At 66.5% G+C, this 41473-nt stretch carries 52 protein-coding genes; 27 read left to right on the forward strand and 25 right to left on the reverse strand.

Going from position 1 to position 41473, the window contains the following annotated elements:
• The 11 genes from ACNA7R_RS06125 to ACNA7R_RS06175 all read right to left on the reverse strand — a co-directional run.
• The coding region (locus tag ACNA7R_RS06125; RefSeq protein ID WP_416282672.1) for an amidase family protein at positions 1 to 500 on the reverse strand (500 nt) is incomplete at its 3' end.
• Positions 501 to 593: 93 nt separating this feature from the next.
• Positions 594 to 1721, reverse strand: a complete 1128-nt coding sequence (gene solA, locus ACNA7R_RS06130) for an N-methyl-L-tryptophan oxidase (RefSeq protein ID WP_416282673.1) — start codon at positions 1719 to 1721, stop codon at positions 594 to 596.
• A gap of 35 nt (positions 1722 to 1756) precedes the next feature.
• The gene (locus tag ACNA7R_RS06135) at positions 1757 to 2179 is read right to left on the reverse strand and encodes a hypothetical protein (protein WP_416282674.1); all 423 of its coding nucleotides are present in this window, start codon (positions 2177 to 2179) and stop codon (positions 1757 to 1759) included.
• Positions 2180 to 2297: 118 nt separating this feature from the next.
• Complete coding sequence (locus ACNA7R_RS06140) at positions 2298 to 4169, reverse strand: asparagine synthase-related protein (protein ID WP_416282675.1); 1872 nt, start codon at positions 4167 to 4169, stop codon at positions 2298 to 2300.
• Positions 4170 to 4266: 97 nt separating this feature from the next.
• On the reverse strand, positions 4267 to 4815 hold the full coding sequence (locus tag ACNA7R_RS06145) for a flavodoxin domain-containing protein (RefSeq protein ID WP_416282676.1): 549 nt from the start codon (positions 4813 to 4815) through the stop codon (positions 4267 to 4269).
• Between the two features lie 81 nt (positions 4816 to 4896).
• Positions 4897 to 6135, reverse strand: coding sequence for an MBL fold metallo-hydrolase (locus ACNA7R_RS06150; RefSeq protein ID WP_416282678.1), 1239 nt, complete (start codon positions 6133 to 6135; stop codon positions 4897 to 4899).
• A gap of 50 nt (positions 6136 to 6185) precedes the next feature.
• A complete protein-coding gene (locus tag ACNA7R_RS06155; protein ID WP_416282679.1) occupies positions 6186 to 6563 on the reverse strand; it encodes a hypothetical protein in 378 nt (125 codons plus the stop codon).
• A gap of 80 nt (positions 6564 to 6643) precedes the next feature.
• A complete protein-coding gene (locus ACNA7R_RS06160) occupies positions 6644 to 6994 on the reverse strand; it encodes a hypothetical protein (protein WP_416282680.1) in 351 nt (116 codons plus the stop codon).
• A gap of 52 nt (positions 6995 to 7046) precedes the next feature.
• Positions 7047 to 8531 carry an MATE family efflux transporter gene (locus ACNA7R_RS06165; RefSeq protein WP_416282681.1) on the reverse strand — a complete coding sequence of 495 codons (1485 nt, stop codon included), beginning with the start codon at positions 8529 to 8531 and terminating at the stop codon, positions 7047 to 7049.
• Entirely contained in the window at positions 8528 to 9244 is a 717-nt protein-coding gene (locus ACNA7R_RS06170) for a TetR family transcriptional regulator C-terminal domain-containing protein (RefSeq protein WP_416282682.1), read from the reverse strand. The genes ACNA7R_RS06165 and ACNA7R_RS06170 overlap by 4 nt, the downstream gene beginning before the upstream one ends.
• Positions 9245 to 9312: 68 nt before the next feature.
• Entirely contained in the window at positions 9313 to 9591 is a 279-nt protein-coding gene (locus ACNA7R_RS06175) for a hypothetical protein (protein ID WP_416282683.1), read from the reverse strand.
• Between the two features lie 111 nt (positions 9592 to 9702).
• On the opposite strand from ACNA7R_RS06175, the gene ACNA7R_RS06180 reads away from it, so the two are divergent.
• Together ACNA7R_RS06180 and ACNA7R_RS06185 are read left to right on the forward strand one after the other, a co-directional pair.
• Positions 9703 to 10095 (forward strand): 30S ribosomal protein S6e, encoded by a 393-nt coding sequence (locus tag ACNA7R_RS06180; protein WP_416282685.1) that lies wholly within the window; start codon positions 9703 to 9705, stop codon positions 10093 to 10095.
• 18 nt (positions 10096 to 10113) lie between these two features.
• Entirely contained in the window at positions 10114 to 10551 is a 438-nt protein-coding gene (locus ACNA7R_RS06185; RefSeq protein ID WP_416282686.1) for a hypothetical protein, read from the forward strand.
• A gap of 22 nt (positions 10552 to 10573) precedes the next feature.
• On the opposite strand, the gene ACNA7R_RS06190 is transcribed toward ACNA7R_RS06185, so the two are convergent.
• The 8 genes from ACNA7R_RS06190 to ACNA7R_RS06225 form a co-directional block, all read right to left on the reverse strand.
• The gene (locus ACNA7R_RS06190) at positions 10574 to 11071 is read right to left on the reverse strand and encodes a helix-turn-helix transcriptional regulator (protein WP_416282687.1); all 498 of its coding nucleotides are present in this window, start codon (positions 11069 to 11071) and stop codon (positions 10574 to 10576) included.
• Between the two features lie 363 nt (positions 11072 to 11434).
• Positions 11435 to 11863, reverse strand: coding sequence for a FlaD/FlaE family flagellar protein (locus tag ACNA7R_RS06195; protein WP_416282688.1), 429 nt, complete (start codon positions 11861 to 11863; stop codon positions 11435 to 11437).
• A gap of 63 nt (positions 11864 to 11926) precedes the next feature.
• Positions 11927 to 13693, reverse strand: a complete 1767-nt coding sequence (flaJ, locus tag ACNA7R_RS06200) for an archaellar assembly protein FlaJ (protein ID WP_416282689.1) — start codon at positions 13691 to 13693, stop codon at positions 11927 to 11929.
• 1 nt (position 13694) lies between these two features.
• Complete coding sequence (locus ACNA7R_RS06205; protein WP_416282690.1) at positions 13695 to 15380, reverse strand: type II/IV secretion system ATPase subunit; 1686 nt, start codon at positions 15378 to 15380, stop codon at positions 13695 to 13697.
• A gap of 1 nt (position 15381) precedes the next feature.
• Complete coding sequence (locus tag ACNA7R_RS06210) at positions 15382 to 16110, reverse strand: ATPase domain-containing protein (RefSeq protein WP_416282691.1); 729 nt, start codon at positions 16108 to 16110, stop codon at positions 15382 to 15384.
• Between the two features lie 8 nt (positions 16111 to 16118).
• Positions 16119 to 16583: a flagellar protein G gene (locus ACNA7R_RS06215; RefSeq protein WP_416282692.1), complete on the reverse strand. Its 465-nt coding sequence runs from the start codon at positions 16581 to 16583 to the stop codon at positions 16119 to 16121.
• Between the two features lies 1 nt (position 16584).
• Complete coding sequence (locus ACNA7R_RS06220) at positions 16585 to 17016, reverse strand: flagellin (RefSeq protein WP_416282693.1); 432 nt, start codon at positions 17014 to 17016, stop codon at positions 16585 to 16587.
• 17 nt (positions 17017 to 17033) lie between these two features.
• On the reverse strand, positions 17034 to 18095 hold the full coding sequence (locus ACNA7R_RS06225; protein WP_416282694.1) for a FlaD/FlaE family flagellar protein: 1062 nt from the start codon (positions 18093 to 18095) through the stop codon (positions 17034 to 17036).
• A gap of 399 nt (positions 18096 to 18494) precedes the next feature.
• Here ACNA7R_RS06225 and ACNA7R_RS06230 point away from each other — a divergent pair, with 399 nt between their 5' ends.
• The 9 genes from ACNA7R_RS06230 (at position 18495) to ACNA7R_RS06270 (ending at position 24171) form a co-directional block, all read left to right on the forward strand.
• Positions 18495 to 19193 (forward strand): archaellin/type IV pilin N-terminal domain-containing protein, encoded by a 699-nt coding sequence (locus tag ACNA7R_RS06230; RefSeq protein WP_416282695.1) that lies wholly within the window; start codon positions 18495 to 18497, stop codon positions 19191 to 19193.
• A 2-nt stretch (positions 19194 to 19195) separates the two neighbouring features.
• Complete coding sequence (locus ACNA7R_RS06235; protein ID WP_416282696.1) at positions 19196 to 19978, forward strand: archaellin/type IV pilin N-terminal domain-containing protein; 783 nt, start codon at positions 19196 to 19198, stop codon at positions 19976 to 19978.
• 9 nt (positions 19979 to 19987) lie between these two features.
• Positions 19988 to 20578: an archaellin/type IV pilin N-terminal domain-containing protein gene (locus ACNA7R_RS06240; RefSeq protein WP_416282697.1), complete on the forward strand. Its 591-nt coding sequence runs from the start codon at positions 19988 to 19990 to the stop codon at positions 20576 to 20578.
• Positions 20579 to 20581: 3 nt separating this feature from the next.
• The gene (locus ACNA7R_RS06245) at positions 20582 to 21136 is read left to right on the forward strand and encodes an archaellin/type IV pilin N-terminal domain-containing protein (protein WP_416282698.1); all 555 of its coding nucleotides are present in this window, start codon (positions 20582 to 20584) and stop codon (positions 21134 to 21136) included.
• A gap of 233 nt (positions 21137 to 21369) precedes the next feature.
• Positions 21370 to 21996 (forward strand): hypothetical protein, encoded by a 627-nt coding sequence (locus ACNA7R_RS06250; RefSeq protein ID WP_416282699.1) that lies wholly within the window; start codon positions 21370 to 21372, stop codon positions 21994 to 21996.
• A 6-nt stretch (positions 21997 to 22002) separates the two neighbouring features.
• Complete coding sequence (locus tag ACNA7R_RS06255) at positions 22003 to 22389, forward strand: hypothetical protein (protein WP_416282700.1); 387 nt, start codon at positions 22003 to 22005, stop codon at positions 22387 to 22389.
• Positions 22390 to 22437: 48 nt separating this feature from the next.
• Entirely contained in the window at positions 22438 to 22866 is a 429-nt protein-coding gene (locus tag ACNA7R_RS06260) for a DUF5807 family protein (protein ID WP_416282701.1), read from the forward strand.
• A gap of 103 nt (positions 22867 to 22969) precedes the next feature.
• Complete coding sequence (locus ACNA7R_RS06265) at positions 22970 to 23668, forward strand: hypothetical protein (RefSeq protein ID WP_416282702.1); 699 nt, start codon at positions 22970 to 22972, stop codon at positions 23666 to 23668.
• Positions 23669 to 23712: 44 nt separating this feature from the next.
• Positions 23713 to 24171 (forward strand): MaoC family dehydratase, encoded by a 459-nt coding sequence (locus ACNA7R_RS06270; protein ID WP_416282703.1) that lies wholly within the window; start codon positions 23713 to 23715, stop codon positions 24169 to 24171.
• Positions 24172 to 24227: 56 nt separating this feature from the next.
• Here ACNA7R_RS06270 and ACNA7R_RS06275 read toward each other — a convergent pair whose 3' ends face one another.
• Together ACNA7R_RS06275 and ACNA7R_RS06280 are read right to left on the reverse strand one after the other, a co-directional pair.
• Entirely contained in the window at positions 24228 to 25478 is a 1251-nt protein-coding gene (locus ACNA7R_RS06275; RefSeq protein WP_416282704.1) for a DHH family phosphoesterase, read from the reverse strand.
• A 57-nt stretch (positions 25479 to 25535) separates the two neighbouring features.
• Positions 25536 to 25982 carry a universal stress protein gene (locus ACNA7R_RS06280; protein WP_416282705.1) on the reverse strand — a complete coding sequence of 149 codons (447 nt, stop codon included), beginning with the start codon at positions 25980 to 25982 and terminating at the stop codon, positions 25536 to 25538.
• A gap of 148 nt (positions 25983 to 26130) precedes the next feature.
• Here ACNA7R_RS06280 and ACNA7R_RS06285 point away from each other — a divergent pair, with 148 nt between their 5' ends.
• A complete protein-coding gene (locus tag ACNA7R_RS06285; RefSeq protein WP_416282707.1) occupies positions 26131 to 26589 on the forward strand; it encodes a universal stress protein in 459 nt (152 codons plus the stop codon).
• Positions 26590 to 26835: 246 nt separating this feature from the next.
• On the opposite strand, the gene ACNA7R_RS06290 is transcribed toward ACNA7R_RS06285, so the two are convergent.
• Both ACNA7R_RS06290 and ACNA7R_RS06295 read right to left on the reverse strand, forming a co-directional pair.
• Positions 26836 to 27399, reverse strand: coding sequence for a GNAT family N-acetyltransferase (locus tag ACNA7R_RS06290; protein WP_416282708.1), 564 nt, complete (start codon positions 27397 to 27399; stop codon positions 26836 to 26838).
• Between the two features lie 2 nt (positions 27400 to 27401).
• A complete protein-coding gene (locus ACNA7R_RS06295; RefSeq protein WP_416282709.1) occupies positions 27402 to 27770 on the reverse strand; it encodes a universal stress protein in 369 nt (122 codons plus the stop codon).
• Positions 27771 to 27879: 109 nt separating this feature from the next.
• Between ACNA7R_RS06295 and ACNA7R_RS06300 the strand changes: the two genes are divergently transcribed.
• From ACNA7R_RS06300 to ACNA7R_RS06320, 5 genes are all read left to right on the forward strand, one after another.
• On the forward strand, positions 27880 to 29289 hold the full coding sequence (locus ACNA7R_RS06300; protein ID WP_416282710.1) for an ATP-binding protein: 1410 nt from the start codon (positions 27880 to 27882) through the stop codon (positions 29287 to 29289).
• Between the two features lie 70 nt (positions 29290 to 29359).
• Complete coding sequence (locus ACNA7R_RS06305; protein WP_416282711.1) at positions 29360 to 30148, forward strand: PHP domain-containing protein; 789 nt, start codon at positions 29360 to 29362, stop codon at positions 30146 to 30148.
• A gap of 56 nt (positions 30149 to 30204) precedes the next feature.
• Positions 30205 to 30624 carry a DUF2237 family protein gene (locus ACNA7R_RS06310; RefSeq protein WP_416282712.1) on the forward strand — a complete coding sequence of 140 codons (420 nt, stop codon included), beginning with the start codon at positions 30205 to 30207 and terminating at the stop codon, positions 30622 to 30624.
• A 299-nt stretch (positions 30625 to 30923) separates the two neighbouring features.
• Positions 30924 to 31247, forward strand: coding sequence for a hypothetical protein (locus ACNA7R_RS06315; protein ID WP_416282713.1), 324 nt, complete (start codon positions 30924 to 30926; stop codon positions 31245 to 31247).
• 81 nt (positions 31248 to 31328) lie between these two features.
• Positions 31329 to 32156, forward strand: coding sequence for an MBL fold metallo-hydrolase (locus ACNA7R_RS06320; protein ID WP_416282725.1), 828 nt, complete (start codon positions 31329 to 31331; stop codon positions 32154 to 32156).
• A gap of 10 nt (positions 32157 to 32166) precedes the next feature.
• Here ACNA7R_RS06320 and ACNA7R_RS06325 read toward each other — a convergent pair whose 3' ends face one another.
• Positions 32167 to 33438, reverse strand: coding sequence for an NRAMP family divalent metal transporter (locus ACNA7R_RS06325; protein WP_416282714.1), 1272 nt, complete (start codon positions 33436 to 33438; stop codon positions 32167 to 32169).
• Positions 33439 to 33618: 180 nt separating this feature from the next.
• Complete coding sequence (locus tag ACNA7R_RS06330; protein WP_416282715.1) at positions 33619 to 34596, reverse strand: DUF5787 family protein; 978 nt, start codon at positions 34594 to 34596, stop codon at positions 33619 to 33621.
• Between the two features lie 114 nt (positions 34597 to 34710).
• On the opposite strand from ACNA7R_RS06330, the gene ACNA7R_RS06335 reads away from it, so the two are divergent.
• The 10 genes from ACNA7R_RS06335 to ACNA7R_RS06380 all read left to right on the forward strand — a co-directional run.
• On the forward strand, positions 34711 to 34854 hold the full coding sequence (locus ACNA7R_RS06335) for a hypothetical protein (RefSeq protein WP_416282716.1): 144 nt from the start codon (positions 34711 to 34713) through the stop codon (positions 34852 to 34854).
• Between the two features lie 98 nt (positions 34855 to 34952).
• Positions 34953 to 35141: a hypothetical protein gene (locus tag ACNA7R_RS06340; protein WP_416282717.1), complete on the forward strand. Its 189-nt coding sequence runs from the start codon at positions 34953 to 34955 to the stop codon at positions 35139 to 35141.
• Positions 35142 to 35251: 110 nt separating this feature from the next.
• Positions 35252 to 35833, forward strand: a complete 582-nt coding sequence (locus ACNA7R_RS06345; protein ID WP_416282718.1) for a hypothetical protein — start codon at positions 35252 to 35254, stop codon at positions 35831 to 35833.
• Positions 35834 to 35946: 113 nt separating this feature from the next.
• Entirely contained in the window at positions 35947 to 37200 is a 1254-nt protein-coding gene (locus ACNA7R_RS06350) for a translation initiation factor IF-2 subunit gamma (RefSeq protein ID WP_416282719.1), read from the forward strand.
• 15 nt (positions 37201 to 37215) lie between these two features.
• On the forward strand, positions 37216 to 37602 hold the full coding sequence (locus tag ACNA7R_RS06355; RefSeq protein WP_416282720.1) for a PIN domain-containing protein: 387 nt from the start codon (positions 37216 to 37218) through the stop codon (positions 37600 to 37602).
• Complete coding sequence (locus ACNA7R_RS06360; protein ID WP_416282721.1) at positions 37603 to 38172, forward strand: DNA-directed RNA polymerase; 570 nt, start codon at positions 37603 to 37605, stop codon at positions 38170 to 38172.
• 2 nt (positions 38173 to 38174) lie between these two features.
• Complete coding sequence (spt4, locus tag ACNA7R_RS06365; RefSeq protein WP_293029736.1) at positions 38175 to 38372, forward strand: transcription elongation factor subunit Spt4; 198 nt, start codon at positions 38175 to 38177, stop codon at positions 38370 to 38372.
• A gap of 1 nt (position 38373) precedes the next feature.
• Positions 38374 to 38943 carry a GTP-dependent dephospho-CoA kinase family protein gene (locus ACNA7R_RS06370; RefSeq protein ID WP_416282722.1) on the forward strand — a complete coding sequence of 190 codons (570 nt, stop codon included), beginning with the start codon at positions 38374 to 38376 and terminating at the stop codon, positions 38941 to 38943.
• Positions 38944 to 39603: 660 nt separating this feature from the next.
• The gene (locus ACNA7R_RS06375; protein ID WP_416282723.1) at positions 39604 to 40695 is read left to right on the forward strand and encodes a geranylgeranyl reductase family protein; all 1092 of its coding nucleotides are present in this window, start codon (positions 39604 to 39606) and stop codon (positions 40693 to 40695) included.
• 82 nt (positions 40696 to 40777) lie between these two features.
• On the forward strand, positions 40778 to 41473 hold a 696-nt coding region (locus ACNA7R_RS06380; protein WP_416282724.1), incomplete at its 3' end, for an MATE family efflux transporter.

Below are 41473 nucleotides of genomic sequence, written 5' to 3' on the forward strand. Positions count from 1 at the left end.
CCACCGGCGATCGCCGCCGACGAGCCGCCGCTCGAGCCGCCCGGCGAGCGCTCGAGATCCCAGGGATTCCGGCTCGCGCCGAAGATCAGGTTCTTCGTGATGGCCGTGTAGCCGAACTCCGGCGCGTTGGTCTTGCCGACGACGATCGCACCCGCCGCCTTCAGGCGGGCGACGTAGGCCGTATCGGCGTCGGCGATCCGATCCTCGAGGAGCCGCGAGCCGTGGGTGGTCTCGATCCCCGCGACGTCGTCGATATCCTTGACGGCGACGGGAACGCCGTGAAGCGGGGCCAGCGGCTCGCCGTCCTCGACCGCGCGTTCGGCCTCTGCGGCCGCCTCGCGGGCCGACTCCGCCGCGACGGTGACGAACGCGTTCGTTCGGTCGTTTCGCTCGCGGATGCGCTCGAGGTGGTCGTCGACGACCTCGACGGGGGACAGCTCGCCGTCCCTGACGCGTCTCGCGATCCCGGCCGCGGAAAACTGTGTGCTATCTCCGCCCATAGTGACCGTCAGACGAACGGAGTGATAAGATTGGGTCCGGCGGCTTCAACCGCGGGCGGATCGCGACGGCTCGAGGGGCGTCCGGCGGCGCCGTCAGAACCGATCGATCGCGAACGGCTCGACTGGGTGATCGGTCTCCCCCTCGAGGGCGAGGTCGGCGAGGATCTCGCCGATGACGCTGGCGAACTTGAAGCCGTGACCGGAGAAGCCGGCGCCGACGACGACCCGCGGCTCCTCGGAGAGCGTATCGAGGACGAAGTCGTCGTCGGGCGTGTTCGTAAAGAGGCAGGTCCCCAGACCCATCGTCGGGCCGGCGCCGTCCGGGAAGTACCGTTCGGCGAACTCCCGGAGGAGCCGCTCGTCGGTCTGGGTCGGTTCGCGCTCGAGGGCGTCGGGGTCGACGACCTCCTCGCGGTGGTTGTACCGACCGAGCTTGAACCCCGGGACGTCGTGGACCGGAAAGCCGTAGTACCGGCCCTCGGGGACCTCGAGGTTCCAGACCGGGAACCGCTCGCGGTCGAAGTAGTCGGGCTCGGTCGGCTGGAACCACCCCAACACCTGCCGTTCGGGCACCAGCACCGATTCGAGGGCGTCGACGAACCGTCCGGCCCACGCGCCCGCGGTGACGACGAGGCGGTCGGCCTCGTAGCCGTCGTGGTCGGTTTCGACGCGAACGCCGTCGCTCGTCGGGCGCCAGTCGACGACCCGCTCTCGGGCTCGGATCGTCGCCCCCGCCCGATGGGCGCGCTCGACGTGGGCGACGGTGCAGGTCTCGGGCTCGAGGAACCCTCCGTCGGGCTGGTAGATCGCCTCGTACCCCTCCGGCAGCCGGTAGCCGGGGTAGCGCTCCGTCAGATCGGTACTCGACAGGGCCTCGTACTCGAGGCCGTGTGCCTCGCAGGAGCGCCTCGAACCCGCCACCACCTCGCCGTCGGCGGGGCCGGCGTCGACCGACCCCGTGCGGTAGAACAGCCGTCGGTCGGCCGCGCGCTCGAGATCGTCCCACAGCTCGGCGGCTCGCTTCGCGAGCGGGACGTAAGCGGGATCCTCGGCGTAGGCGAGTCGGAACATCCGGGAGCGGCCGTGCGAGGAGCCGTAGCCGTGGGGGACGTCGTAGCGCTCGAGGCCGAGGACGTCTGCGCCCCGCGTCGCCAGGTGGGCGGTCGCGGCGCTCCCGACCCCACCGACGCCGAGGACGATCGCGTCGTACCGTTCGCTCATGCCGGCGTGTACGTCGAGGGGGTCGAAAACGCTTGTCAGTCCCGCCGGTCGTCCGTTCGCGCGCGCTCGCGGATCCGGCGCTGTTGGCGGCGTTCGGTGACGTGATCGATCCCGTCGGCCAGCTCCTCCCTGACCTCGTCCTCGAAGGCGTCGACGTCCTCGAGGAAGCCGTCCGAGAACTCCTCGACGAGCTCGTAGGTCCAGCGGTCGCTGATCGCGCCCGCCGGGAGGTGGTCGTCGCGCAGGCGGTCGGCCCACTCCTCGCGGCCGGCCTCGCGCAGTTCGTCTTCGGCGTCACCGATGCGGTCCATCGCGTGGCCGAGCTCGTGGTGGAACTGAAGCAGGTTCCCGTAGGCCCGGTGGACGTACTCGATGCCGAGCTGGAGGTCGTGCAGGGCCGCTTCTTCCGTTTCGCTCAGCTCGAGGCCGTCGATATCGGGGTCGGTATCGTGCGTCACGCGTCGTCCGAACGACGGCCGCCGAGAAAGGCGTTTCATACGGTTTCCTGTCCGTCAGTTCCGGCACAACCGCGACCCGGGCGGCGGTTGCACCGGGACATCGGTACAGCAATCCGTATCAGAACCGGGACTCGGGTTCGGTACTCGAGGCGTCGCCGGAACGGTTCGGCCGTCCGACCGGGTTCGTCGCGGTATCGGATTCGGCACCGGTGATCGTCTCCGTCGCCGGCATCGCCAGCACGCTCACCAGTCCGCTGATCGCCCCGGTGTGGTTCGCCCCGCTGCGGTGCTCCCGGCAGAGCCGACGGACCGTCTCGTACTCGACCCCGGGGAGGGCCCGGATCGTCGACTCGTGGTCGCGGACGAACGCCGGCAGCCAGTCCTCGCGCAACGCGGCCGCGTTCGTCCCCTCGTCGCCGTCTCCGACCCGCTCGCGGTAGAACTGGCCGAGCCAGTGTAACGCCTGCGGCCGGGAGAGCGAGACGCCGCTCTCGTTGTGCGGGATCGCCGCGAGATCGGGTGCGAGCCGGGATACCGCCCGGTTGACGACGTTCCGTCGCATCGCGTCCGACCGGGGGAGCTCGAGCGAGAGCTCGATCAGCCGGCGGTCGAGAAACGGGTAGACCGTCGGTAGCACCTGCGCGTCGGCGTACCGGTCGAAGGAGCTCTCGTTGGTCAGCGGGAACCAGAAGCCGACCCGACCGAGCTCCCCCATCGAGAGGTAGTCGATCCCGTGATCGCGGACTCCCTCGCTCGTATCCGTCAGGGCCCCCTCGAGCACCCGGCGGGCGGACGAGACGGCGTCGGTGTCGACGTACGCGGGCGTCGGTTTCGATCGCGTCTCCAGGAACTGTCGCCGATCCTCGGTCGCCCGTCCGATCGGAAGCGAGACCTCGCCGAACGGCGTCGAGAGCCGGCGGCGGGGGAGCGTCCACCCCTTGAAGAAGACGTCGGCGTACAGCCCCGAGACGAGCGTGTCGACGCCCTCGCGGATCTCGTCGGCGACCGCGAGGGTTCGCGCCTCGTTGAACCAGCCGATCCCGTTGCCGTGTCGGCCGTAGGCCTCGAGCAGCGCCGGCGTCCGATCGGAGAGGTCGAGTCGGGTGAACGGGACGTCGACGGTTCGGGCGACGCGGGCCGCGACGGTCGATTCGTCGGCCGGCGTCGCCGATCCCGCGGCGAAGCCGTACGCCCGGTCGGGATCGACCGTCGCCGCGAGGAGCCTCGAGTCGCTGCCGCCCGAGAGCAATAGCCCGTGGCTCCGCCCGGACCGAACCCGGTCGTCGACGGCGGCGGTAAAGCGGTCGAGGAACCGATCGACGAACCGGTCGGCGGAGAGGGACGTCGGCCGCGGGGTCGGGTACCAGTAGCGGTCGTGCTCGAGCCGATCCTCGCTTCCGAACTCGACCGTCGCGATCGAGGCGGGCGGTAGCTGTGCGACGTCCTCGAAGAGGGTCAGACTTCCCCGGACCCGTTTGTGGGCGAGGTACTCGACCAGTCCGGGGGGATCGAACGCGGCCGGAGTCGCGGGGTGGTCGACCAGCGACTGGACGGACGTCGAGAACAGCAGCCGGTCGCCGCTCGAGTGGTAGTACAGCGGCCGACTGCCGAGGAGATCCGTCACGAGCCGCAGTTTTCCGCCCTCGCGCTCGAGCACGACCGCGACGAACTCACCGTTGAGTTCGGTCAGCGCCTCGAGCCCGTCGGCAGCGTACTCGCGCGCGCAGAACTCCGGGGTCGAGACGCCCGTCGGCCGTCGGTTCCGCGAGCTGTCCTCGAGACGGCTGTAGACGGTGCCCGACACCAGCAGCGTCGCGTTTCGCTCCGGAACCGGGATCGGCTGCGGGGTTCGTCGGTGCGTCGTCGCGAAGCAGGTCAGCCCGGAGCCGTCGTGTCTCGCCTCCTCGCCGACGCCGTCTCGACCAATCCACTCGGCTATCGACCCGATATCCGGTCTCTCCCTCCCGAACGCACCGCAGACCCCGACCATTACGGGTCACTTGGGAAACGGGGGGTATTACGCTTCGGCCTACCAGTCCAGATTTCGGCCGCCGCGGCTCCGTTTCCCGTCCCGTCCCGGCCGCGCCTCAGGCGTCGGCCCGGAGCAGCGTCGTGAACTCCCGAGCGAACGCCTCGACGTCCTCCCAGTCGGTGTACTCGTAGTCCCTCGAGGTGTCGGTGTCGCCGCTCGCCCGGCCCGCGATCCGTCGCATCACGAACCGCTTGAGCAGGCCGTACTCGCTGTACTTGAGCGCGCCCGCGACCGCCAGCGTGCCGTCGGGGTTCCACCCCGTCTCGTCGAGGAACTCCTCGAGCAGTTCCGCGGCGGGCGCGCGCTCGTCGGGATCGTCGTGGGCCGCGGTGAGGCTGACCGAGAAGAAGGCCGACGGGCGCCGATTCAGGGTCTCGAGGTGGTCTCGGACGAACGACCCGACGTAGCGCTGGTGGGAGCCGCCGTGGATCGACGCGCCGACGACGATCCCGTCGTAGGAATCGGGCTCGAGTTCGCCCGGCGGGTGTTTCAGGTGCGCGAGGATTACGTCGTGGCCCTCGCCGTCGACGACGTCGCCCATCCGCTCGGCGACCGTCGCGGTCTGTCCCTCGCTCGTGCCGTAGCAGATCAGGACTCGAGCCACGGGCGATCACCTCGAGCGGCCGGAGTGGAAACGACCATACGCCTCCTCCGACTCGCAGTTGCATCAAGGCGCAGGTGCCCCTCAGAGCGACAGCGTCTCGCCGAGCGCCGGGGCTTCGGCCACGACCCCTTCCCCTCGAAGCTCCTCCGCGAAGGCCGCACAGCGGTCGCCGTGGTTGACCAGAACGCGGGCGTCCGCGTAAGGGGCGAGGAACTCGAGCAGACCCTCCCGGTCGGCGTGAGCCGAGAAGTCGTACTGCTCGACCTGCGCGCTGACCCGCATCGAGCGCCCGTCGATCACCGCACTGCCGGTCTCGTACAGCTCGCGACCGGGGGTGCCCTCGACCTGATAGCCCGTCATGGCGATCTTGTTCGTCGGATGCGAGCGGATCGCCGGAACGTAGGTCATCGCGGGGCCGCCGTGGAGCATCCCGCTGGTCGTGACGATCACCGTACTCTGTTCGGCGATGCGCTCTCGCTGCCCGTCACGGCCGTCGACGAACCGTGCGTTGCCCTTCGCTCGCCGGAGCAGATCGGGATCGCGCAGGAACTCGCGGTTTCGCTCGCGAAGGAAGAGTTCGGTGACGCGTTTGCCCATCCCGTCGACGTAGCACTCGAGGTCGTGTTCCTCGCAGATGCACAGGATCTCCTGGGTGCGGCCGATCGCGAACGCGGGGACGACGACGGTGCCGCCCTCCCAGAGGGTGGTCTCGAGGCTGTCGACGAACGATCGCTCGATCTCCTCGCGGGGCGGGCGGCTCACGTCGGAGTAGGTGCTCTCGCAGATCACGGCGTCGGCGTCGGGACGGGCTGCGGTGCCGGAGAGGAGCTGCTGGTCTTCGGTGTGGAAGTCGCCGGTGTACAGCAGCCGCGTGTCGCCGTCCGAGACCAGCACGTGTGCGCTGCCGGGAACGTGGCCCGCGTCGAAGAAGGTGATCTCGTACCCCGCGGCCTCGAACGGGTCGCCGTAGCCGTGGGTTTCCGAGACCTGCGCGAGGCGGGCGACCTCGGTCTCCGTAAACGGGCAGTTGTACGTTCCTCCGTGCAGTTTGAGCGTGTCCCGCGCGAGCACCGTCGCGAGAGCGTCCGTCGGCGGCGTCCAGTGGATCGGCGGGCGGGCGTCGCCCGACAGCAGGGTCGGGATCGAGCCGACGTGATCGAGGTGGCCGTGGCCGACGACGACCGCGTCGGGGTCGACGTCGTCGATGGGAAACGACGGTGGGTTTCCCGAGTCCATGCCGAAATCTAGCAGCAAGGAGTCGTCGATCAGCACCGCACTCCGACCGATTTCGCGAGCCCCGCCCAGAAACCGAACGTCCATACCGCTCGTTTTCGCTCGAGTCGCTTGCCTCCGTCGGTTCGCCGGCCCCGTCAGTGGTCGTCGCCCAGCGCTCGCCCGACGAGAAAGAGCAGGGCGAAACACAACAGTACCATCGCGGCCTGGGAGAGAGCCGCGACCGGGCTGTCGGCGGAACCGCCGGTCACGAGCGTCCAGGCGTCGGTGAGTCCCCGCGTGCTGCCCGCGATACCGAGCAGCGCCAGCAGTCCGTAGCCGTAGACGGCGATCCGTCGCTGCCCCGTCGCGCGGCCGACCCAGCCGAGCGCGACGACGGCGATTCCGAAAAACGTCGGGATGAGCGCCGTCACGCTCGCAAACCCGGTTCCCACGTACGCGACCGCACCGAGAAGGACCAGGAGGACGCCGATCGCGATTCCGCCGCCGAACAGCCCCGTTTCGTCAGTCTCCATATCTGATACGAGTTTCGGCGGGGTAATACTGGTTACGCTCGAGCCGTCGCCGACGAACCGAGTCCTCCGGCGGACGGGGCTCAGGAGGAGCCGTTCGACCGGGCCTCGCCGGCCGAGGGATCGCTCGAGGGAGCCGTCCGGCGGAGGACGCCGATGAGGTAGACGTCGAGCAGACAGACGATCAACACCGCGAGCGGGATCGCGACGTCGGCGTAGCTGACCGACTCGAACTGCAGGGCGGTGACGACGAACGGGTCGCCGAGCGCGAGGGCACCCGAGACCGACCGCGCGCTGAGGAAGCCGAGCGCGAGGACGTAGAGGCCGAACCAGATCGTTCCCCGTTTCCACTGGCCGAGATACCAGTGGCCCAGGCCGGCGATCAGCGCCGTGAGGAGATAGGCCGGCCAGAACGGTCGTCTGCGATCGGTCATACCTGACAGTTTGGGACGGGGAACAATCGGTGTTTCCCCTCCCGGCCTCCGGTCAGTCGCTCGGTTCCGGCTCCGCCGTCGCCGACGGGGCGTCGCCGACCACGTTGTCCGTCCAGGTCCCCCGCAGGAACCACGCCGCGGTGACGATCGCCGAGAGGGCGTACGAGATCGCGACGGCGTACCAGACGCCGATGACGCCCATGTCGAGCACGGCGATGGCGACCGCGGCGATCGGAATGCGGTACAGCCACAGCTCCTGGATCGACAGCAGCATGGCCGCCCGGGTCGAGCCGCTCCCCCGGATTCCGCCGAGCATGATCTGGAAGACCCCGAGGAAGAGGTAGGAGGGGCCGGCGATCGTGATGTAGGCGGCGCCGTAGGCGATCACCTGCGCCGACTCCTCGCCCTCGATGAAGACCGCCGTGATCGGTTCGGCGAACTGGTAGGCGACCCCGATCACGACGGCGAAGATCGAGAGGACGAGCGCCGCGCTGAGCGTGACCGCCTGCTTGGCGCGCTCGACCTGCTCGGCGCCCAAGTTCTGGCCGACGACGGTCTCGGTCCCGCGGGCGAGCCCGAGCGCGGGCAGGAACATCAGCGAGGAGAGCCGGTTGACGATCCCGTAGGCGGCGACCGCCTCGGTTCCGGCGATGGCGATCAGCGCCGTGAGGACGGTGATCCCGAACGCGCGAAACCCCTGCTCGGTTGCGATCGGCCCGCCGATCTCGAGGATCTTCCGAACGGTCCCGCTCTCGAGGCGGAGATCCGACAGCGAGGGCTGGAGCCCAACCCGGCCCGAAAAGAGCAGGTAGAGCCCGATTACTGCGGCGGTACCGCGGGAGAACACCGTCGCGACGGCGGCGCCCGCGACGCCGTAGCCCTCGAAGCCGGTCGCCTCGTAGAGGGTCGTCTCGAGGCCCGCCAGCCCGGCCCAGGCGAACATCGGGTTGTCGGTGAAGCCGAGGATGAGGAAGGGGTCGATGACGACGTTGATCGCGACGCTGATTACCATCAGGTACAGCGGGGTTCGGGTGTCGCCCCACCCTCGCGAGAGCGCATCGAAGATGAAAAACCAGAACATGAACGCGACGCCGACGAAGACGATCCGGGTGTAGGTGACGGCGTAGGTGAAGGCGTCGCTGCCCGGCTCCGCGCCGATCAGGCGGATCATCCAGGGCGAGAGGAGGTAGCCGACGATGCCGAACACGATCGCGACGATCGTGACGAACGAGAGGGTCTGGCCGGCGACGTGCGAGGAGCGCGTGAAGTTTCCTGCGCCCTTGTGCTGGGAGATCAGCACCGTCCCGGCGACGGTCAGGCCGCCGCCGACGCTGACCATCAGGAAGACGATCGCCCACGAGTACGACAGCGCGGCGACGGCGTCGCCCCCGAGCCGACCGACCCAGTAGGTGTCGGCGAGGTTGTAGCCGACCTGTAACAGCTGGCTGGCGACGATCGGCGCTGAGAGGAGCAACAGCGGCTTGAACAGGTCGCCGTCGGTGACGTTGACCGAGCGATCGGTTTCCGACCCGCTCACTCACACCCCTCCGTCCTCTCGGCGTCGCTCTCGCTTCCCTCGTCGGTATCGAAGTCGACGAGCAGTCGTCTGTGCGTGTCCGCTTCGTCCGGAACGGTCCCCGGATCCCTGTCGGCCGGGAACGACGCCCCCTCGGCGAGCAGGTCGTCGAACATCCAAGTGGCTGTCGCCGCGCGAACCTGCTCCAAGTACTCGTCGCGGCCGATCGTCAGCTGTCGGATACGGGCTCCGTCGAAGGCAGCGATCAGCAGCGCCGCGGTCTCCTCGAGGTCGTGCTCGCTGAACTCGCCGGCCTCGAGCCCCTCCCGGAGGATCTCCTCGAGGACCTCGCGGAGCTGGTCGTCGCTCTTGCGGAGCTTCTTCCGGAACGCCTCGTTGTACGGTGCCTGCGTGCGCAACTCGAGCATCGCGACGTGGAACGACTGGCGGTCGTTCTCCTCGGGGCCGTAGAGGAACCAGTCGACGAACACCGCCAGCCGTTCGACCGGCGGGAGGTCGCGGGTCTCGGCGACCCGCTCGTCGAAGCGCTCGAAGAGGAACTCGAGAAAGTCCGCCAGCAGATCCTCCTTGGAGTCGTAGTGGTAGAACAGCAGCGACTTGCTCTTGTCCGTTCTGTCGGCGATATCCTGTGCCGTCAGCTCGGTGTAGCCGTGCTCGCACAGCGCCTCGTATGTCCCGCGCATGATCGACGCGCGAACGTCCGGATCGGTCACTAACTGACTAGTTAGTCAGCGCCGATAAAGGGTATTTCGGTTCGAAGGGGTGTTCGAGACTCCCACGCTCACTTCCGGTACTGACGGACGCCGAACGGTTCGTAACCGCCGAAGGCGATCTCGAGCGAGCCGATCCACCAGTTCCAGCGCTCGGGCGGGCCGCCATCGGGCGCGTCCGCGAGCTCCTCGAGGACGACCTCGGTCGTGAGTCGGATTCCGGTGTCGACCTCGTACCGGCCCGAATCGGCGAGGTCCGTGGCCTGGCGGGCGACGACGCGAGCGGCGCCGCTCGAGCCGCCGAACTCCTCGCACAATTGTCGCTCGAGACGGTCGCGATCGAGGCTCACGGGAATCGGTACGCACCGAGGGCGGTAAACGGCACCGACCGCGGGCGGGCGGGCGTCGCGTCGAGACCGTGTTTCGATGTGTTTTTGAGCGCGCGCCGTTTTTCCCCGGGCATGGCAAGTTTCACAGTCGTCGTCGGCGATCCGGACTCCGGATCGACCTACCAGCTCGAAGCGGAGGAACAGGACGCGAACCGGTTTATCGGCAAGTCGATCGGCGAGGAAGTCGACGGCGGCGCCGTCGGTCTCGACGGCTACACGCTCGAGATCACCGGCGGCTCCGACGAGGCCGGCCGACCGCTCAGCCCCGACGTCGCCGGACCGAACCTCGAGGAAGTGCTGATGAAGGGCCGACAGGTCGGTTACCAGCCCACCCGGGACGGCGAGCGCCGACGCGTCACGGTTCGCGGTCGCGAAGTTTCCGACGCCGTCGCACAGATCAACGCCTCCGTCGTCGAGTCCGGTAGCAGCGACATCGACGAGCTGCTGGGCGGCGACGACGAGTAACGATCCCGTTTCTCTACGATGGCAGACAGAGTCTCGAGTGACCACCCGTCAGTCCGGACCGTTCGCTCGACGTGTACCGAGACGGCGACAGGGCACAAACTCGACATTCCGGCCGAGGACCGCGAGGCGTTCGCCCACGACGAGGTCGTCCGCGTCGTCCTCGACGGCACCGAGCGGTTCGCACGTATCGAACGCGCCCTCACGGGCGAGGAGCTGTCGGTTCCGGGCGTCTACGACACGCCCGAGATGGCCCGGAACCCTGGTGAGGGAACCGACCGACTCCGGGAGTGGATCGACGACCACGGGATCCGCGCGGGCGGCTCGGTGCTGGTCGACGTCGTCGAACCGGAGTTTCTCTACGGACTCAGAGGGCCCGGCGAGACGAACTTCTACGACGCCCGCGAACCGCCGAGCGACAGCTTGAGCGACATCGCCGACGGGCTGGGATCGGAGTGACGGCTCGAAGCGACGCCGGCCGCTACTGGTCCGTGGCCGGATAGGAGGAGAGAAACCGGTCCAGCAACAGCCCGAAGGCGAGATGCTGGGTCATCGTTCGCTCGAGGGTCGCGCGGACGTAGGCCTCGTCGACGACGGAGTACTCCTTCGTCCGGACCTTCGCGTGCATCGACAGCACGTCCTCCTCCTCGAGGTCGTGCAGACAGGGGTAGACCGTCCCCGGGCTGAGCTGTGCGTCGAACAGCTCGGTCAGATCCGCGAGCAGCTCCTTCCCGTGTGTCGACCCGTGAACGGCGACGAGCACGAGCAACAGCTCCTCGAGGTTGTCCTTGACCAGCGACTCGTCGAGGGTAACCTCGTCGGTCGCGAGCGTGGCAGTCACCTGGTCGAGCAGTTCGTCGAGTTCGTGGTCTGTCGTCCCCGGTTCGGCCGTCTCGAGGCCGGTAGCGCCGGCACTTCCGGACTCGGCGCTCGAGCGGTCGTCGAAGGCGAACGCGGTGGAGGGGTCGTGTTTGCTCATTGATGATCACGGCGGTGTCGTGGCTGGGCCGCTACCGGAGCCGGGGGAGTCGCGGCGCGAGGACCGTCCTCGGCCGACAGCCGCCCTGATCCGGCGCTCCGTCGCGGTCTCGGCGGGTGCCGAGGGGAGCGGAGTGGGCCCGTGCGACTACCGGTTCCTCGTGTCGAAACGTAATAAGTAACAGGGTTCTTTATTTTCATTATTTGCTTAAGTAGGGTGTTTAAAATATTTTTGTGGGTGCCTCAGTACCGCTATGTCGGGATCGGAGTGTCGGGAACGACGTCTCTCGAGATCAGCTTCCGATATCATAGTAATTCCTGAACGTTTTACGGACGAAAACGGATCGAAACGGTCGGGGTCGACTTACTCGTCGACGACGCCGACGACGTCGCCCGGGTCATCCGATCGGGCGTCGAACTGGCGGTCGATCCGCTGGTCGGCCATCCGTCCGACCAGCACGTCGTCGGCCAGACTCTCGCCGTTGAGGCGGGCGACGTAAGCGAGGCTCCGCGCGTGGGCGGCGAAGGCGCTTCCCTCGAGCGAGTCGATCGGCGAGGAGAGGTCGTCGGCTGCCGGAGCGCCGTCACCGTCCCGCGAAACCCCTCGAACGTAGGAGACGAGCTGCTCGCGAGCGCGGGGGCCGATCCACCCCAGTTCCTCGTAGTAGCGCAGGCAGTTCAGTGCACCCGTCGTTCCGAACCGATCGGTGAGGTACCGCATCCACTCGATGGTCGCGTCCGTTCGGTCGGTCGATCGGTCGAGGGTCTCGAGGTACGGTGTCGTGTCCGTCATTATTACTGAACGCTTCGTCGCCGAAAAGACAAGAAGCCTCGTTCGATTACGAACGGTGAGCCGTCAGACGGCCACGACGAACTCGACGAGGTACTGCGTCGTGGCGGCGACGACCGCGCCGACCCAGGTCAGGAGGACGAAGTGTACCAGGCCGCTGATGAAGTGTCCGCGGTCCGTGAGCCGGATGATGACCGCCGACAGCGCCGCGTTGAGCAGGATCGTCAACGTCAGCAGGTACTCGATCGTCGTGATGTTGTACTGTTCGGTGTGGAGGAGACCGTCGGTGAAATCGCCCGGGGCCGGCCCGCCGGCGACGTTGCTCCCGGGGTCTTCGGTTCCGCCGAGATCCATCTCCGTGGTGATGTCCATCATGATGTCGACGATCTCGAGGCCGATGAAGAAGGCGAAGACGCTCGCGGCGGTGATGCCGTACAGCACGCCGATGAGGGTCATCGTCTCCTGCTGGCGCTGCTCGCGGACCTTCAGCACCTGGTTGTAGTTCCTGCTGATGAGCTGACCCAACAGCTTCGGATCGCCCCCCATCCGCCGGCCGACGACGTACATGTCGCCGAACTTCTGGATGAGGTACGACCCCGTCTCGGCGGCGAACAGCCGCCAGGATCGGACGCCGTCGATCCGCATGTTGAGCCGCTTGTACAGTGCGTCGATGTTTTCGGTCAGCGCGCCGAAGTCCTTGTGGCGCAGGCTCGAGAGGACGCTGCTCGTCGAGGTCTGTTTGACGCTCTCGACGGCGCCGAGCGTCCGGACGAAACTCGGGAACTCGCCGTCGCGGATCTTGACCCGCTGTTCCTCCCGTCGCATCTTCCAGCCGGGGTACAGAAGCGGCGTTACCGGGATCGCCAGTAGGATCGACAGCGGGATATCGAGGTCGGGGACCGGAACGAACCCGAGCAGGGCGACGAGCACGCCGAGCGCCAGCACGACGCTCGTCCCGATACCGATCGCCAGCGCGGTCGGGATCCCGTCGGTCGGCCCGAAGCCGGCGGTCTCCTCTACGTACCAGACCGGATCGGCGGGCGCGATCAGGTGGATCGCGTAGACGAACCCGAGCTGGACGATCAGGAACATGACGATCGTGCCGGCGATCAGCAGCGTCGGGTTCGCCCCGACGAGGATCGGGAGGACGATCGCGAACACGAGGACGAACGCGACCGACAGCATCATCGACATGTACAGCTCCTTCATCACGTCGAGTTTCGCCAGGTCGGCCTCGTACCGGGTGACGAACTGCTGGATGATCGTGTCCTGCTCGTCGATCAGGAACTCGCTGATCTGCTGGCCGCCGCCGACCGTATAGGCGAGTCGCTCGAGGAAGTCCGTCAGCAGCGGGCTCGAGGTCTGTTTGGCCCGCATCCGACAGGCGTCGTCGAGGCTCATGTTCCAGGTGTCGACCATCGCCACGAGATGTCCCATCTCGTCGGCCAGGGCGTCGTACTCCTCCTCCTCGGCCAGGGTCCGGAAGATCTCGACGCGGTTGATGTTCGTCATCGAGAGCACCGTGATGTGGGTCAGAAAGAGGTGGAAGCGCTGTCGAACCTGCTTTCGTTTCCGCTCCTGGAGGAGTTTCGGGTAGCTGACCGCGACGGCGATCGCGAGCAGGCCGAGCAGGACGACCGGGAGCGTAAGCAGCAGGGGGAGACCCAGCAGCAGCGCCAGCACGGGCGTAAACAGGAAGAACCCGACCGCGGGCGCGACCACGAACAGGAGGTACCGCTCGGTCGAGAGCGCCATCTGTTCGTAGGCCATCCCGAGCTCGCGAAGCGCCGAGCGGGCGGCGAGCTCCGGCGACGACTGGGTCTCCGAGGACATGTTAGGCGAACTGATCGAGCCCCCTGATCCGGACCGGCAGCCCCTGCAGGCCGTCGCGCTGGAAGTCGGCGATCGCCCGGTTAACCTCGTGGTAGCCCAGCACGTCGGCGTCGATCAGCTGGCGGACGATTTCGGCGCGGCGGTCGAGTTCGTCGTAGATCCGGCGGGTGTCCTGGTAGCCCAGCAGCGTCGCGATCTGTTCCTCGAGGACGTAGGAGTTGTTCCGACCCGTAAACGAGACGACGTCGTCCCTGGGATCCCAGCGGAACGCCTGCCGGGTGACGACGCCGCCCTCGTAGTCGGAGTAGCCCTCGATCTCCTGGACCGAGGTGACCCGGCGGAGGACGTCGTCACCCTGCTTGACCCGGTTCTGGAACAGCGCGACGTCGCAGTTGTCCATGAACGTCTCCGGGACGTTGATTGGCGCACCGGTAAAGCGCTGGATCATCGAGACGATGTCGCTGGCGTGGAAGGTCAGCATGACGGGGTGGCCGGTCTGGGCGGCCTGGAACGCCATCTGGCCCTCCTCGCCGCGGACCTCGCCGACGACGATGTAGTCGGGCCGCGAGCGGAGCGCGGCCGCCACCAGGTCGAACATGTCGACGTCGGCGCTCTCGTCGCCCGATCCCTCCCGGGTGAGCAGCTGCTGCCAGGTGTCGTGGGGCGGGATTACCTCTGCAGTGTCCTCGGCGGTGTAGATCTTCGCGTCCCGCGGGATGAACGAGAGCGCGGCGTTCAGCGTCGTCGTCTTCCCCGAGGCGGTCTCGCCGACGACGAACACCGTCTGCTCGTTCTCGAGACAGAGCCAGAGGTAGGCCGCGAGTTCGGGGCTGAGGGTTCCCCACTTCGTGATCTGGAGGACCGAGAGGGGGACCTCCTCGCCCTGCCGGATCGTCAGCGAGGGGCCCTGGACCGAGACGTCGTCGGAGTAGATGATGTTGATCCGGGAGCCGTCGGGCAGCGTCGCGTCGATCACCGGATCGGAGTCGCTGACGGGGTGGTCCATCCGTTCGCCCATGTTTCGGAGCCACTGTTCGAACTCCGCCGGCGTGCCGAAGTCGACGGTCGCCTCGATCATCCCGTAGGTGCCGTGATCGAGGTAACACTGATCGGGACCGATGACGTGGATGTCCTCGTTAGCCGTGTCGGTCATCACCGGTTCCAGGGGACCGAGCCCGACGATGTCGCGCTGGAGCTGGTAGCGCAGCCTGGAGAACTGCCGCTCGGTCACGGAGAGGGGTTTCGTCCCGAACGCCTCGAGCAGCCCGCCCGGGCTCGGCTCCTCGCTCGCGTCGGCACCGATCTCGACGACCTCGTCTAACAGGGCGTCGATGTGCTCCTCGAACGCCTCGCTGTCGGTCGGGGCCGGCCGCGTGACGCTCTTGTCGAGGATCCGCTGGCGGATCTCGTCGTACAGCTCCCCGTCGCCGTCCTCGAGGATCGGCTCGACGCAGTAGTACGTCGTCGAGATGCCGACGTCGCCGTGGACGTGACAGAAGATCGGCTCCTCGGGGGTGTAGATCACGTTCGGCCGGGGAGACTCCCAGCCGGGACCCGGCTCGTCGATCAGGACCGGGTACTCGCCGTGTTCGGCGTAGAACCCCTCGAGGTGCTCGCGGAGGTGGGGGTGGTCGTCGGCCAGCGTGGCGAGGTCGTCCTCGAGCCGGGGCGTTCCGAAGTCGGACATCTCAGGCGACCGTCCGGCTGATGATCGAGACGCCCCGTCCCTGCTGGACGCTGAAGCCGATCGTGTCGTCGACGGGGGCGTTCATGTTCTGGAACCGCCGGACGCGGATGCTCCGCCTGACCTCCTGGCCGACTGCCGTCGTCTCGATGTCAAAGTAGACGTCGGCGACGCTTCGCAGCGGATGCAGGGCGTCCTCGGCGATTCCGCTCGGGTCGACCGTCAGCACGATCGACTTGCCACCCCGGGTCATCCGCCGGAGGAAGGTGACGAGCCGCTGGATGACCCGATCCTCGTCGTCGGTCTCGATTCCCGCCTCGTAGTTGGGGTCGTGGCGCAACAGCGCCGAGAGGGTGTCGACGTAGACGACGTCGGCCCGCCAGAGCCGCTCGGCGTCGACCAGCCGGGCGAGCAGCTGGCGGGTCGGCCCCGGGTCGTGGGTGTCGACGTTCGCGTGCAGGAACAGCAGTCGCTCGGCCAGCAGGAGGTCGACGACGTCGTAGGACAGCGAGTGCATCTGGTCGACGAACTCGCCGGCCTCGAGCTCGCTCGAGACGTAGCTGACGTCGGTGCCCTCGGTCGCCATCCCGTAGGCGAACCGCTGGGAGAGCGCGCTCTTGCCGGCGCCGTCCTCGCCCTCGATGAGCACGATGCTTCCGGTCGGGATCCCGTCGCCGACGGCGTTGTTCACCCGGTCTCGATCCGTCAATCCGATGGAGTAGTGGTCGGTCATGGTTGGAGTTACGTACGAAATTCGAACACCGCGCGGCTGCCGTTTACCGTGACGACGGCCCGGTGTTCATCGCCGGTCTCGAGTTCGCGGTCGATCCCGAGTTCGGCGACGGCGCCCGACCGCCAGTGGTCGTCGCCGTGGATCTCGATCTCGAGGTCGCCGCTCGAGACGTACTCGCCGTCGACGAGCACGTCGAGCCCGGTGCCGTCGCTGGCGAGGGTCTTCTCGCCGGTGTTCTTGACGTACAGCGTGACGGTGCCGTCGCCCTCGTCGTCCTCGTCGTAGACAGCATCGCTGCCCGCGTCGCTGATGATCTCGATGTCGGTGTCGATCGTGTCGGCGGTGTTGCCCGTCTGGGTGCTGACCGAGTCGGTCACGTCGGTCACCGTCGTCACCAGCGTCCCGGCGACGCCCGCGGCGACGATCATCGCCGCGATGAACAAGATGAGGCTCGAGACCGAGGTGCTCGACACCTCAGACCGCCTCCGTGATCGCGACGCCGCGCTCCGTGACGAGCTTGATCCGCTCGGGGTCGCCCGAGAGATCGGACTCGTCGACGGTGATCGTCAGCTCCTCCTCGGGGAGCCACAGCTCGCGGTCGGGCTCCCCGTCGACTTCGAGTTCGCGGTCCGCGGGGATCGTCCCGTCGACCAGCAGCGTCGTGTCGGCGGCCGACAGCGACGTCGAGCCGTCGTTTCTGGCGGTCACCGTCAGCTCACCGTCGTCGACGGTGGCCTCGACGTCGTCGATCGCGGTGTTGTGCGTCTCGAGGGCACGGTCGTTCCGGTCCTCGATCGCATCCTGGCGTAAGTCTTGTGCCGCCTGCAGGGTCGGGTACGCCACGCTGACGGCGACGAGAACGCCGATGAGGAGGATCGCGGTCGCGCCACTCGTGCTGAAGCCCATCTTCGATCACCCACTCTTCAGGGCTCGACGGTCCGCCTGATCTCGCGAATCTCCCGGAGCTGCATCACGTAGGCGTAGCTATCGGCGTGGTCGTCGGCCGTCAGCTCCGCAGCCCCCGCGGGGGCCGCGGTCTCGAGCCCCGGTCCCGCGAGGACGCCCTCGAGGTGAACCCGAACCTCCTCGTCGATCCAGCCGACCTCGACGTAGTACGACAGCGCCTCGAGGGTCGCCCGCGGCCCGCCCGACTCGAGGAGGTCCGCGAGCCACTCGAAGACGACCACGTCGGTCGCGTAGGTGTCGGGCAGCTCTCGGAGCGCGGGCTCGTCGGCGCCGCGGCGCTCGAGCTGTGGGGGTTCCGCGGTCGGCTCGGGCTCCAGGTCGTCGTCCTCGATCTCGTCGACGGGCTCGATCTCGACCTCGCCCTTGAGGTCGTCGAACGAGACCGTCTCGCCGTCGGCCTCGGCGCGGTCGCCGTCGGGGCGATCGTCGCCGAAGACCTCGAACCCGTTGTCGGCCTCCCCCTCGCCGGTGAAGGGGTTGATGTCGTCGGTCACCTGATCGTACAGTCCCAGCAGCCGTCGCACGCGATCGTTGAGTTCGTCGACCTGCGAGACGACCTGCTCCTGGGAGTCCTGGATCGCGTCCAGGCGCATCTCGGTGTCCTCGAGCGATTCCTCGAGGCCCTCGGTGCGGTAGTACAGCTCGTCGATCGCCTCCTCGTCGGGGCCGTCCTCGCCGCCGTCGGCCGCCGCGTCGGCCTCGTCGCTCGAGTTCGAGAAAGAACTCGCCCAGCTGAGGTCGACGCCGTCCGAGTCGTCGTCGGGGTCGTCCAACGGTGCGGGCTCGAGGGCCGCGAACTCGTCGTCTTCGTCCTCGAGTTGGGTCTCGGTTTCGGCCTCGTCGGCGTCCTCGAGATCGCCGTCCTCGCCGTCCTCGTCCGCGAGGCTCTCGTCGAACTCCTCGAGTTCGGGGTCGGAGTCCTCGTCCCAGTCGGCGGGCTCGAGGCCCGCCGGCTCGGGATCGGCGTCGGACTTCCCGCGACCGAACAGTCGCAGCAGCCAGTTCAGTCCCGCGGCCATCCTACCGACCCTCCGTCGGCGCCCCGTCGCCGGCGTCGGCCGGCCCGTTCCCTGTGATTCCTTGGTCGGACATACCCACCTCTTGTGACAGGACCGCTAAAGTTCTCTCCACGAGTTCAGCGCTCGTTTCGAGCCGTGAGTCGAGCCTCGAATCGAGACGTGAACTGACAACTACCTTGATAATCAACTCGTTTGAAATTGGGCCGGGGACGAACCCCTAGAATCCGCGCTTCCGTCAGATTCGCCCGCGCTGGCCTCGAGCCCCGGTGCAGCTCTCAGCCCGCTGTCACACGGTGTGGTCGCGGGGTGGCGCTCGAGTCGGCGGCCGCCGTAACTGGCGGCTCGCGCACCCACGGGTGCGCTCGGGACGCGTGACACGCGGAGACACTAATACAATCAATGTTCGAAAACATAGCAGACAACGACGAACGCGGTCAGGTGGGTATCGGCACCCTGATCGTGTTCATCGCGATGGTGCTGGTTGCGGCGATCGCAGCCGGTGTCCTCATCAACACGGCCGGCTCGCTCCAGAGCCAGGCCTCCGATACAGGTACAGAGACCCAGCAGGCGGTGGCGAACCAGATCGAGGTGACCCATGCGGTTGGATACGTTGGCCAAGACGGTACTATAGCTGGTGACGAAACTGACGCCAATGAAGACCAGATCGGATACACGGATCTGATCATCAAGAAATCGGCCGGCTCCGACGTTATCGACCTCACTTCGATGACCGTTCAGTACACGAGTACGACGGCGGACGCGACGCTCGAGTACGATGCTGACCATGGAGCCGGTACTGATGCGGATACCTCGCTAGACGATTTCGTTGATAGCGAGAACGGCGATACCTTCGCGACGATCGAAGCCGGGCAGAACGCCGATGCTGATAGTGTCGATGTCCCTGAGGCAGGGACTGCACTAACGGATACCGGTGATCGAGTGTTGCTCCGGATCAACGTCGATGCTATTGAGAACGACTACGCGCTCGAGTCCGGTGACAGTGCGACAGTCGCACTGACCGACCAGTCGGGTGCGCAGTACACCTACGGCATCACGACGCCGCCGAGCTTCGTCGATAAGGACGTGGTGGAGGTCTAACCATGTTCGAGCGAATTCACTCCGAGGATGAGCGCGGTCAGGTGGGTATCGGTACGCTGATTGTGTTCATCGCGATGGTGCTGGTTGCGGCGATCGCAGCCGGCGTTCTCATTAATACGGCTGGCTCGCTGCAGAGCCAGGCCTCTGACACTGGTTCCGAAACCCAGCAAGCGGTTGCGAACCAAATCGAAGTTACCCACGCTGCTGCCGAAAGTCAGTTTGAGTGGGTTAACTATCCCGAAGATTCTGATCTGAGTGATGAGAACCATGTTCAACCAGTTGATATTCCAACTGACGAATTCGATGGACAATACGAAGTAAACGAAGAGTTCAACGAGCTGCGACTAACGGTTAAGCAGTCAGCTGGATCCGATGTCATTGACCTCTCATCGATGACAGTCCAGTATACAAGTGATGACGAATCACTTACTCTTACCCACGCTAGCGAAGCTGAAAACCTCGGAGACTCTCCAACCGAGGCTGAGGCGGCTGAAGCCTTCTTCATTACGCAGGAAGCTGGTGAGCGTATCGAAGAAGAGACCTCGCTGACAGATAGTGAAGACCGTATTGATGTAATCATTCCTCTGATCGGTCAGGAGGAAGCTGATGGAGGGTATGCAACCGGTGATGGCTGGAGTGAAAACCAAAACCAGCCAAATAACCTCGAACCCGGCGACAGCGTCTCGATTCAGCTCGTCGATCAGTCGGGTGCACAGTACACATACGGTGTGACGATGCCGCCGACAGTTGACGATCCAGCAGAACAGACGGTCGTATCCGTCTAACGTGATACAATGATTAACACACAGAATTCAAATTCCGAAAACGATCGCGGTCAGGTCGGGATCGGAACGCTCATCGTGTTCATCGCGATGGTCCTGGTCGCGGCGATCGCGGCCGGCGTTCTGATCAACACGGCCGGCTCGCTCCAGAGCCAGGCCTCCGACACAGGTACAGAAACCCAACAGGCAGTGGCGAATCAGATCGAAGTCGTTCACGCGTACGGTGACACCGGTGGAGATGATACTGTTGACGAACTTCACTTTGTCGTGAAGAAATCCGCTGGATCAGACGTGATCGACATGGAGTCAATGACTCTTCAGTACACGAGTGAAACTACGTCAGAAACGCTCGAGTATGCGGGAACCGCGGATGCTGCTGGCGAATTCGGGACCACCGCATTAGCTGACACAGATGATCCAACGGCACTTACGGACACCAGCGACCGCATCGAGATATCTATCGATATTGGAACTAACGTAGACGGAGAAACCCTGGAAGCCGGTGATAGTGCAACGATCGAACTCATCGACCAGTCCGGAGCACAGTTCTCCTACGGCGTAACTGTTCCAGCGACCTTTGACGGAACCGTTGTGGAGGTCTAATCCATGTTCGAATCAATCACAAACGACGAAGACCGTGGTCAGGTCGGAATCGGAACGCTCATCGTGTTCATCGCGATGGTCCTGGTTGCAGCGATTGCAGCCGGCGTTCTGATCAACACGGCCGGCTCGCTGCAGAGCCAGGCTTCCGACACCGGTACAGAGACCCAGCAGGCAGTTGCGAACCAGATCGAAGTCGTCCACGCGTACGCAGAGAGTGATGCAGCTGATGGAGAGTTCGAAGATCTGAATCTCATCGTGAAGAAATCCGCCGGGTCTGATGTGATCGACCTGGATTCGATGACGATCCAGTATACGGACTCGGACAACTCGATAACGCTTACTACGAGCGATGCTGCCGTCGAGCCGACAGGTGAAGCACTGACGGATACCAGTGATCGAGTCGAATTGACGATTGACCTGGGTTCGACAGATGCTGGGGCTCTGGAACCAGGAGACAGTGCAACCGTTGAGCTCGTCGATCAATCCGGTGCACAGTTCAGCTACGGCGTGACGATGCCACAGACTGTCAGCGACACCCAAACCGTCGCTGACGTCTAACCGATCGTCCGTTAGGTAGCATACCTATCAAATCTCTTCGGGTCGACTCCAGTAAACGAGTTCCCTCTCGCAGTATTTTTTGGTCGCAGTGTTCTGTCGAATATCGAACACTCAAGTCGTAGAGAAACAGTTCTAATACACGACCGAAGGTGATGGAAGCGTGATTTTATCGGGTACAACTCACCGCTCGATATCGTCCAGAGATTTTTACACGTATACTAACCACTGAGAGTATGATCGACGACGGCACCTCGAGACGCCGCTTCCTAGCAACAACCGCTACCGTAACAGCGGCAGGATTAGCTGGCTGCGCCGGCACCACCGGACAGATCCACCCGCAAGAACCGTCCGAGCCTCGAGAGGGCTCCCCCGAGGAGTTCTACTACTTCCTCGAGGACAACGACATTGCGGTCGAAGAATTAGCTCGAGAGGACGACGAACTCTACCTGACCTACGACTCCGAGGCCGAGACGGTCGAGGAGTCCGACGAGGAGATCATGGTGATCTACGAGGTGTACAAGTTGGCGCTGATCCACCGCGGGTCGGAGATCGAGTTTCTCTACGCCGAACTCGAGGACCCCTTCGACGGGCAGGCGCTTGGCTGGGGGATCGACAGCGAGTGGGTCCACCGGTTCGATAGCGAGGAGAGCGAGGGTAACGAGACCGACGCCAACGAGTCGACGAACTCGAGCGTGGGCAACGAGACCGAAGGGCTAGACATGGATCAGGTCACCCTCTGGAGCAACATCATGAACACCAAAGTGTACGAAGAGGACGTCGAGGCCGTCGGCAACGAGAGCGACGCGAACGAGACCGCGGCCGACGCGACCGACGACGGCCTCGAGAACGAGAGCGACTAACTTCCCATGAGCGAGGACCTCCCCTACGACGAGGGCGTACTCACTCCCGAGGAGCTCTCGCTCGAGCGCGATTCCGTCGACGACCTCGGCGAGAACCGGTTTCTCGTTCGCTCCGAGGGCGACGACTCGAGCGAGTCCTCGAGTGCGGTGCTGACCGACGGCCGCGGCGAGCGCTCCGAGATCGGATCCGACCTCGCCGACGTCCCCCAGCCCCACGCGGTCGACATCGCGCTGAAGGTCGACGGCGAGGTCGCGCGCCACCGGGCGTCCTCGAGCGACGTCCGCGAGGTGTTCGCCGAACTGCTGACCTGGTACGCGACCCAGCTGGACGACGACCTCTCGCCCGAGGCGACCCTGCGGCTGATGCTCGAGCACGCCGACCTCGAGCGCTGACGAGGGGATGACGCGTCCTTTTTCCCGCTCGAGCGTCGATAGCGCCGTATGAGTGATCCACGCGAGGAGTTTCTGGCCGGCGAGCGACCCGACGACGTCGCGCTGTTCCTGGCCGACTCGTACGTCGCGGACGAGCGCTTCGAGAAGTTCGGCGACCCCGTCGAGAACGGGATCGTGATGATCGTCGACGGCGAGAGCGGCCGAAACGCGTTCAAGGCCGCGACCGACACCGACGCGATGGGCTTCGCCAAGACCGCGATGCAACAGGAAGGGGAGATCAACGACGACCTCACCAGCGGCGAGTGTCCCGACGCCGACGCAGACGGCGACCACGAGCCCCAGTTCGTCTTCGCCTTCGCCGAGGAACAGAACGAGGACGTCGGCGGGATCTACGCCGAGGGTGCAGTCGTCCACGCCTACGCGCAGTGTGCCTGCGGGACGGCCTACTCCGATCGGTGGAACGTCGCCGACGCGTAGTCGCGGCCTGCAACTCGAGGGCGTCACACCGACCGACGACCCGGACGGCGACGAGCAGCGCCAAGGAGCAGCCTTTTCCTGACGGCCCGGCTACCTGACTCCAATGAGTTCCTTCGAGACACCACAGAAGACCGACCGCGGCTTCGGACTGTCGCGCCGCGAGGTGACGGTCATCGGCGGCGCGAGCGGCCTGATGGCGGTCACCATCGCGTTGATGTACGCCTTCGCGATGACGCCGATCGCGGAAGTAAACCAGCTCGTGTTCTCGGTGCCGATCGTCGGCGTCGTCGTCTACGGTGCGGCGATCACGATCGGCGATCTGATCGCCGAGCGGGGCGTCAAAAACGGGAACATGGGGACGGCGTTTCTCGGAATGGTGATCCTCCAGGTCGCGTTCGCCGCCTTCGGCGCGGGCGTGATCGCGTTCGCCCCGCCGGATCTCCGGGTGACGATCCTCGGTATCACGGCGGTTATCACCGCGATCATGATGGCCCTGATCTCGGGGTACGTCTACGCCCGCTCGATCACGTTCGAACACTGGGGGCGGTTCTCGACCTACGCCTTCATCGGCGGCGTGATCGCGATCCTCGTCGGTAGCTTCGTCCTGCCGGAGCTGCTGCTGGCCGGCTTCGCGCTGATCTTCCTCGGCTTTATTCTCCGGCTGGGCTACGAGATCTGGCAGGTCCGGGACAACCGAAACGCCTCGGTCGGCCTGCAGACGATCGGCGTCTACGTCGCCGTCGCCGGGGTGTTCGTCCACGTCCTGCAGCTCGTCCGGGCCTACGTCCTCTCCCAGCAGTAGCTCCCACCGGCCGATTTACCTCCCTCTTCGTGGAACCGTTGGCCGTGACACGCTACTACGAGGATCTGGCGGTCGGCGACGTCTTCGAAACCGGCGGCTACACCGTCACGAAGGAGGAAATCGTCGAGTTCGCCGAGCAGTTCGATCCGCAGCCGTTCCACGTCGACGAGGAGGCGGCGGCGGAGTCGATGTTCGGCGAGTTGGTCGCCAGCGGGCTGCACACGCTCTGCCTGTCGGTTCGGCTGTTCGTCACCGACGTCGTTCAGGGCGAGGACGGCGTCGCGAACATGGGCGGGCTCGGGATGGACGACCTGCGGTGGCACGAGCCGGTCCGTCCCGGGGAGGCGCTCCGCGTTCGTGTCGAGGTGCTCGAGAAGACCCCGTCGGAGAGCCGATCCGATCGCGGCTACGTCACGTTCGGCCGGAGCGTCGTCGTCGACGACACGACCGTGCTGTCGATCACCTCGTCGAACGTCGTCCGGCGACGGGACGCCGCGAGGTAGTCGACTCCGACGCCGAAAGCGAGAACGCGTCCTCGGCCCCGATCGAGGTCGAGAGATTACGCGTCGTCGGACGCGTCGGACGGCTCGTCTTCGGCCGCCGACTCCGCGACGTCGCGGAACGCGTCGAGCAGTACCTGCTTTGCGACCGCGCCTCGAGAGGTCCAGTGCATCGCGTAGTCGAGCATGTCGTCGTAGATGTCGGGCTTGCAGCCCGCGGCCTTGGGGTGGCCCCCGCCGTTTACCTGGCCGGCGACCTCGTGGCAGCGCTCGAACTCGTCGGTTCCCCGAATGGAGGCGGAGCCGGCGGGTTTGACGATGATCGACGCGTCGGCCCCGCGCTCGCGCATCGCCTCGGCGACCTCGTTTTGCGAACAGCGCCCGTAGGTGATCCCCACGGTGTAGCCGCCGATCTCGCGGAACTCCGAGCGACCGACGGCCTGCTCGATCAGGGCCTCCTTCTCGACGCGGCGCTCGGTCAGAAAGTCCCCGACCCACTCGGGGAGGTCGACGCCGTACTCCCGGACGACCTCGACGTACTCGGCGGGGTCGGTCCAGTAGGCGTAATCCGCGAGGTCGTCGCTGCGCGGGTCCTCGCGAAGCCAAAGGTCGTGATCCCGCGTCACCGCCGCGAGCTCCTCGTACATCGGGGAGAAGTCGTACTCGAGCGAGCGGTAGACGACGTCGGCCGAACACTCCTCGTCGGAGTCGCCGACGACGAGGTCGACGCCCGCGTCGCGAACCGCCCCGGCGACGTCGTCGTCCCACTGGTGGTGGTCGTACCACGAGACACGGTCGGCGGTCTCGAGGGCCGCCGCGAGCTCGTCCTCGACGTACTCGTACCGGTCGGGACAGAGGTCGCAGACGAAGAGGTCGATCCCCGCGTCGCCGTACTCGGCGACCCGCGCGAGGGCATCCTCGAAGTCGTGGGGACTGGCAGGAATGAGCGCGACCTCGTGGGGTGTGGGCTCGGGTTCCTCGAGAGGATCCTCGGCCTCCCCCGCCGCGAGCGCGAGGTTCTCCTCGTGGGCGTCGTCGGCCGATTCGGCATCCGCATCGTCCTCCCCGTCCGCGTCGGGCTCGGGGACGTTCCGGACGTCGCCGTAGGCCTCCCGGAGCAGGGCGACGCAGGCCAGCCCGTCGGCGTCGGGGTCGGCGACGACCGCGACCTCGGCGCCCTCGAGGGCGGCCTTGGTCTGTTCGTCCTCGAGATCCTCCTCTAAGTCGTCGGGGAGGAAGAAGCCGGTTCCGGGGAGTACCGACTTGCGAGCGGTCGGCAAGTCGGCGCTGTCGATGAGATCCTCGTACATACTCCCCACTGGGCGGGCTGGCGGGAAGTAACCGCCGATCGACGACCCCGACCCCGATCAGGCCGCGGCGGCGTCGTCGGTCGTCTCGAGCTGGCGGACCGTCAGCACGGGCGCGGGCGAGCGACGGACGACCCGTTCCGCGACGCTGCCCAGCAGGAGGCGGTTCTCGCCGTGGCGGCCGCGGGTTCCGGTGGCGACGACGTCGGCGTCGACCTCGCGGGCATACTCGCAGATCTCCGCGGCGGGTCGGCCTTCCCGGACGGCGGTCGTCACCTCCCCCTCGGTTCGGTCCTCGACGGACGCAAGCGCGGCGTCGGCGGTCGTCTCGAGGGCCGTCCGGAGCTCCTCGCGGAGCTGTTCGGGCGAGGCGTCGACCTCGCTGGCGTCGATCACCGAGAGCACGTGGACCTCGGCGTCGAACTTCTCGGCGAGATCGAGCGCGACGTCGACCGCGCGGTTCACGCTGTCGGAGCCGTCCGTGGCGACGACGACCGTATCGAACATACCCGGCACGTACGGGCGCCAGGGCTTAAACGCTCCCGTCGCGCTCGAGCCGATCCGAGGGGCGGCCCGACTCGCGTCCGCAACGCGGGACGCCGCGAACCCGCCGCCGTGGGGAGTCTTTTTGACGCCGGAACACACACTGCCGCGTATGGACGCCAGCGAGTCGTTTACCGTCGACACGGTTCTCGCGCCGGTCGACGGGAGCGAGGAATCCGCGACCGCCGTCGAGTACGCCGTCGCCGTCGCCGACCGCTACGACGCGTCGGTCCACACGCTGTTCGTGCTCGGTCGCGGCGTCGTACAGGGGATAGATGCCGGCACCGTCGAGGAGGAGGCCGTCGCCGACAGCACGCAGGGCTTTCTCGACGACATCAGCCACATCGCCGACAACGAGGGCGTCTCGCTGTCGACGTCGGTCGATCACGGGTTCTCGACGACGCGCAAGACCCGCCATCCGGGCAACGTCGTCCTCGATACGGCCGACGCCGTCGACGCCGATTTCATCGTCCTGCCGCGAGAGCCCGTCACCGGGGCCTCGGCGGAGGTCCTCGAGAAGGCCGCGGAGTACGTGCTGTCCTACGCCAGCCAGCCCGTGCTGTCGGTGTAACGGGAGCGCACGGCACGTTTTCGTTTCCGGACCTCCGGCTAATTCGGCCGTTACGTAGGCGGGCAAACTGCTCGCTTCGCTCGCCGTTTCTACTGGGCGAACAGCCGTCCGAGACGCGCGACAGCGCGTCTCTCTGCGGAACGACGATCGAAGCGCGAGCGTAGCGAGCGGTGAGTGAGTCGTCTCTACGTAACGAATCGCTGCGCCCTCTCGCACTCGGTCCGGCTGCCGAACGCACGACCGTCGTCAGTCGAGCAGGATCCCCATCTCCTGTTCGAAGCTCTCCGTGCCGGTGGGTTCGAATCCGACGCGTTCGTACAGCGCGATCGCGGGCGTGTTCCAGCGCTCGACGGTCAACCAGACGTGCGTGATACCGCGCTCGATCGCGTGCCCGAGCAGGTGTTTCAGTAGCTTCGTGCCGATCCCCGACTGCTGGTAGTCCTGGAGGACGAAGATCGCTAACTCCCACTCGATACCACCGACGTCCTCGATCTCGGCAGGCTCGTCGACGTCGGGAACGAGCACGGCGTGGCCGACCACGTCCTCGCCGTGGCGGGCGACGACGTTGACGCTGTGTTCCGCGATCGTCTCAAGCCAGTTGCGGATCCGCCCCTCGCCCGTCGGCGGGATCCCCTGGGCGCGGTCGGTCGGGTCGAACTCGACGTACATCTCGACGGTGTCGTCGAGGGCCTCGCCCTCGAACTCGTCGACGGCCCGGAACTCGATCTCCCGGCCCGACTGGTCCTCGGCGGTCGCCGGCGGGGCGGGAAACGGCCCCGACGGAGCGTCGGGATACACTCTATCGGGCATCGTTATCGCACCAGCTTGACCGTCGTCGGGGCGTTCAGCAGGACGAACTCGGTGATCGACCCCAGCTGAATCTTCCCCATCGGACTGATGGTTCCGCCGCCGATCACCAGCTGGTCGAACTCGCCCTGTTCGGCGTAGTCGACCAGCGAGGCGCCCGGATCGCCCTCGAGCCGTTCGATCTCGGCGTCGACGCCGGCCTCCGAGAGCAGCTTCTCGGCCTGGCGGTACATCTCCTCCTGGGATCGCTCCGTGTCGGCCTTCTCGAGGACCGCGACGGTGAGATCGTCGCCGACGTCGCCGGTGCGTTCGATCGTCCGGCGCAACGCGGTGATCGATTCGTCGCTTCCGGCCAGTCCCAGCAACACGTTCATGCGTACGTGTGTGAGCTAGTGGACGAAAACCGTTGTGCCACCCGGGCCGGCCTGCGAGCGTCGCCGCGTGACGACGACGTTAAGGGCGCGTAGAGAATACGTTGACCGAATGAGTGACGCAGCGCTCGATGTCGTCGAGTTCGTGCTCACGACGAGCGTGTATTCCGACGACAGGACGCTGGACGAGAACGATCTCCCGCCGTCGTACCGCCGTGTCTTCTGGACGGGCGGGAGCGACGACGGCGAGGACGACGAGGGCGGCCGAGCGCGGGGCGGAATCACCCGTCCGCTGTCGGCGACCAACACCACCGTCCGACAGGCGACGGGCGTCGACCGACCCTGGGAGGCCGTCTCGGGACTGATGTTTACGGACCGCGACGAGTTCTCCGGGACGATCACGTTCACCGAGGAGGGGATGGCCGAACAGTGGTACCTCGACCGGGCCGACGAGGAGCGACTGCTCGAGAACCCGACGCTCGCGAAACACTTCGCCGACCACGAGGAGTACGACGTCGACGTCAGCCACGAGGCGGCTCGCGAGCGAAACCGGCCGATCCAGGCCGATCGCGTCTGGATCGACGGCCTGCTCGAGGAGTACTTCGACGAGGAGGAAGACGAGGAGATGCTCGACCTGGTCGACGTCCGCGCCCCCGAGGAGGTCGACGTCACCCTCGACGACCTCGTGCTGACGGAGGGCCAGGAGGCCGAGATCGACAAGATCGCGAAGGCGATCGAACACCGCGACTACCTCGCGGAGATCGGCCTGCGCGAGATCGGCAAGCTGCTGTTCGTCGGCCCGCCGGGGACGGGCAAGACCTCGACCGCGCAGGCGCTGGCCCAGGACATGGATCTTCCCTTCGTCGAGGTCAAGCTCTCGATGATCACGAGCCAGTACCTCGGCGAGACGGCGAAAAACGTCGACAAGACCTTCGAGGTCGCGAAGCGACTCTCGCCGTGTATCCTCTTTATCGACGAGTTCGACTTCGTCGCCAAAACGCGGCGCAGCGACGAACACGCCGCCCTGAAGCGCGCAGTGAATACGCTGCTCAAGAGCATCGACAACATCTCGCTGATCCAGGACGACGTCCTCCTGATCGGGGCGACGAACCACCCCGATCAGCTCGACGCGGCCGCCTGGCGTCGCTTCGACGAGATCGTCAACTTTCCCAAGCCCGACTACAACATGCGGGCCGACATCCTCCGGGTTATCACTCGACAGATGCGGATCGACGAGTTCGACCCCGAACTCGTCGCGGAGGCGACCGAGGGGATGACCGGCAGCGACCTCCGGATGGTGCTCCGGGAGGCCGTCCTCGAGGCGCTGACCGAGGACCGCACCATGCTCACCCAGGAGGACCTGCTCAACGCCGTCGAGGAGTTCGAGGAGCGGGATAACCTGAAGAACATGGACATGATCGACGGCGACCACGACGCCCTCGTGGCGGGCGGCGACGTCGGCGGCGGCAGCGGCGACGATCACGATCACGACCACAGCCACGATCACGACCACGACCACTGACGGCGAGGATCGGACCCACCCACAGCGTCGAGAGCGCAACGACCAACTGTTCGGGCTCCCTCGAGCCGGTATGTACGATTTCCACGCCCACACGAGCTACTCGGACGGCTCCTTCCTGCCGGGGATGGTACGAGCCGCCGAGGAGGCGGGCCTCGAGGGGATCGGGCTGACCGACCACTGTTCGATCAGCTCGCGCGATCGGGCCAACGCCACCCGCAACCGCTACGGGTTCAACCTCGATCTGACCTACGAGCGGCGCCGCGACGCGATCGAGCAGGTCCGCGAACGAGGGGAAATCGACGTCTACGACGCCGTCGAGATGGACTACGACCCCCGGGACGAGGCCGAGATCGACGCCTTCCTCGAGGAGGCGAACTTCCAGTACGCGATCGGCAGCGTCCACGCCGTCGAGGGCGAGAACGTCCAGGTGGCCTCGAACTTCGAGGGGCTGTCCGAATCGGATCGGGACACCGTCGTCGACGACTACATCGATCGGCTCGTGGCCCTGATCGACTCGGAACTGTTCGACGTCGCGGCCCACCTCGATCTCATCGAGCGAACGCCGCCATTACAGGGGCGGACGACGACGGACCACTACGAGCGGGTCGCGAGGGCCTTCGACGACTCGCGGACCGTCCCCGAGATCAACGCCGGCCGGGCGACCCGGGAGGACCCGCTCGTCCACCCCTCCGAGGAGTTCCTCGAGGCCCTCCGGGCGTACGACGTTCCCGTGACCCTCGGCACCGACGCCCACGCACCCGAGGAGATCCGCGAGCGGACGACCTTCCTCGAGGAGTACCTCACAAGTCGCGACCTCGAGCCGGTGAGCCCGCCGAGCCTGGAGTCCCACGCGCGGTGACCGGGCTCGAGGCCGCCGACACCACGCTTTTCCGCTCGCCGTCCGACGAGTTCGACATGACCGATCGGAACGTGTTCGGCACCGAACTCGAGCCCTGTAGCACCGACCCGACGACCGGCTTCCTGCGGGACGGCTGCTGTCGGCGCGTCGAGGGCGACCGGGGCCGCCACGAACTCTGTGCCGTCCTCACCGAGGAGTTCCTGCAGTTCAGCAAGGCCCGCGGTAACGACCTCACGACGCCTCGGCCCGAACTCGAGTTTCCCGGACTCGAGCCCGGCGACCGCTGGTGTCTCTGTCTGGGGCGCTGGCTCGAGGCCGAAGAGGAAAACTGTGCGCCCCCGGTGGTGCTCGAGGCAACCCACGAGGCCGTCCTCCGGGACGTCGAGCCGGATCTGCTCCGCGAACACGAGTACGATCCGCGGGACGACGACCCGTCGGGCTCGAGTTCCGGCTCGGTGTCGGGCTCGGCGAATTGATCGACGACCCGTTCTACAATCTCCCTCTTTTCGGGGTGACTTCGCTCCGGGTACCCGTTACGTACAGACGACTCACTCACCGCTCGCTACGCTCGCGCTTCGATCGTCGTTCCGCAGAGAGACGCGCTGTCGCGCGTCTCGGACGGCTGTTCGCCCAGTAGAAACTGCGAGCGAAGCGAGCAGTTTGCACTTGGAGATAACACGAGCGCCGAATTCCGACGGAAGCGAGACGACTCGAGGAACCGACCCGACGACGGATCGGGGAACGCCCTATATATGCCGGCTTCGAATGGCCGACAATGAGCGATGGATCGAAACGGACGGACGCACCGGCGGCGTTCGCCGAGCGAGCGCGGGCCGAGTACGGCGAGTCGATCCGTCACCTCGTCGCGTTCGGCAGCGCGGTCCGCGGCGACGACCGCGACGTCCACAGCGAGGCGGAGCTACTGCTGGTACTCGAGGATCTCGAGCCCGAGCGCGAACTCGAGGCGCTGGCCCGCGAGGTCGGCCTCGAGCACGGGACCGTCCTCGAGGTGCACGTGCTGCCGACCGAGCGCTACGAGGAACGGGAGGACCACGAGTTCGTCGAGCGGGCGTTCGCCGAAGGGGAGGTGTATGTGTAGCCGGCGGTCGCCCGCGGGCGGTTCGGGATCGAGTCGCGCGCGCTCGAGCGACGTCACCCTCGAGGTGACGGGTCGGTGACGATGCGAGTCACGCTGCTCGGCACCGGCGACACGACCGGGACGCCGACCGTGGGCTGTGACTGCGAGACCTGCCGGACGGCCCGCGAGCGGGGGGTCGAGCGCACCCGCTTCTCGGTCCACGTCGAGAACGAGCGAACCGACGAGTCGCTGCTGATCGACTTCAGCCCCGACTTTCGCGCCCAGTTTCTCCGCGAGGACGTACCGCTGCCCGACGCCGGCATCGTCACCCACATCCACTTCGACCACCTCGACGGCCTGGGTAACGCCTTCCGGGTGTTCGACTCGCTCGACGTGTACGCGGCCGACGAGACCGACCCCCGAACGGGGAACAGCGTCGCCGAAACCGTCGCCGAGGACTACCACTACCTGAACACGATCACCGTTCGCCCGACGACGCCGCTCGAGCCGACCCGGATCTGCGGGCTCGACGTGACGTTCGTCCCGGTCGACCACCCGCCGCTGGTCTGTTACGGGCTCGCGATCGAGGACCCCGAGACGGGGGCGAAGCTGTCGATAACGGGGGATACGAACTACGAAGTTCCCGACCGCTCCCGCGCGGCCCTCGCCGATCCGGACCTCCTGCTGGCCGACGCGATCGTCCCCGCACACCTCTGTGCGTCCCACCCCGCCGGCGGACGCCACGAGGGACCCGACGGGACACCCTACACGTTCGGCTCGAAACACATGACCCGAGAGGGGGCGCTGGCGCTGGCCGAGGAACTCGAGGCGGGCCGTACCCGACTCGTCCACCTGGCACACTACTATCCCGCAGAAGAGGCGTTCGAGGAGCCACTGGCGGTCGACGGCGAGCGGTACGTCCTCGAGTGAACGGGCTGGGTTAGAAGCCGCCGCCGAACAGCAGGTCGAGGAAGTCCTGGACCGCGAAGATCGCCAGGACGAACGCCAGCAACACGAGGAAGGCGTTGACGACGTTCAGCGCGGTCGTGTTGCGGTACTCGCCCATCGTCTCCTTGTCGTTGACCGCCCAGAACAGCAGGAGGGCGGCCAGCGGCAGGCCGAAGATCCCGTTGTACGTCGGGAAGAGGATGACCATGTCGACGACCGACAGGTTCAGCGCGCTACTGATCAGCGGCGAGGCCAGTCCAAGTCCGGTCAGGCCGGCGAAGATCAGCTTGAACAGTCGGCTGCTCTGGTCGACCTCGATATCCATCGCCTGCGGGATGATGTACGCCGGCGTCCACATGATCGGGATGATGCTGTTGAACGCCGCGGCTGTCACGCCCGCGATGAAAAGCACCATCGCCCACGTTCCGAACACGTCGACGAGCGCCTCGCCGGGCGTCATGAACGACTCGAGTTCGGTAAAGCCCATCGGCTGTAACACCGCGGCCGAGACGACCAGGATCGCGACCGTGGTGATCCCGCCAACGGTGAAGCCGACGGCGAGGTCCCGGCGGGCGTCAGAGACGTCGCTCTCGTCGGTCCAGCCCTTCTCCTCGACGAGGATCGACTCGAGGAAGAAGTTGGGCCACAGCGCGGTCGTCCCCAGTAGACCCGCGGCGATCGCGAGCGCGCCGAGCGAGTCCGACGTCGGGACGAACCCGAGCGCGACCGCGCCGAGATCCGGATTGCTCGGGCCGGCGACGGCGAGATAGAGGACCATCACCGACAGCATCATGACGATCATCAGCTTCTCGATCTTGTGGTAGTTCAGCAACCCGACGCCGATGGCCAGAAACGTCGCCAGGACGGCGATCGGTTGCCAGGCGATGGCGCCCCCGGTAACGAAGGAGACCCCTGCGCCGACGGCGGCCACGAGGCCGAGCGTCCAGGCGACACAGCCGATCGAGAGGAACACCGCGATCGCCGTCGCGGGCCCCTTACCGAGTTTCTCGCGGACGAACGGCATGAGCGGCCGGCCGTGTATCCCGAGGCGTGCGCTCATGTCCTGTGCCATGACGCCGAGCAACACCGCGCCGACGACGGCCCACAGCAGCGTGTAGCCGTGCATGACGCCGGCCTGGCTCGCGATGAACACCGATCCGGAGCCGAAGTAGCTGGCGACCATAACGAACGCCAGCCCGTACTCCTTTACCGCTTCAGATAGCTCTCGTCCGATTCGTGTCGTGAAGTTTTCAGTGGTTCCCATGAATTAAATTTCCGGTGTTTCAGTCCGAGCAGTTCGATCAACGTACAGAGATAGTACCGCGAAGTCAACCGAATATAGCGACTCGGTACGTAAAAGCCTCGGCGTTTCACTTTCCGGGCGACGGAACCGAGAGCCTTCGATGCACAGTATCGAAGGCGATCCGTATTCATCGGCGTTCGCTCACCGGAAGCGCTCGAGTCCAGCCTGGCTGCGGCGTTTTCCGTCCGGATCCGCGACCCAGTCGGTTCGGTCGTCCCGTTCGGTCTCGAGGTCGACGTCCGGTCCGGGTTCGGGCTCGTACCCCGGGCAGTCGGTACCGCAGTCGCTCTCCGCGTCGACGACTCGACTCGCCCACTCGCAGTACGGCAGCGTCGCGCCGCTCGGGCCGTCGGCTCGACAGCTCGTACAGTCGGGAAAGCCGTAGGTTCGCCACCCCTTTCCGTAGGCTCGCTCGGCGAGCCGCCGCCGGGCGCGTGTCTTCTCGGGGGGCGAGACGACGGCGACGTCGGTCCGACCGGGGTGGGTCTCGAGCGGTTCGACCCCCGGCTCGGAAACGGGCAGCGGCGTCGGCTCCCGAAGCACGTCGATCTCTCGGACGGCACCCGCCTCGCGGCGAACCCGCCAGATTCCGACCTCGTCCGGAATGCCGTTTCGGTGGGCGCCCGTGACGTAGCTCTCGGTCGCCAGCACGGCCTCGTCGACGAGCCCCAGGCTGACGTCCGTTCGAAGCTGGGCCTCGAGGTCGCCCGGCCGGCCGAGATCGGGCTTGTTCTCGATGCCGACGAGCCGGTCGTACCAGTCGGGGTAGCGGGCGACCTGACGGACGTACTCCCGTCCGTTACGGCGCTCGCGCTCGAAGAAGCCGACCTCGAGGGCGCGCTCGGTCGCCCGTCGCGCCCGCTCGGGATGGCAGTCGAACGCGTCCTTCCAGTACCGTGCGCGGCCGGGACCGACCCGCGATTCGATCGCCGCAGCGGGAATCGCCTCGCCCGTGATCGCGGTTCGATCCGCGAACGCGGGACCGGGCTCGACGCTGACGATGTCGAGGACGCGTCCGCCCGGATCCGCGACGCCCGCGCCGAGCTGCCGGGCGAGGAGGCGGTCACCGCGGGACTCGAGGGCGGCACACAGCTCGAGTTCGAACGCGAACTCGCTCACGACGGATCGAACGGGCGGTAGCGAAAAAAGGAGGTCGGTCGCTCGATCCAGTGAGACGTAGTGTCACGCTAGACAACAGGATTAATCACCCTGCGGTTCGAAGCCGGAGGCTGTATGGGGGTACTCGATGCACTCGGTGTTCGAGGCCACGACGGAACGACGCGCTACGAGTGTCGAAACTGCGGGCGAGAGCTGACGGCAGACGACGAGGAGTGCGCCGGCTGTGGCTCCCGGGAGATCGCACACTACGAGTTCTGACTCGGTTCGGATCCAGATCTCAGATCCGAGCACCCGGAGTACGCGTCCCTCCGCGAGCGAAACGCTGATTTACGAACGACGTCATCCGCCGGTAAGGGATGGCGAACAGGGACGACGTTTCCAGAGAGCTGGCGGAGTGTACGGACTGCGGTGCGGTCTACGCGGCCAGACAGTGGCCCGACGGGACGATCAAGGCGATCGGAAGCGAGAGCTGCCGGTGTGGCTGTACCGAGTTCGCTCTCGTCGAGGCCGACGAGGAGACGGTGCCGCCGGACGAGGCGGAGTAGCACGTTCGAATCGGCCGATCGCCCACTCGCCGCTTCCGCCCCGTCGGTCGCCGTGTGGCTCGCCTGTGAAATCGGAACCGCTTTCGGCCGGGTCCCGCTGTAGCTACTCGATGACCGACGATCTTCGCTCGCCGAGCCGGCGGCGACTGCTCGCCGTCTCGAGTTCGGTCGCGGCGCTCTGCGTCGCGGGCTGTCTCGACGATGACGACCCGACGGGTACCGACTCCGACGACGACCCGACGGACGACGCGACCGACGACGAACTCGACGATGGCGAATTCGACGACGACCTGGTGGACGAGCCGTTCGACGACACCGACCACGAGGTGGACGTCACCGAGTTGCTGGTCTACGAGCGCGACGGCGAGCAGGTCGCGAATGCCCACGCCGGTCACTGGCACTACGAGACCGAAACCGGCGGGCTGCCGGCGATCGAACCGGGATCGACGATCGAACTCGAGACCGTCTTCACGAAAGACGGCGAGGAACTCCCGCTGGACGACGAGTCGTACCGACTCGGCGTCGAACTCGACGAGGAGGAGCCCAGTGAGGTCGTCAGCGTCGACGTCAACCCCGCGACCGTTTCGCTTTCGGGCGAGCAAACGGGGGAGACGGCGACCGTCTTCCAGTTGCTCGAGGACGGCGACGTCGTCTGGGAGGCGCCGCCGATCGATACCCCTGTCGCGGAGTGACGAAGCCGAGATCGCCCGACCGCACGGGACTGTTTGGCACCGTGATACGCCCCGAGAACAGTAGGTTTATCAGTCGCACGGGGGAACTCCTACCTAAGATTACTCATCGTCTTATGGCAGGAACTCAACAACCGGAGGTGAACATCGGACTCGTCGGCCACGTCGATCACGGCAAGACGACGCTGGTGCAAGCTCTCAGCGGCTCGTGGACGGATCAGCACTCAGAGGAGATGAAACGCGGGATCTCGATCCGACTGGGCTACGCGGACGCGACGTTCCGCCACTGTCCCGACCTCGAGGAGCCCGAACGCTACACCGTCGATCAGGAGTGTGCGGACGGGTCGCCGAGCGAACCGCTGCGAACCGTCTCGTTCGTCGACGCGCCGGGTCACGAGACCCTGATGGCGACGATGCTCTCGGGCGCCTCGCTGATGGACGGCGCCGTACTGGTCGTCAGCGCCAACGAGCCGGTCCCACAGCCCCAGACCGAGGAGCACCTGATGGCACTGGACATCATCGGGATCGACAACATCGTCATCGCCCAGAACAAGGTCGACCTCGTCGACTCCGAGCAGGCCCGACAGAACTACCAGGAGATCCAGGAGTTCGTCGAGGGCACCGTCGCCGAGGACGCGCCCGTCGTCCCCGTCTCGGCCGGTCAGGAGGTCAACCTCGACCTGCTGATCCAGGCGATCGAGGAGGAGATCCCGACACCCGAACGCGATCCCGAGACCGACGCCCGGATGCACGTCGCCCGGAGCTTCGACATCAACAAACCCGGGACGACCGCCGCGAACCTCGCCGGCGGCGTCCTCGGCGGCAGCCTCGTACAGGGCGAACTCGAGGTCGACGACGAACTCGAGATCCGTCCCGGTCGCGAAGTCGAGGAGGGCGGCCAGACCGAGTACGTCCCGATCCAGACGACGGTTCGATCGCTGCAGGCCGGCGGCGCCGACGCGGAGTCGGTCACGCCCGGCGGGCTGCTCGGGGTCGGAACCGGACTCGATCCCTCGCTGACGAAAGGCGACGCCCTCGCGGGACGGATCGCCGGCCCGCCGGGGTCGCTGCCGCCGACCTGGGAGCAGTTCACGATGGACGTCGACCTGCTCGATCGCGTCGTCGGCAACGTCGAGGAGACGAGCGGACCGGGCGACGCGGCCGACATCGACGAGATCAGCACGGGCGAACCCCTGATGATGACCGTCGGCACCGCGACGACGGTCGGCGCGGTCACGAGCGCCCGCAGCGGGGAGTGCGAGGTCAAGCTCAAACGCCCCGTCGCGGCCGAACCCGGCGCGAAGATCGCGATCAACCGCCGGATCGGCGCCCGCTGGCGACTGATCGGACTGGGAACGCTTCGCGAGTAAGACGACGACAGCGCCATGAGTACCCGGGTCGCCCTCGACACGAGCGCGTTGATGATGCCGGTCGAACTGAACGTCCGGCTGTTCGACGAACTCGAGCGGCTGATCGGCTCCGCCGAACTGGTGGCGCCCCAGCCCGTCATCGAGGAGCTCCGTCGGCTCTCGGAGAAGGGCGGCACCGAGGGAACCGCCGCGTCGGTCGGCCACGACCTGGCGACCGAACGCTGTCTCGTCGTCGACACGGAGGAATCGTACGCCGACGACGCCTTAGTCGAACTCGCCCGCGAGGGAAGCGTCGACTACGTCGTCACGAACGATCGCCCGCTGCGCGACCGGGTGCTCGAGGCGAGCATACCGGTACTTGCATTACGCGGGAGAAACAAGCTGGCAATCACTCAACCATAGATGTACAAACGGGTCAAACTGAAGGATACGGTCGAAGTACCGCCGAAAGCGCTCGGTGACGTCTCGCCGAAGCTGGTCAAGCAACTGCTGCAGGACAAACTCGAGGGTCGGATGGACGAGCAGGTCGGCAGCGTCGTCTCGGTCACCGAGGTCCACGATATCGGCGAGGGAGCCGTGCTCCCGAACAAGCCGGGCGTCTACTACGAGGCCGAGTTCGACGCGGTCACGTTCGATCCCGACATGCAGGAGGTCGTCGACGGTACGATCGTCGAGGTCGTCGAGTTCGGCGCCTTCGTCGGGATCGGCCCCGTCGACGGGCTGCTCCACGTCTCCCAGATCTCCGACGAGTACCTCGCCTTCGACGGCGAGAACCAGCAGCTCGCCTCGAACGAGTCCAACCGCACGCTGGGCGTCGACGACGCCGTCCGGGCCCGTATCGTCACCAAGAGCATCGACGAACGCAACCCGCGCGACTCGAAGATCGGCCTCACCGCCAAACAGCCCGGACTGGGCAAACACGGCTGGCTCGAGGAGGACCACGAGAAGCGCGAAGCGGCCACGGGTGAGTAACGATGGCATCCGATCGACTCGTCTGTCGCGAGTGCCACCGAGTCAACGATCCGGACAACGACACCTGCGACTCCTGTAACTCCTCGTCGCTGACCGAGGACTGGGCGGGCTACGTCGTCATCGCCCACCCCGAGGACAGCGAGATCGCCACGGAGATGCAGGTCACCGAGCCCGGCGCGTACGCGCTGAAGGTCCGGTAACGTGACTCGCGACGACGACGGCGGCCCCGATCGCGCGGACGAGCAGCTGCTGGTTTTACCCGACGAACTCCGCCACGAGCTCAAGGAGCCGATGGGTCCGATCGAGACCGACGCCGACGTGTTGCTCGAGGACGTCTCGGGACCGCTGATCGCCGTCGGCGACGTCGTCACCTACCACATCGTCCGCGCCGGACGCGACCCCGACGTCGCGCTCGTCGACGAGCGAACCAAACGCCAGCTCGTCGAGGAGGAGATCCGCGAAACCGTCACCGAGCGAGTGAACGTTGAGGCTCACAATCCGCCCGCCGAACTCACCGCCGACGTCCTCGAGACGCTCCGGGCGAGTCTCGAGCGCGAGGAGCCGACGACGGTCCTGGTCGACGGCGAGGAGGACCTGGTCGTGCTCCCGGCGATCATGGTCGCGCCCGACGGCGCCAGCGTCGTCTACGGCCAGCCCGACGAGGGGATGGTCCACGTCGTCGTCGACGACGAGGTGCGCCGGGAGGTCCGAGCCCTGCTCGAGCGCTTCGAGGGCGACCAGGAGCGGTTCTGGGAGCTGCTCGAGGCGTAGACGGAGTCGGAGACCCATTCTCGGGTGCTCGCAGTTCGTCGCTGGAAGCTGTGTGTACCAGTAGAAAGTAGTACGAGTTCGTTATTCAGAATTAGGCAGTTCGGTCACTACATATTCGTGTAGAGCGTCCGGCGTTGTATCTGCAGCCTCAACCAACCACCCCCGGGTGGGACTGAAAGGGGCTGGCGTTCTCGACCGTTCCGACGACGCAAGCACGCGACTGCAAGGAGCGCGCAGCGAGTCAGAACGGTCGAGAACGCCAGGGGCTTTCGCGGTAATACCGACAGAAGCAGACTCTGCTCGCACGAACACAGGGAGTTTCCACATCCTCCCCAACCGATTCGTTCGTTCGTATCCGCTCACTCACTCATCCCTCGCACGGCATCGGACTATCGCTCGCTGTTCGCTCGCGATAGTCCAGCGCGCGCCACCGCGGTCAGTTGGTTCGAGAGCGGTATCGATTTCACTGAAATCCGGCCCGACGGACGGACTCCACGTCCGATTGCTGTTGGGTCGATTCGTCTCGAGTCCGCCGACGGTATCGAACGACTCGGAGTCCTACCGCCCGAGCGCCGCGTTTCGGCCGTGTGACGTGAACACGGGCACCCCCGGTGAGCGATACTCGAGACCTTCTTACCGTCCGAGCGAGACGGAGGGTATATGTACGATTTCGTCGTCGTCGGCGTCGGCCCCGCCGGCGCGCGCTTCGCCCGGCGGGCCGCCGAGCGCGGCCACGACGTCCTCGCCCTCGAGCAGGGGACGATCGGCACGCCGCTGGCCTGCTCGGGCCACGTCAGTACGGATATCTGGAGCGTGACGGGCGAGTGTGCCCGCGAGGAGCTCCTGCAGAACGAGATCCACGGCGCGCGCTTTCACGTCGGCGGCCCCCGCAGCGACGCCTACCCCTTCTACAAGCGCGAGGTCGCCTCGAACGTCATCGACCGCGTCGGGCTGGATCGCCACCTCGCCGACCTCGCTCGCGAGGCCGGCGCCGACGTCCGGGAGCACCATTCGGTTACGAGCGTCACGGAACGGCGCGACCGCGTCGAGGTCGTCGCGAGCGGTCCCGACGGCCCCACGACGTTCCAGGCGAAGATGGTCGCAGGCTGTGACGGCCCCCGATCGCGGGTTCGCCAGGAGCTCGGCCTCCCCGAGCCCGACGAACTCCTCCACGGCGTGCTCGCCTTTTCCGAGGAATCGGACCACGAGGACTTCGTCGACGTCCACCTCACCCCGCCGACCTTCTTCGCCTGGCGGATCCCCCGCGGCGAGGCCGGCGTCGAGTACGGCCTCGCGGCCCCGCCGGGCGTCGAGGTCACCAAGCACTTCGAGGAGCTGATCGACGGCTACGAGATCGACGTCGCCCACCGCTGTTCGGGTGCGATCCCGATCGGCCCCGCGGATCGGGTGACGAGCCGTCGGGGATTCCTGATCGGCGACGCCGCGGCCCAGACCAAGCCGTTCACCGGCGGCGGGATCCTCTACGGGACGACCGCCGCAGACCACGCCGCCCGCGAGATCGACCCCGAGCGCCCGACCACCCTCGCGGCCTACGAACACGCCTGGCGCGAGGATCTGAAACGGGACCAGCAGCTCGGTCACTGGCTCCGCCGGGCGTACTCCCTGCCCGAGCCGATCCAGCGCGTCGGGCTGAGCGCACTGTCGGGCGAGATCGGCGTCCACATGGATCGACCCACGTCGCTCGTCTCGCCGACCCACCTGAAGGCGATGCTCTCGAGACTGCGCCCGTGACTTCCGCGAGGCGTCGCTCGAGCGTGGCGTCCCGGAGCCACAGGCGACGAACCGAAGTCCCTCGTCGCGAAACGCTCGAGCGATGACCGGGCGGCTGGCGGCCATGGCCGCGCTCGTCGCGAGCGCCCTCGAGCGGCTGGGGATCATCGATGCCCAGCGGCTGCGTCCGACGGTGGAGCTGGCCTGGCCCCGGATCGTCACCGGGGTCGCGATCATGTCCAAGCAGACGGCCGACCTCGCGATGGTCGGAATCGCCGTCGGCACCGCCGGAACCGCGGGCCTGGCGTTCGCGCTGGCCTACTGGGAGATCGTCGCGATGCTCGGGCTCGGACTGGCTGGCGGAACCGTCAGCCTCGTCTCCCAGAACTACGGCGGCGAGGAGAACGAGCGGGCGTCACTGGTCGTCAGCCAGAGCGTCCTGCTCGCGATCGGTATCTCGTTGCCGCTCGCGGCCGCGTTCCTCCTCGTTCCCGATCGGCTGATCGGGCTGTTCGGCGCCGGCCCCGAGTCGCTCGCCCACGGCAGCACCTACCTCGTCTACGTCGCGCCCGCCGTCGTCTTCGAACTCCTCAACCTGATCGCCAGCCGCACCTACACCGGCGTCGGCGACACCTTCACCGAGATGATGGCCCGCGCGGGCGGCGCGGTGCTGAACATCGTCCTCAGCGCGCTCTTCATCTTCGGCCTCGATATGGGCGTCGCGGGCGCCGCGCTCGGGACGACCCTCTCGACGGGGTTCGTCACGGTCGTTCTCGGGTGGGGGATGGTCGGTCGCTCC

The sequence above is a fragment of the Natronococcus sp. genome, assembly GCF_047921035.1.
Classification (GTDB): Archaea; Halobacteriota; Halobacteria; order Halobacteriales; family Natrialbaceae; genus Natronococcus.

Bases quoted from the DNA above. Each gene is read 5' to 3' on its own strand.
- solA (WP_416282673.1), bottom strand. From the start codon at position 1,721: ATGAGCGAACGGTACGACGCGATCGTCCTCGGCGTCGGTGGGGTCGGG.
- ACNA7R_RS06140 (WP_416282675.1), bottom strand. From the start codon at position 4,169: ATGGTCGGGGTCTGCGGTGCGTTCGGGAGGGAGAGACCGGATATCGGG.
- ACNA7R_RS06150 (WP_416282678.1), bottom strand. From the start codon at position 6,135: ATGGACGTTCGGTTTCTGGGCGGGGCTCGCGAAATCGGTCGGAGTGCG.
- ACNA7R_RS06155 (WP_416282679.1), bottom strand. From the start codon at position 6,563: ATGGAGACTGACGAAACGGGGCTGTTCGGCGGCGGAATCGCGATCGGC.
- ACNA7R_RS06160 (WP_416282680.1), bottom strand. From the start codon at position 6,994: ATGACCGATCGCAGACGACCGTTCTGGCCGGCCTATCTCCTCACGGCG.
- ACNA7R_RS06180 (WP_416282685.1), top strand. From the start codon at position 9,703: ATGGCAAGTTTCACAGTCGTCGTCGGCGATCCGGACTCCGGATCGACC.
- ACNA7R_RS06185 (WP_416282686.1), top strand. From the start codon at position 10,114: ATGGCAGACAGAGTCTCGAGTGACCACCCGTCAGTCCGGACCGTTCGC.
- ACNA7R_RS06190 (WP_416282687.1), bottom strand. From the start codon at position 11,071: ATGAGCAAACACGACCCCTCCACCGCGTTCGCCTTCGACGACCGCTCG.
- ACNA7R_RS06195 (WP_416282688.1), bottom strand. From the start codon at position 11,863: ATGACGGACACGACACCGTACCTCGAGACCCTCGACCGATCGACCGAC.
- flaJ (WP_416282689.1), bottom strand. From the start codon at position 13,693: ATGTCCTCGGAGACCCAGTCGTCGCCGGAGCTCGCCGCCCGCTCGGCG.
- ACNA7R_RS06205 (WP_416282690.1), bottom strand. From the start codon at position 15,380: ATGTCCGACTTCGGAACGCCCCGGCTCGAGGACGACCTCGCCACGCTG.
- ACNA7R_RS06210 (WP_416282691.1), bottom strand. From the start codon at position 16,110: ATGACCGACCACTACTCCATCGGATTGACGGATCGAGACCGGGTGAAC.
- ACNA7R_RS06220 (WP_416282693.1), bottom strand. From the start codon at position 17,016: ATGGGCTTCAGCACGAGTGGCGCGACCGCGATCCTCCTCATCGGCGTT.
- ACNA7R_RS06225 (WP_416282694.1), bottom strand. From the start codon at position 18,095: ATGGCCGCGGGACTGAACTGGCTGCTGCGACTGTTCGGTCGCGGGAAG.
- ACNA7R_RS06230 (WP_416282695.1), top strand. From the start codon at position 18,495: ATGTTCGAAAACATAGCAGACAACGACGAACGCGGTCAGGTGGGTATC.
- ACNA7R_RS06235 (WP_416282696.1), top strand. From the start codon at position 19,196: ATGTTCGAGCGAATTCACTCCGAGGATGAGCGCGGTCAGGTGGGTATC.
- ACNA7R_RS06240 (WP_416282697.1), top strand. From the start codon at position 19,988: ATGATTAACACACAGAATTCAAATTCCGAAAACGATCGCGGTCAGGTC.
- ACNA7R_RS06245 (WP_416282698.1), top strand. From the start codon at position 20,582: ATGTTCGAATCAATCACAAACGACGAAGACCGTGGTCAGGTCGGAATC.
- ACNA7R_RS06250 (WP_416282699.1), top strand. From the start codon at position 21,370: ATGATCGACGACGGCACCTCGAGACGCCGCTTCCTAGCAACAACCGCT.
- ACNA7R_RS06255 (WP_416282700.1), top strand. From the start codon at position 22,003: ATGAGCGAGGACCTCCCCTACGACGAGGGCGTACTCACTCCCGAGGAG.
- ACNA7R_RS06260 (WP_416282701.1), top strand. From the start codon at position 22,438: ATGAGTGATCCACGCGAGGAGTTTCTGGCCGGCGAGCGACCCGACGAC.
- ACNA7R_RS06265 (WP_416282702.1), top strand. From the start codon at position 22,970: ATGAGTTCCTTCGAGACACCACAGAAGACCGACCGCGGCTTCGGACTG.
- ACNA7R_RS06275 (WP_416282704.1), bottom strand. From the start codon at position 25,478: ATGTACGAGGATCTCATCGACAGCGCCGACTTGCCGACCGCTCGCAAG.
- ACNA7R_RS06280 (WP_416282705.1), bottom strand. From the start codon at position 25,982: ATGTTCGATACGGTCGTCGTCGCCACGGACGGCTCCGACAGCGTGAAC.
- ACNA7R_RS06285 (WP_416282707.1), top strand. From the start codon at position 26,131: ATGGACGCCAGCGAGTCGTTTACCGTCGACACGGTTCTCGCGCCGGTC.
- ACNA7R_RS06290 (WP_416282708.1), bottom strand. From the start codon at position 27,399: ATGCCCGATAGAGTGTATCCCGACGCTCCGTCGGGGCCGTTTCCCGCC.
- ACNA7R_RS06295 (WP_416282709.1), bottom strand. From the start codon at position 27,770: ATGAACGTGTTGCTGGGACTGGCCGGAAGCGACGAATCGATCACCGCG.
- ACNA7R_RS06300 (WP_416282710.1), top strand. From the start codon at position 27,880: ATGAGTGACGCAGCGCTCGATGTCGTCGAGTTCGTGCTCACGACGAGC.
- ACNA7R_RS06305 (WP_416282711.1), top strand. From the start codon at position 29,360: ATGTACGATTTCCACGCCCACACGAGCTACTCGGACGGCTCCTTCCTG.
- ACNA7R_RS06310 (WP_416282712.1), top strand. From the start codon at position 30,205: ATGACCGATCGGAACGTGTTCGGCACCGAACTCGAGCCCTGTAGCACC.
- ACNA7R_RS06315 (WP_416282713.1), top strand. From the start codon at position 30,924: ATGAGCGATGGATCGAAACGGACGGACGCACCGGCGGCGTTCGCCGAG.
- ACNA7R_RS06320 (WP_416282725.1), top strand. From the start codon at position 31,329: ATGCGAGTCACGCTGCTCGGCACCGGCGACACGACCGGGACGCCGACC.
- ACNA7R_RS06325 (WP_416282714.1), bottom strand. From the start codon at position 33,438: ATGGGAACCACTGAAAACTTCACGACACGAATCGGACGAGAGCTATCT.
- ACNA7R_RS06335 (WP_416282716.1), top strand. From the start codon at position 34,711: ATGGGGGTACTCGATGCACTCGGTGTTCGAGGCCACGACGGAACGACG.
- ACNA7R_RS06340 (WP_416282717.1), top strand. From the start codon at position 34,953: ATGGCGAACAGGGACGACGTTTCCAGAGAGCTGGCGGAGTGTACGGAC.
- ACNA7R_RS06345 (WP_416282718.1), top strand. From the start codon at position 35,252: ATGACCGACGATCTTCGCTCGCCGAGCCGGCGGCGACTGCTCGCCGTC.
- ACNA7R_RS06350 (WP_416282719.1), top strand. From the start codon at position 35,947: ATGGCAGGAACTCAACAACCGGAGGTGAACATCGGACTCGTCGGCCAC.
- ACNA7R_RS06355 (WP_416282720.1), top strand. From the start codon at position 37,216: ATGAGTACCCGGGTCGCCCTCGACACGAGCGCGTTGATGATGCCGGTC.
- ACNA7R_RS06360 (WP_416282721.1), top strand. From the start codon at position 37,603: ATGTACAAACGGGTCAAACTGAAGGATACGGTCGAAGTACCGCCGAAA.
- spt4 (WP_293029736.1), top strand. From the start codon at position 38,175: ATGGCATCCGATCGACTCGTCTGTCGCGAGTGCCACCGAGTCAACGAT.
- ACNA7R_RS06375 (WP_416282723.1), top strand. From the start codon at position 39,604: ATGTACGATTTCGTCGTCGTCGGCGTCGGCCCCGCCGGCGCGCGCTTC.